This window comes from Rhizobium sp. CRRU65 (assembly GCF_048551595.1).
Classification (GTDB): Bacteria; Pseudomonadota; Alphaproteobacteria; order Rhizobiales; family Rhizobiaceae; genus Rhizobium; species Rhizobium leguminosarum_J.
Window position 1 is genome coordinate 1 of record NZ_JBLYZH010000020.1, and the last position, 53976, is coordinate 53976.

At 60.3% G+C, this 53976-nt stretch carries 61 protein-coding genes and 1 tRNA gene (1 of these 62 only partly in view); 29 read left to right on the forward strand and 33 right to left on the reverse strand.

Annotation, left to right across the window (positions count from 1 at the left end):
• Positions 1-152 precede the first annotated feature (152 nt).
• Together mazG and ACM5SV_RS30795 are read right to left on the reverse strand one after the other, a co-directional pair.
• A complete protein-coding gene (gene mazG / locus ACM5SV_RS30790) occupies positions 153-992 on the reverse strand; it encodes a nucleoside triphosphate pyrophosphohydrolase (protein WP_222017519.1) in 840 nt (279 codons plus the stop codon).
• A gap of 51 nt (positions 993-1043) precedes the next feature.
• Positions 1044-1631, reverse strand: a complete 588-nt coding sequence (locus ACM5SV_RS30795; protein ID WP_221971080.1) for a deaminase — start codon at positions 1629-1631, stop codon at positions 1044-1046.
• A 268-nt stretch (positions 1632-1899) separates the two neighbouring features.
• Between ACM5SV_RS30795 and cysG the strand changes: the two genes are divergently transcribed.
• The 5 genes from cysG to ACM5SV_RS30820 are packed head-to-tail and all read left to right on the forward strand — an operon-like array spanning position 1900 to position 7105.
• Positions 1900-3336, forward strand: a complete 1437-nt coding sequence (cysG, locus tag ACM5SV_RS30800) for a siroheme synthase CysG (protein WP_222004713.1) — start codon at positions 1900-1902, stop codon at positions 3334-3336.
• A gap of 2 nt (positions 3337-3338) precedes the next feature.
• The gene (locus ACM5SV_RS30805) at positions 3339-3653 is read left to right on the forward strand and encodes a DUF2849 domain-containing protein (protein ID WP_012757352.1); all 315 of its coding nucleotides are present in this window, start codon (positions 3339-3341) and stop codon (positions 3651-3653) included.
• An 8-nt stretch (positions 3654-3661) separates the two neighbouring features.
• On the forward strand, positions 3662-5332 hold the full coding sequence (locus ACM5SV_RS30810) for a nitrite/sulfite reductase (protein ID WP_419425470.1): 1671 nt from the start codon (positions 3662-3664) through the stop codon (positions 5330-5332).
• Positions 5333-5342: 10 nt separating this feature from the next.
• Positions 5343-5855: a DUF934 domain-containing protein gene (locus ACM5SV_RS30815; RefSeq protein WP_003539420.1), complete on the forward strand. Its 513-nt coding sequence runs from the start codon at positions 5343-5345 to the stop codon at positions 5853-5855.
• Between the two features lie 38 nt (positions 5856-5893).
• Positions 5894-7105 carry a UbiH/UbiF family hydroxylase gene (locus tag ACM5SV_RS30820; RefSeq protein WP_222017521.1) on the forward strand — a complete coding sequence of 404 codons (1212 nt, stop codon included), beginning with the start codon at positions 5894-5896 and terminating at the stop codon, positions 7103-7105.
• On the opposite strand, the gene ACM5SV_RS30825 is transcribed toward ACM5SV_RS30820, so the two are convergent.
• The 12 genes from ACM5SV_RS30825 to ACM5SV_RS30880 form a co-directional block, all read right to left on the reverse strand.
• Positions 7073-8035: an AEC family transporter gene (locus ACM5SV_RS30825; protein WP_113545137.1), complete on the reverse strand. Its 963-nt coding sequence runs from the start codon at positions 8033-8035 to the stop codon at positions 7073-7075. The genes ACM5SV_RS30820 and ACM5SV_RS30825 overlap by 33 nt on opposite strands.
• A gap of 226 nt (positions 8036-8261) precedes the next feature.
• Positions 8262-9197 carry an MBL fold metallo-hydrolase gene (locus ACM5SV_RS30830; protein WP_113545136.1) on the reverse strand — a complete coding sequence of 312 codons (936 nt, stop codon included), beginning with the start codon at positions 9195-9197 and terminating at the stop codon, positions 8262-8264.
• Positions 9198-9616: 419 nt separating this feature from the next.
• Entirely contained in the window at positions 9617-10408 is a 792-nt protein-coding gene (locus ACM5SV_RS30835; protein ID WP_017994009.1) for an SDR family NAD(P)-dependent oxidoreductase, read from the reverse strand.
• A 123-nt stretch (positions 10409-10531) separates the two neighbouring features.
• Positions 10532-11260, reverse strand: a complete 729-nt coding sequence (locus tag ACM5SV_RS30840) for an amino acid ABC transporter ATP-binding protein (RefSeq protein WP_012757358.1) — start codon at positions 11258-11260, stop codon at positions 10532-10534.
• A 29-nt stretch (positions 11261-11289) separates the two neighbouring features.
• The gene (locus ACM5SV_RS30845; RefSeq protein WP_012757359.1) at positions 11290-11964 is read right to left on the reverse strand and encodes an amino acid ABC transporter permease; all 675 of its coding nucleotides are present in this window, start codon (positions 11962-11964) and stop codon (positions 11290-11292) included.
• Complete coding sequence (locus tag ACM5SV_RS30850; RefSeq protein WP_017994010.1) at positions 11961-12638, reverse strand: amino acid ABC transporter permease; 678 nt, start codon at positions 12636-12638, stop codon at positions 11961-11963. Before ACM5SV_RS30850 ends, ACM5SV_RS30845 begins: the two co-directional genes overlap by 4 nt.
• 113 nt (positions 12639-12751) lie before the next feature.
• A complete protein-coding gene (locus ACM5SV_RS30855) occupies positions 12752-13540 on the reverse strand; it encodes an ABC transporter substrate-binding protein (protein ID WP_012757361.1) in 789 nt (262 codons plus the stop codon).
• A 92-nt stretch (positions 13541-13632) separates the two neighbouring features.
• Positions 13633-14796 (reverse strand): saccharopine dehydrogenase C-terminal domain-containing protein, encoded by a 1164-nt coding sequence (locus tag ACM5SV_RS30860; RefSeq protein WP_222017524.1) that lies wholly within the window; start codon positions 14794-14796, stop codon positions 13633-13635.
• A complete protein-coding gene (locus ACM5SV_RS30865; protein WP_222017526.1) occupies positions 14793-15299 on the reverse strand; it encodes an Lrp/AsnC family transcriptional regulator in 507 nt (168 codons plus the stop codon). The genes ACM5SV_RS30860 and ACM5SV_RS30865 overlap by 4 nt, the downstream gene beginning before the upstream one ends.
• 280 nt (positions 15300-15579) lie before the next feature.
• The gene (locus ACM5SV_RS30870; RefSeq protein WP_012757364.1) at positions 15580-16374 is read right to left on the reverse strand and encodes a potassium channel family protein; all 795 of its coding nucleotides are present in this window, start codon (positions 16372-16374) and stop codon (positions 15580-15582) included.
• 111 nt (positions 16375-16485) lie between these two features.
• A complete protein-coding gene (locus tag ACM5SV_RS30875; protein ID WP_113545130.1) occupies positions 16486-17256 on the reverse strand; it encodes an SDR family NAD(P)-dependent oxidoreductase in 771 nt (256 codons plus the stop codon).
• 183 nt (positions 17257-17439) lie between these two features.
• The gene (locus ACM5SV_RS30880) at positions 17440-18189 is read right to left on the reverse strand and encodes a cytochrome c biogenesis CcdA family protein (protein ID WP_222017529.1); all 750 of its coding nucleotides are present in this window, start codon (positions 18187-18189) and stop codon (positions 17440-17442) included.
• A gap of 231 nt (positions 18190-18420) precedes the next feature.
• On the opposite strand from ACM5SV_RS30880, the gene ACM5SV_RS30885 reads away from it, so the two are divergent.
• A tRNA-Lys gene (locus tag ACM5SV_RS30885) sits at positions 18421-18496 on the forward strand.
• Positions 18497-18525: 29 nt separating this feature from the next.
• Here the strand turns inward: ACM5SV_RS30885 and ACM5SV_RS30890 are convergent.
• Both ACM5SV_RS30890 and ACM5SV_RS30895 read right to left on the reverse strand, forming a co-directional pair.
• Positions 18526-18726, reverse strand: coding sequence for a hypothetical protein (locus ACM5SV_RS30890; RefSeq protein WP_012757370.1), 201 nt, complete (start codon positions 18724-18726; stop codon positions 18526-18528).
• A 125-nt stretch (positions 18727-18851) separates the two neighbouring features.
• Complete coding sequence (locus ACM5SV_RS30895) at positions 18852-19046, reverse strand: hypothetical protein (RefSeq protein WP_113545121.1); 195 nt, start codon at positions 19044-19046, stop codon at positions 18852-18854.
• A 268-nt stretch (positions 19047-19314) separates the two neighbouring features.
• On the opposite strand from ACM5SV_RS30895, the gene ACM5SV_RS30900 reads away from it, so the two are divergent.
• Both ACM5SV_RS30900 and ACM5SV_RS30905 read left to right on the forward strand, forming a co-directional pair.
• A complete protein-coding gene (locus ACM5SV_RS30900) occupies positions 19315-19542 on the forward strand; it encodes a hypothetical protein (RefSeq protein WP_222017531.1) in 228 nt (75 codons plus the stop codon).
• A gap of 266 nt (positions 19543-19808) precedes the next feature.
• Positions 19809-20012 carry a CsbD family protein gene (locus ACM5SV_RS30905; RefSeq protein WP_221962958.1) on the forward strand — a complete coding sequence of 68 codons (204 nt, stop codon included), beginning with the start codon at positions 19809-19811 and terminating at the stop codon, positions 20010-20012.
• Between the two features lie 104 nt (positions 20013-20116).
• Here the strand turns inward: ACM5SV_RS30905 and ACM5SV_RS30910 are convergent, their stop codons facing one another.
• The gene (locus ACM5SV_RS30910) at positions 20117-20344 is read right to left on the reverse strand and encodes a hypothetical protein (protein WP_222017533.1); all 228 of its coding nucleotides are present in this window, start codon (positions 20342-20344) and stop codon (positions 20117-20119) included.
• Positions 20345-20490: 146 nt separating this feature from the next.
• Here ACM5SV_RS30910 and ACM5SV_RS30915 point away from each other — a divergent pair, with 146 nt between their 5' ends.
• On the forward strand, positions 20491-20661 hold the full coding sequence (locus ACM5SV_RS30915; protein ID WP_222017534.1) for a hypothetical protein: 171 nt from the start codon (positions 20491-20493) through the stop codon (positions 20659-20661).
• A 352-nt stretch (positions 20662-21013) separates the two neighbouring features.
• Positions 21014-22507 (forward strand): FAD-dependent monooxygenase, encoded by a 1494-nt coding sequence (locus tag ACM5SV_RS30920; protein ID WP_222017536.1) that lies wholly within the window; start codon positions 21014-21016, stop codon positions 22505-22507.
• Positions 22508-22523: 16 nt separating this feature from the next.
• On the opposite strand, the gene ACM5SV_RS30925 is transcribed toward ACM5SV_RS30920, so the two are convergent.
• From ACM5SV_RS30925 to ACM5SV_RS30935, 3 genes are all read right to left on the reverse strand, one after another.
• Entirely contained in the window at positions 22524-23261 is a 738-nt protein-coding gene (locus ACM5SV_RS30925; RefSeq protein WP_419425471.1) for a hypothetical protein, read from the reverse strand.
• A gap of 140 nt (positions 23262-23401) precedes the next feature.
• A complete protein-coding gene (locus tag ACM5SV_RS30930; RefSeq protein ID WP_222017540.1) occupies positions 23402-23980 on the reverse strand; it encodes a Fic/DOC family protein in 579 nt (192 codons plus the stop codon).
• A 3-nt stretch (positions 23981-23983) separates the two neighbouring features.
• Positions 23984-24193, reverse strand: coding sequence for a hypothetical protein (locus ACM5SV_RS30935; RefSeq protein ID WP_017994017.1), 210 nt, complete (start codon positions 24191-24193; stop codon positions 23984-23986).
• Positions 24194-25053: 860 nt separating this feature from the next.
• On the opposite strand from ACM5SV_RS30935, the gene ACM5SV_RS30940 reads away from it, so the two are divergent.
• Positions 25054-25344 (forward strand): DUF982 domain-containing protein, encoded by a 291-nt coding sequence (locus tag ACM5SV_RS30940; RefSeq protein ID WP_017988273.1) that lies wholly within the window; start codon positions 25054-25056, stop codon positions 25342-25344.
• A gap of 181 nt (positions 25345-25525) precedes the next feature.
• On the opposite strand, the gene ACM5SV_RS30945 is transcribed toward ACM5SV_RS30940, so the two are convergent.
• Positions 25526-26353, reverse strand: coding sequence for a nickel-binding protein (locus ACM5SV_RS30945; RefSeq protein ID WP_222005599.1), 828 nt, complete (start codon positions 26351-26353; stop codon positions 25526-25528).
• 549 nt (positions 26354-26902) lie between these two features.
• Here ACM5SV_RS30945 and ACM5SV_RS30950 point away from each other — a divergent pair.
• The 3 genes from ACM5SV_RS30950 to ACM5SV_RS30960 all read left to right on the forward strand — a co-directional run bounded on the left by ACM5SV_RS30950 (position 26903) and on the right by ACM5SV_RS30960 (position 27706).
• Positions 26903-27160: a DUF982 domain-containing protein gene (locus tag ACM5SV_RS30950; RefSeq protein WP_011651896.1), complete on the forward strand. Its 258-nt coding sequence runs from the start codon at positions 26903-26905 to the stop codon at positions 27158-27160.
• 124 nt (positions 27161-27284) lie between these two features.
• On the forward strand, positions 27285-27455 hold the full coding sequence (locus ACM5SV_RS30955) for a hypothetical protein (protein ID WP_162039352.1): 171 nt from the start codon (positions 27285-27287) through the stop codon (positions 27453-27455).
• On the forward strand, positions 27455-27706 hold the full coding sequence (locus ACM5SV_RS30960; RefSeq protein ID WP_222017542.1) for a hypothetical protein: 252 nt from the start codon (positions 27455-27457) through the stop codon (positions 27704-27706). Before ACM5SV_RS30955 ends, ACM5SV_RS30960 begins: the two co-directional genes overlap by 1 nt.
• Positions 27707-27724: 18 nt before the next feature.
• Here ACM5SV_RS30960 and ACM5SV_RS30965 read toward each other — a convergent pair whose 3' ends face one another.
• On the reverse strand, positions 27725-28990 hold the full coding sequence (locus tag ACM5SV_RS30965) for an MFS transporter (protein WP_222017544.1): 1266 nt from the start codon (positions 28988-28990) through the stop codon (positions 27725-27727).
• Positions 28991-29155: 165 nt separating this feature from the next.
• Positions 29156-30652: an FAD-dependent oxidoreductase gene (locus tag ACM5SV_RS30970; protein WP_222017546.1), complete on the reverse strand. Its 1497-nt coding sequence runs from the start codon at positions 30650-30652 to the stop codon at positions 29156-29158.
• A 44-nt stretch (positions 30653-30696) separates the two neighbouring features.
• On the opposite strand from ACM5SV_RS30970, the gene ACM5SV_RS30975 reads away from it, so the two are divergent.
• Together ACM5SV_RS30975 and ACM5SV_RS30980 are read left to right on the forward strand one after the other, a co-directional pair.
• A complete protein-coding gene (locus ACM5SV_RS30975; protein ID WP_222017548.1) occupies positions 30697-31221 on the forward strand; it encodes a MarR family winged helix-turn-helix transcriptional regulator in 525 nt (174 codons plus the stop codon).
• A 111-nt stretch (positions 31222-31332) separates the two neighbouring features.
• Positions 31333-31809 carry a DUF2938 domain-containing protein gene (locus ACM5SV_RS30980; protein WP_222017550.1) on the forward strand — a complete coding sequence of 159 codons (477 nt, stop codon included), beginning with the start codon at positions 31333-31335 and terminating at the stop codon, positions 31807-31809.
• Positions 31810-32048: 239 nt separating this feature from the next.
• Here the strand turns inward: ACM5SV_RS30980 and ACM5SV_RS30985 are convergent, their stop codons facing one another.
• The 3 genes from ACM5SV_RS30985 to ACM5SV_RS30995 are packed head-to-tail and all read right to left on the reverse strand — an operon-like array spanning position 32049 to position 35054.
• Positions 32049-32690, reverse strand: a complete 642-nt coding sequence (locus ACM5SV_RS30985) for a ThuA domain-containing protein (RefSeq protein ID WP_222017552.1) — start codon at positions 32688-32690, stop codon at positions 32049-32051.
• Between the two features lie 18 nt (positions 32691-32708).
• Positions 32709-33809: a Gfo/Idh/MocA family protein gene (locus ACM5SV_RS30990; protein ID WP_222017554.1), complete on the reverse strand. Its 1101-nt coding sequence runs from the start codon at positions 33807-33809 to the stop codon at positions 32709-32711.
• Positions 33810-33854: 45 nt separating this feature from the next.
• The gene (locus tag ACM5SV_RS30995; protein WP_003539497.1) at positions 33855-35054 is read right to left on the reverse strand and encodes an ROK family transcriptional regulator; all 1200 of its coding nucleotides are present in this window, start codon (positions 35052-35054) and stop codon (positions 33855-33857) included.
• Between the two features lie 201 nt (positions 35055-35255).
• On the opposite strand from ACM5SV_RS30995, the gene ACM5SV_RS31000 reads away from it, so the two are divergent.
• The 4 genes from ACM5SV_RS31000 to ACM5SV_RS31015 all read left to right on the forward strand — a co-directional run bounded on the left by ACM5SV_RS31000 (position 35256) and on the right by ACM5SV_RS31015 (position 39520).
• Complete coding sequence (locus tag ACM5SV_RS31000) at positions 35256-36560, forward strand: ABC transporter substrate-binding protein (protein ID WP_222017555.1); 1305 nt, start codon at positions 35256-35258, stop codon at positions 36558-36560.
• Positions 36561-36643: 83 nt separating this feature from the next.
• Positions 36644-37582, forward strand: a complete 939-nt coding sequence (locus tag ACM5SV_RS31005) for a carbohydrate ABC transporter permease (protein WP_018069623.1) — start codon at positions 36644-36646, stop codon at positions 37580-37582.
• Complete coding sequence (locus tag ACM5SV_RS31010; protein WP_003539503.1) at positions 37575-38423, forward strand: carbohydrate ABC transporter permease; 849 nt, start codon at positions 37575-37577, stop codon at positions 38421-38423. Before ACM5SV_RS31005 ends, ACM5SV_RS31010 begins: the two co-directional genes overlap by 8 nt.
• Positions 38424-38446: 23 nt before the next feature.
• Positions 38447-39520 (forward strand): ABC transporter ATP-binding protein, encoded by a 1074-nt coding sequence (locus ACM5SV_RS31015; RefSeq protein WP_222017557.1) that lies wholly within the window; start codon positions 38447-38449, stop codon positions 39518-39520.
• Between the two features lie 66 nt (positions 39521-39586).
• On the opposite strand, the gene ACM5SV_RS31020 is transcribed toward ACM5SV_RS31015, so the two are convergent.
• Positions 39587-40132, reverse strand: a complete 546-nt coding sequence (locus ACM5SV_RS31020; protein ID WP_419425472.1) for a hypothetical protein — start codon at positions 40130-40132, stop codon at positions 39587-39589.
• Between the two features lie 197 nt (positions 40133-40329).
• Between ACM5SV_RS31020 and ACM5SV_RS31025 the strand changes: the two genes are divergently transcribed.
• Complete coding sequence (locus ACM5SV_RS31025) at positions 40330-40548, forward strand: hypothetical protein (RefSeq protein ID WP_222017561.1); 219 nt, start codon at positions 40330-40332, stop codon at positions 40546-40548.
• Between the two features lie 67 nt (positions 40549-40615).
• Here the strand turns inward: ACM5SV_RS31025 and ACM5SV_RS31030 are convergent, their stop codons facing one another.
• Positions 40616-41662, reverse strand: a complete 1047-nt coding sequence (locus ACM5SV_RS31030; protein WP_222017562.1) for a P63C domain-containing protein — start codon at positions 41660-41662, stop codon at positions 40616-40618.
• Positions 41663-41862: 200 nt separating this feature from the next.
• On the opposite strand from ACM5SV_RS31030, the gene ACM5SV_RS31035 reads away from it, so the two are divergent.
• Both ACM5SV_RS31035 and ACM5SV_RS31040 read left to right on the forward strand, forming a co-directional pair.
• On the forward strand, positions 41863-42348 hold the full coding sequence (locus tag ACM5SV_RS31035; protein WP_222017564.1) for an SMI1/KNR4 family protein: 486 nt from the start codon (positions 41863-41865) through the stop codon (positions 42346-42348).
• Positions 42349-42576: 228 nt separating this feature from the next.
• Positions 42577-43077: a GFA family protein gene (locus ACM5SV_RS31040; RefSeq protein WP_222017566.1), complete on the forward strand. Its 501-nt coding sequence runs from the start codon at positions 42577-42579 to the stop codon at positions 43075-43077.
• Positions 43078-43210: 133 nt separating this feature from the next.
• Here the strand turns inward: ACM5SV_RS31040 and ACM5SV_RS31045 are convergent, their stop codons facing one another.
• On the reverse strand, positions 43211-43981 hold the full coding sequence (locus ACM5SV_RS31045; protein WP_222017568.1) for an alpha/beta fold hydrolase: 771 nt from the start codon (positions 43979-43981) through the stop codon (positions 43211-43213).
• 166 nt (positions 43982-44147) lie between these two features.
• Between ACM5SV_RS31045 and ACM5SV_RS31050 the strand changes: the two genes are divergently transcribed.
• Positions 44148-45146, forward strand: coding sequence for an AraC family transcriptional regulator (locus ACM5SV_RS31050; RefSeq protein ID WP_260690411.1), 999 nt, complete (start codon positions 44148-44150; stop codon positions 45144-45146).
• Positions 45147-45301: 155 nt separating this feature from the next.
• On the opposite strand, the gene kdgD is transcribed toward ACM5SV_RS31050, so the two are convergent.
• The 3 genes from kdgD to ACM5SV_RS31065 all read right to left on the reverse strand — a co-directional run bounded on the left by kdgD (position 45302) and on the right by ACM5SV_RS31065 (position 48013).
• Positions 45302-46228: a 5-dehydro-4-deoxyglucarate dehydratase gene (kdgD, locus tag ACM5SV_RS31055; RefSeq protein WP_221971062.1), complete on the reverse strand. Its 927-nt coding sequence runs from the start codon at positions 46226-46228 to the stop codon at positions 45302-45304.
• Between the two features lie 32 nt (positions 46229-46260).
• Positions 46261-47235, reverse strand: a complete 975-nt coding sequence (locus ACM5SV_RS31060) for a mannonate dehydratase (RefSeq protein WP_012757396.1) — start codon at positions 47233-47235, stop codon at positions 46261-46263.
• Positions 47236-47302: 67 nt separating this feature from the next.
• Positions 47303-48013, reverse strand: coding sequence for a FadR/GntR family transcriptional regulator (locus tag ACM5SV_RS31065; protein WP_018069616.1), 711 nt, complete (start codon positions 48011-48013; stop codon positions 47303-47305).
• Between the two features lie 134 nt (positions 48014-48147).
• Here ACM5SV_RS31065 and ACM5SV_RS31070 point away from each other — a divergent pair, with 134 nt between their 5' ends.
• The 5 genes from ACM5SV_RS31070 to ACM5SV_RS31090 are packed head-to-tail and all read left to right on the forward strand — an operon-like array spanning position 48148 to position 53263.
• On the forward strand, positions 48148-49743 hold the full coding sequence (locus ACM5SV_RS31070; protein WP_018069615.1) for an ABC transporter substrate-binding protein: 1596 nt from the start codon (positions 48148-48150) through the stop codon (positions 49741-49743).
• A 20-nt stretch (positions 49744-49763) separates the two neighbouring features.
• On the forward strand, positions 49764-50792 hold the full coding sequence (locus ACM5SV_RS31075; RefSeq protein WP_003559265.1) for an ABC transporter permease: 1029 nt from the start codon (positions 49764-49766) through the stop codon (positions 50790-50792).
• Positions 50789-51691, forward strand: a complete 903-nt coding sequence (locus ACM5SV_RS31080; RefSeq protein WP_003539529.1) for an ABC transporter permease — start codon at positions 50789-50791, stop codon at positions 51689-51691. The genes ACM5SV_RS31075 and ACM5SV_RS31080 overlap by 4 nt, the downstream gene beginning before the upstream one ends.
• The gene (locus ACM5SV_RS31085) at positions 51678-52523 is read left to right on the forward strand and encodes an ABC transporter ATP-binding protein (protein ID WP_113545106.1); all 846 of its coding nucleotides are present in this window, start codon (positions 51678-51680) and stop codon (positions 52521-52523) included. The genes ACM5SV_RS31080 and ACM5SV_RS31085 overlap by 14 nt, the downstream gene beginning before the upstream one ends.
• Positions 52520-53263, forward strand: a complete 744-nt coding sequence (locus ACM5SV_RS31090; protein ID WP_012757399.1) for an ABC transporter ATP-binding protein — start codon at positions 52520-52522, stop codon at positions 53261-53263. The genes ACM5SV_RS31085 and ACM5SV_RS31090 overlap by 4 nt, the downstream gene beginning before the upstream one ends.
• A 22-nt stretch (positions 53264-53285) precedes the next feature.
• Here the strand turns inward: ACM5SV_RS31090 and ACM5SV_RS31095 are convergent, their stop codons facing one another.
• Positions 53286-53976: the 3' portion of a LacI family DNA-binding transcriptional regulator gene (locus ACM5SV_RS31095; RefSeq protein WP_221971060.1), read on the reverse strand. Its footprint extends 362 nt past the window's final position; the window shows 691 of its 1053 coding nt (coding positions 363-1053); the start codon falls outside the window, past its right edge; its stop codon occupies positions 53286-53288.

Genomic DNA, 53976 nt, shown 5'->3' on the forward strand with positions numbered 1-53976 from the left:
TCGCGCACTTCCGGCCAATGATCCAAAACCTCAGGACGAATCTTCATCCAAAGCTTGAATCACAACCAGATTCCTTATGTCCAGGGCTAAACCTAGCGCATATGAGGGTTAGGGTGAGGGGCAGCCATCTGCGCGAACGGACAGGCGATAACTCACTCCGCCACGATCGCCCGCTCGATTGCCTTCGCCGCCTGCCAGATTTCTTCCATACGTTCAAGGCTTGCAGCTTCCAGTGTCTCGCCTTCTGCTTCAAGAACCTGTTCTATATGACTGAACCGGCGCCGGAATTTCGTATTCGTGCCGCGCACTGCCTGTTCCGGATCAGCCTTCACATGTCGCCCGATATTGACGACCGCGAAGATCAGATCGCCGAGTTCGTCGCTGACCTTTGCCTGATCGCCTTCGCGAAGGGCTGCCCGCAATTCACCGATCTCCTCCTCGATCTTGTCGAGGATCGGCTCGGGCGCTGACCAGTCGAAGCCGACCTTGGCGGCGCGTTCCTGCAGCTTCAGTGCTTCCGTTAGAGCCGGGAAGCTACGTTGCACGGATCCAAGGAACCCGCTGTTGAAATCCTCGGTGATGCCGCGCCGTGACCGTCGCTCGGCGCGCTCGCGTTTCTCCGCCTGCTTGATCTCGTCCCATTGTCTCTTCACCGCGTCCGGCGTATCCGCCGCCGAGCGGGCAAAGACGTGCGGGTGGCGGCGGATCATCTTGGCGGTGATGGCGTTGACCACGTCGCCGAAGGAAAATTCGCCGGCCTCCTCGGCCATGCGGGCGTGAAAGACCACCTGCAGCAGCAGGTCGCCCAACTCGTCGCAGAGATCGTCCATGTCGCCGCGCTCGATCGCGTCGGAGACCTCATAGGCCTCCTCGATCGTATAGGGCTTGATCGTCTCGAAACTCTGCACGATGTCCCAGGGGCAGCCGGTTTCGGGATGGCGTAGCGCCGCCATGATCTCGATCAGCCGGGAAATGTCTTTGGAAGGTTCCATGTTGCCTCGGTTCAGCAGGCTTCAGTTCAGAGGCCCTCAGTTCAGGGGCCCTCAGTTCAAGGGAATGTCGTTGGCGCTCTTCGACGACTGATAGCTGGTCGACAGCGCGTCGTAGCGCGCCTTGATGCGGGCGGTCTGCGTCTTCAGCGCGTTTTTCAGCTGAGCCTCTTCGGTCTCGACGAGATCGGCGATGGCAAAGCTGTTCCAGAAGGCGTTTTGCCTGCGGTAGCCGCCGGGTTCAAGCCCGAAGACTTCCTTCAGGATTTTCAGGTCGTGCGGAATGGCAAAGGCGTCGCGGGAATCCTCGTGGCTGAAGAAATAATAGAAATTGTCAAAGCCGGCCCAGGTGATCGCCGACATGCACATGGTGCAGGGTTCGTGCGTCGAAAGGAAGATCAGATCCTTGGTCGGCGGCTTGTCGCCAAGCTCGTAGAAACGCTTCAGCGTATGCACCTCGCCGTGCCAGAGCGGATTTTCCAGCTCGTTATTGGTCTCGGCGACGACAAGCGAAAGATCGGATTTCCTTAAGATCGCCGCACCGAACACCTTATTGCCAAGCGAAACGCCAAGCTCCGTCAGCGGCAGGATATCGTCTTCCATGACCGAAAGCAGACGGGAGGCAATGGTCTTATCAGGCATGAGGACACTCCAGTTTTCCTCAGTCTATCGCCTTGGCGGCGCGAGTGAAATGCGTCAAGCACCGGTGGACGTCTTTTGTCACAGGCTTTATACTGCACCGCAGCAAGCGGGCTGGGAACATGCGGCTTTTGGGACGCACGGGTGACTTTTCTCAAATCACTGACAGCACGAGCAAAAGAATACCTGCTTGCTTGGGCTTTCGAATTTCTGTTCCTTCAATCCCTTGTCGATCAAGGGCATATTCCGGCAACCTCGAAGTGGATTGATGATGCCTTCCAAGACTGAACAGCTTTCGGTATTTCCCGCCTTCTTTCGCGTGGAAGGCCAGAAGACGGCTGTCTTCGGCAATGGCGACGAAGCGTTCGCCAAGGTGCGGCTGCTGCTCAACACGCGGGCGCGGATTATCGCCTATGCCGACCGGCCGGAAGCCGATTACCACGCTTTCCTGATCGCCAACCGGATCGAGACCGTACGCGCTGCCTTCGCAGCCGAACAGGTCGAGGGTTCGGCGCTCGTCTTCGCCGCAACCGGCGATGAAGCTGACGACCGCAGCATCGTCGATGCTGCACGTGCCGCCAGAATTCCGGCCAATGCCGTCGATCAACCCGATTACTGCGATTTCTTCACGCCGGCGCTGGTCAACCGCGCCCCCGTCGCAGTGGCGATCGGCACGGAAGGGGCAGGGCCGGTTTTGGCGCAGATGATCCGCGCGCAGATCGACCAGCTTCTTTCGCCCTCGCTCGGCCGTCTTGCCGGGCTGGCGACGAGCTACCGCAAGTCCGTCGAACAACTGATTCCCAGAGGCGTCTCCCGCCGGGTCTTCTGGCGCCGTTTCTTCTCCGGCGCCGTTGCCGATGCGGTCGCCAACGGCAACCTGCCGCAGGCCCGCCATGCCGCCGACCGGCTGCTGCACGCGATGGACAAGGTCGCCGGCCACGTCTGGCTGGTCGGCGCCGGTCCGGGTGCCGAGGATCTGCTGACGCTGCGCGCCCAGCGCGTGATGATGGAAGCCGACGTCATCGTCTATGACGCGCTGGTGCCGCAGGCGATCGTCGATATGGGCCGCCGCGATGCCGAGCGGCTTTCCGTCGGCAAGCGCAAGGGCTGCCATTCGAAGTCCCAGGAAGAGATTAACGACCTGCTGGTCGATCTCGGCCGCCAGGGCAAGCGTGTCGTCCGTCTGAAATCCGGCGATCCCCTGGTCTATGGCCGGGCTGGCGAAGAGATGGCGGCACTGCGCGCCGCCGGCGTCACCTATGAGGTCGTGCCCGGCATCACCTCGGCTTTCGCCGCCGCTGCCGATTTCGAGCTGCCGCTGACGCTGCGCGGCGTCGCCTCCTCGCTGGTCTTCACGACCGGCCATGATCTCACCGGCGACGTGCTGCCCGATTGGGCAAGCCTTGCCGTTTCCGGCGCGACGATCGCCGTCTATATGGGCCGCACGGTTGCCGCCTCCGTTGCCGAGCGGCTGATGCAGGCGGGCATTCCGTCTGAGACCACCGTCGCCGTCATCGAAAATGCCAGCCGCGCCGATCGCCGCCTGCTGCATGGCACGCTCGCCGATCTGCCCGATCTGCAGCACCGCGACGAGTTGACCGGGCCCGTCATGGTCATCATCGGCGATGCGGTCGCCGGTGCCAATTTCGAACTGTCCGAGCCCTTGGTGCGCGCAAACGCCCGGCTCGAGGAACTTGCAAGGAGCTGAATATGGGTGACAAGGTTCTGACCGCCAACCGGCTGACGGACGGCATTGCCGTCTGGCTGGATGCGAACGGGAAGTGGTCCACCTCGCTGCAGGAGGCGCTTGTTGCCCGTCATGCCGAGGCCGTTGAGGCGCTGGAGGCGATCGGCAAGAAATCCTATGCCGACAACGAGGTGGTTGACGTCGCCGTTGTCGACGTTCAGGAAACCAACGGCATTCTCTGGCCGCTTCGCCTTCGCGAGCGCATCCGCGCGCAGGGCCCGACCATGGAATATGCCCCGGGCTACGCTCCTGCCGATCCCGAATTCATTGCAGTCTGAGGAAGACGATGTACCGTTACGACGAATTTGACCATGCCTTTGTTACCGAGCGCGTCGAGCAGTTTCGCGATCAGGTCGAGCGCCGCCTTTCCGGCGAGCTCGCCGAGGACGCGTTCAAGCCGCTGCGCTTGATGAACGGCGTCTACCTGCAGCTTCACGCCTACATGCTGCGCATTGCCATTCCCTATGGCACGCTGAGCTCCCGCCAGCTGCGCATGCTCGCCCATATCGCCCGCACCTATGACCGCGGCTATGGCCACTTCACCACGCGCCAGAACCTGCAGTTCAACTGGCCGAAACTGTCCGACATTCCCGATGCGCTTGCCGACCTTGCCAGCGTCGAGATGCATGCGCTGCAGACCTCGGGCAATTGCATCAGAAACGTCACGGCCGATCACTTCGCCGGTGCCGCCGCCGATGAGATCGCCGATCCGCGTCCTTACGCCGAAATCCTGCGCCAGTGGTCGTCGGTCCACCCGGAATTCTCCTTCCTGCCGCGCAAGTTCAAGATCGCCGTCACCGGAGCCGAGCGCGACCGCGCCGCAATCCAGGTCCATGATATCGGCCTGCACGTGAAGACGAACGACAAGGGCGAGATCGGCTTTGCCGTCTATGTCGGCGGCGGCCAGGGCCGTACGCCGATGATCGCCAAGCTGATCCGCGACTTCCTGCCCGAGGAAGACCTGCTCTCCTACACCACGGCCATCGTGCGCGTGTACAATCTGCACGGCCGCCGCGACAACAAATACAAGGCCCGCATCAAGATCCTCGTGCACGAAACCGGCACCGAGGAACTGACGCGCCAGGTGGAAGCCGAATTCGCCGCGCTGAAGGATACCGAGCTCAAGCTGCCGGAAAAGGACGTGCAGTCGATCGCTGCCTATTTCGCGCCGCCTGATCTGCCCGAGCGCGCCGAAGGCTGGGAAAACCTTGCCCGCTGGAAGAAGGCAGATTCCGGTTTCTCCCGCTGGGTCCAGCAAAACGTGCAGCCGCACAAGAACCCCGATTACGGCATGGTGACGATCTCGTTGAAGCCGATCGGCGGCATTCCGGGCGACGCCTCGGATGCGCAGATGGACGCGATCGCTGATCTTGCCGAGGAATATGCCTTCGACGAAATCCGCGTCAGCCATGAGCAGAACCTGATCCTGCCGCATGTGGCGCTTGCCGATCTCGAAGCAGTCTATCGCGGCCTCGTCGCCATCGATCTGGCCGAAGCCAATGCCGGCCTGATCACCGATATCATTGCCTGTCCTGGGCTGGACTACTGCGCGCTCGCCAATGCGCGATCCATTCCGCTGGCGCAGGAAATCTCCCGCCGCTTCGGCAATGCCGAACGCCAGGCCGAGATCGGTGAGCTGAAGATCAAGATCTCTGGCTGCATCAATGCCTGCGGCCATCACCATGTCGGCCATATCGGCCTGCTCGGTGTCGAGAAGAAGGGCGCCGAACTCTACCAGATCACGCTTGGCGGCTCCGGCGACGAACATACCTCGATCGGCGAAATCATCGGCCGCGGCTTCGAGCCGGACCGCGTGACCGACGCGATCGAGACGATCGTCGACACCTATCTCGGCCTGCGCCTCGATCAATCCGAGAACTTCCTCGCCGCTTATCGCCGCGTCGGACCGCAGCCTTTCAAGACTGCGCTCTACGGCTCGGCCGCCGAAGCGGCATAAGGAGGGGATGATGACGAAGATCTGGAGAGAAACCGGCTTTGTCGAAAACGATCCCTGGGTGATCGAAACCGACGAGGTGAAGGCGACCGAGGAGCAGAAGCCGCTGCTCGGTCTCGACGAACTGATTGCCAAGGCCGACGAAAGCAACGACGTGGGCCTCGGCGTGCTGATCAAGCCGGCCGACGACGTGCGCCGGCTGGAGCCCTATCTCGATCGCCTCGAAATCGTCGCCGTCGCCTTTCCGGCTTTCAACGACGGCCGCGCCTTCAGCCATGCCTCGCTGCTGCGCCAGCGCCTCGGCTACACCAATGAGCTGCGTGCCGTCGGCGACGTGCTGATCGATCAGGTGCCGCTGATGCTGCGCGTCGGCATCGACAGCTTTTCCGTCACCAACGCCACGGCGCTGAAGCGGCTTTCCGAAAACCGTCTTCCCGCCATTCCCCATCATTATCAGCCGGCGGTGCGTGACGCCGAAGCCGGCAAGGGCTATAGTTGGCGCCGTCAGGCGAAGCCGGCCGCATAAGCGGCCGGTCAGCCGTTTTACCTTGACGGAACGGTAGCATGAAGAGATTCGAAGTAGCGGTGATCGGTGGCGGTCTCGCCGGCATGATCGCCGCAATCGCGCTGGCGCGCGGCGGTCGCAATGTCGCGCTGGTGGCACCCCTCGCTCCCAAGGACGATCGGCGCACAACGGCGCTGATGGATCAGTCGATCCGCTTCCTCGACCGCCTGGCGCTCTGGGAAAAGCTCCGCCCCGCAGCCGCCCCTCTCACCAGCATGCGCATCGTCGACGGCACCGATCGGCTGCTGCGCGCGCCGACGACCACCTTCCGCGCGGCCGAGGTCGGCCTCGATGCCTTCGGCTACAATTTCCCCAACAAGGCGCTGACCGGCATTCTCGAAGAGGCTGCGGCCGGCGAGGGCAATATCACCCACTTCACCGATATGGCCGAATCGATCGAAATATCAGCCGAGGCTGTCTCGATCCGGCTTTCCGGCGGCGAGACGCTGTCGGCCGATTTTGCCGTCGGCGCCGATGGCCGCAGCTCGAAGCTGCGCGAGACCTCAGGCATTACTGTGCGCAACTGGTCCTATCCGCAATCGGCCATGGTGCTGAACTTCGCCCATTCGCTGCCGCACCAGAACATCTCGACCGAATTCCACACCAAACACGGCCCCTTCACCCAGGTGCCGCTGCCGGGAAGCCGCTCCAGCCTCGTCTGGGTGCAGGATCCCGCTGAGGCGGCGAGCCGCTCGGAATTGCTGCTTGCCGAGCTCGGCGCTCTTGTCGAGGCGCGCATGCAGTCCATGCTCGGCAAGGTTGATGTTGAGGAGGGCGTCCAGGTCTGGCCGCTCTCCGGTATGATGGCGCATCGTTTCGGCAAGGGGCGAATCGCGCTGATCGGCGAGGCCGCCCATGTCTTCCCGCCGATCGGGGCGCAGGGGCTGAACCTCAGCCTGCGCGATATCATGGCGCTTGCCGATATCCTCTGCGACCGGGCGGAATTGCCGGTGCCGGCCGACGCCGGCGAAAGCTTCGACCGCAGGCGCCGCGCCGACATCATGACGCGCACGGCAAGCGTCGATATTCTCAATCGGTCGCTGCTCTCGGATTTCCTGCCCGTCCAGATGCTGCGGGCTGCCGGCCTGCATATCCTCTCGGCCATACCGCCGCTGCGCAACATCGTCATGCGCGAGGGCATCGAACCAGGCCGCGGCTTCCGCGATATTCCGGATGCGCTACGGGAAAAGCTGAAGCGGAAGAAGGCCTGATCGGATCACGATCAGCCAGAGCGAAACCGTCACCACTGAAAGCACCGTGGTGATCAGGATCGTCGCCGAGGCCCGTTCCTGCCAGACGCCATATTGCTGGCCGATGACGAAGACGTTCGTCGCAGTCGGCAGGCAGGCAAGCAGCACGGCCGCTTGGATCCACACTGGCTCGAAACCACCAACCGCTGTCAGCGCAATGAAAACCGCGATCGGATGCAGGATCAGCTTCGCCGGCACGATATAGGAGATCTCAGCCGGGATCCGCTTCAGCGGCCGCAGCGCCAGCGTCACCCCCATGGCAAAGAGCGCGCAGGGCGCCGCCGCCTGGGCGAGGTAATCGACCAGGCGCTGAAACGCCGGCGGCTGGTCGATGTGCAAGGCGGCAACAGCAAAGCCCAGCGCCGTCGACAGGATGAAGGGATGCAGCGCGACCTTCCGCACGATATCGGCGACAAGCTGGCTTGTTGAACGCTTGTCGTCGCCGGCCGCCGCCATCAGCGCCGGCGCCACGATGAAATGCAGCGCGTTTTCGAAGCAGATGATCAGCGCCACCGGCACGGCCGCGCCTTCGCCGAGCGCCAAGAGTGCCAGGCCCGGCCCCATATAGCCGATATTGCCATAGGCGCCGGCAAAGGACTGGATGGTGCAGTCGGCGAGCGAATTGCCGCGCACGACGCGGCCGATGACGAAAAGCAGGATGAAGACCGCATAGGTCGCCGCGATATCGGTGACGATGAAATCGACGCGCGTCAGCTCTTCGATCGGCGTGCGCGAGACGAGCTTGAAGAACAGAGCGGGCAGGGCGGCATAGATGATGAAGGTATTCAGCCAGCCGAGCGCTTCGGCCGGCTGCTTGGTCGCCTTGGCGGCGATGTAACCGATCAGGATCAGGCCGAAGAACGGCAAAAGCAGGCTGACAATATCGGCCAAGAGGTCTTCCAGGGCGCGGGAGTGATCGGCGGGTCTGGATCTGACTTAAGCAATTCCAGCAAAAGTGTGTAGCGGTTTTTGCGTCCGGAATTGCGCAGTAACAAGAGCAATTCCTGCGAAACTGTGTAGCGGTTTAGCGTTCGGAAGTGCTCAAAAAACAAACCACTAGAGCGTGGACTCATTCACGCGATGAGTACACGCTCTAAGATCCCAACCCAACAAGCGATCAGTAGTCCCAGAAGGCCGCTACCCAGCGAAAGGCGTCGCCGTCGGCCGCCACCCGGCCGACAGACGGGAACGGCAGGTGAGTGGCCACCAGCTGCTCGCCGGTATCCGCCAGTTCCCGCAGAAGACGGAGGCGAACGCGGACTGCCTCCTCGGGGTCGTGTTCGAAGCCATTGTACCAGTCGGGGTGTTCGAACCCGACCGCAAACACGGCGTCGCCGGCAAACATCAGCCTGTCGCCGCCGGACGCCAGGCGGATCACGCTGTGCCCGGGGGTGTGCCCGCCGGTGCGATGGACGACCACGCCCGGCGCCACCTCGTACTCGTCATCGAACAGCCTGAAATGGCTGTGATACTCTTTGGCGAACCGCTTGGCGGTCGCCCGAAGCGCGTCCGGGAACCCCGGCGGCATGGAGACCCGGGAAAAATCGGGCGCCTCCCAGAACTTGACCTCGGCGGCGGCCACGTGGATCCGCAGGTCCGGACGTAGCTGGTCCTTCACCCCGTCGACCAGCAGCCCGCCAATATGGTCCATGTGCATGTGGGTCAGCACCACGTCGGTCACCGACGCAAGATCGATGCCGGCGGCTTCCAATCGCTTGATCAACTGCCCGGCCCGCGGCAGGTGCAAGTCCGGGTCGATCCCCAGCCCGGCGTCGAGGAGTATGGTCTGGTCGCCGCTGCGCACCACGACCACGTTCAGCGCCCAGTCGAAAGCGTCCACTGGCAGGAACATGTCTTTCAGCCAGGCCGCTCGGACGGTGGGATCGATGTTGTGGCCCAGCATCGCGGTAGGGAGCGGTAGCACGCCATCGCTGACCACCAGCACCTCAATTTCGCCGACCCGCACCGCGTAGCGCGACGGAACCAATTCGTCGAGCCGAGGTCTGCCGGTGTGTGCAGTGTTGTCCAGGCTCATCTTTGTCTCAAGGTTCATGTTCGTCTCCTTCTGACCGCCGCCTTAAACACGGCATCGACGACGCTACATGGAGGCGTGTTTGCGATCGATTGGGTCGAGGGATAAGAGCGGGTGGGGCCGAGGGACAGGGCAAGCCATACCACGGCATAGGTGCGGGCCTCGCTTTTTACTGCCGGCGGCGTGCTGATGAGCGCGGAGTCGATCAGCTCAGCGAACGCGGCAAGCCTATAAATGGGCTCGCCACAAATGTCACTTTTGACAGTCGAGGCCGGACATGATGCCGTTTTCCACGCCGCCGGGAGGCACCTTGCCGGGCCAACGGACCACGGCGGGCGCGCGAAAGCCGCTTCGGAAAGCTGCCAAATAGCCCGCCACTGCAGCGCATCGCGGAGACACCTTCCGACGAAGACGATGCAGTGGCCGGTAGGTGGAGTCCGTCAGAGCGTGTCGATCAGGCCTCCGTCCACACGCATCGAAGCTCCAGTCGTTGCGGACGCTAAAGGGGAGGCCAGATAGGTGACGAGATTGGCGATTTCCTCGACGCTCGCGGCGCGTTGGATGATCGAACCGGCGCGGTGCTTCTTGACGAAGTCCGCCGCCACCTCCTCGATCGGTTTCCCTGTCCTCGCACGTTCCTCGGCGAGCATCGCCTCGACGCCTTCCGACAGCGTGGGGCCGGGAAGGACGGAGTTCACGGTGACGCCTGTGCCGGCCATGCGTTTGGCAAGGCCGCGGGCAACCGCGATGTCTGCGGTCTTGCTGACACCGTAGTGGATCATCTCGACCGGTATGTTAAAGCCGGATTCCGACGCGATGAAGATGACGCGGCCCCAATCGAGCTTCTGCATGCCCGGAAGATATGCGCGCGAAAGCCTGACGGCGGACATGACGTTCACCTGCCAGTGGCGGTCCCATACCTCGTCGTCCGCATCGAAGAAGTCTAGCGGCTGGAAGATGCCCGCGTTGTTGATGAGGATGTCCACGTGAGGAACCTGGGCGACAAGAGCGTTACATCCGCCAGCGGTTGCGAGATCCGCTGCCGCCGCGGTTACGCTTCCCTTGGCGCCTTCGCCTTTCAGGCGGTCGGCGGCCTTCGCGGTCTTTTCCTCGGACCGGCCGTTGACCACCACGTTCGCCCCCGCCCTCGCGAGCTGGCGGACGATTGCGTATCCAATGCCTTCGGTGGATCCGGTAACCAGAGCGGTCTTGCCTGTAAGGTCGATCTGCATCTTCTGCTCCTTTGAGGTTGGATGACAGAACGTATGAACTGGCGGCCGGTCTCGCAACAGCCAACGATGCGGATAATCCTTTCGCGTAGGAGAAGGAACCGATCAACGGGCGGGACTAAACATCTAGTGGCGCAGGATCTTGCCGAGGAAGGCGCGGCTGCGGTCGGTCTTCGGGTGGGCGAAGAATTCATCCGGCGTGCCGCTTTCGACGATGGCGCCGGCGTCCATGAACACCACGCGTTGCGCGACCTTGCGGGCGAAGCCCATTTCGTGGGTCACCACCATCATCGTCATGCCTTCCTCCGCTACGGCGACCATGACATCGAGCACTTCCGATATCATCTCGGGATCGAGCGCCGAGGTTGGTTCGTCGAACAGCATGATCTTGGGGCGCATGCCGAGGCAGCGCGCGATGGCGACACGCTGCTGCTGGCCGCCCGACAGTTGCGCGGGGTAAGCATCGACCTTGTCCGCGAGCCCGACCTTGGCCAGCAGCTCGCGGCCGGCCTTCTCCGCTTCGGCGCGCGGGATCTTGCGCACGTGCATCGGCGCCAGCGTGACGTTCTCCAGCGCTGTCTTGTGCGGATAGAGATTGAACGACTGGAAGACAAAGCCGATCTCCGCGCGCAATAGTGTCATGTTGGTGGTGCGGTCGCCGAGACGCTGACCGTCGACAACCAAGTCACCGTCACGGATCGTCTCCAAACCGTTCACGCAACGGATCAAGGTGCTCTTGCCCGAGCCGGATGGACCGCAGACGACGACGACCTCGCGCGGCGCGACGTCGAGCGTGATATCCTTGAGTACATGAAGTGGGCCGAACCATTTATTGACGGCGCGAAACTCGATCATGCTGGTTCAACCTTTCGGATTCTGCGGCGTCACAATCGCACCTCGCCATGGGCCGCGCCCATTCGAAGCTCCAGACGGCGGGCGAGCATGATGAGCGGATAGCAGACAATGAAATAACCCACGCCGACCAGGAAGAAGACCAGGAGGCCATTCGGCACCCGCTGCACCACCAGCCAGCCGACCCGCGTGAGGTCGGTGAGCCCGATGGCCGAGACGACGGAGGAATCCTTGATCAGCAGCACGTACTGGCCAACCAGTGGCGGCAACACGATCCGCATTGCCTGCGGCAGCACGACCTGGCGCATCCTCTGCCACCGTGACAGCCCGGACGCCAGCGCCGCCTCGATCTGGCCGGTTGGAACGGCGCGGATGCCGGCGGCGACGATCTCGCAGATAAAACAAGCCGCGAGGTTTGTCAGGGCAATGATGCCGGCACTGAAGGCGTCTAGCTCGATGCCGAATTCCGGCAGAATGAAGAATATCAGAAAGATCTGCACCAGGAACGGCGTGCCGCGGATCAGGTCGACCCAGGAGCCGATCGCTGCGCTTAAAAGCCGGCTTCCACCAGTCCGAAGGATGCCGAGGCAAAAGCCGATCAGCGTACCGAGCACCAGGCTAATCAGCGACAACGCGACGGTCATGCCGAGGCCACGCAAGGCGAGGGGATAGCTGCCGGCGAGGCTCTGCAACTGCTGCCAGATCATGTCCGCGCTCCTGTCGGCGCCAATCCGAGCCAGTACGCGGATAGCGCCGCTAGCCCCTTCAGGCCGTAATAGAGCAGGAGGTAGAAGGCCGCGATGGTCATGAACCCTTCGGCGGGCATGAAGCGGTCGGAGGCGAGGAGTTGCCCGGCACGGGTCAGTTCGGCGACCGAAATCAACGATAGCAAGGCCGAATCCTTGACCAGCACGATCGCTTGGCCGAGCAATGGTGGAATCGTCACCTTGAAGGCTTGCGGCAGGATGACGAAGCGCATGCGTTGGATGAAGGTCATACCCGAAGCGATGCCTGCCTCCACCTGGCCTCGGTGGATCGACAGGATGCCGGCACGGATGATCTCGGCAATATAGGCACCGCTGTTCAGCGACAAGGCGAGAATGCCGACAACGAGTTCCGGCAGGATGAAGCCGAGGCGAGGCAGACCGAAATAGAGGAAATAGAGCTGCGCCAGCAAGGGTGTGGCCCGCACCGCGTCGATGAAAGCCTTGGCGGGAAGGCGAAACAGCCGGGCGGGCTGCAGGTTCATGGCGACGAGCACGATGCCAACGGCGAGCGCACCGGCGAAGGAGAGGAGCGACAGCCACACCGTCGTGAAGAGACCCTGCCCGAACAAGGGCAGATATTCAACGATGGCGCGGAAGCTGAAGTTCTCGAGCATGGCGAATGGCCTATCCCAGACGGCGGAAGACGAAATGTCCCGGACGGTCTCGCGACGCCGAAGCGCGCGCGAAACCGGCCGGATCAGATGGATGCTTGAACCGTGGGTCGGGCTTAGTGATCCTTCTTCCAGTTGTCGGAGTTGACCCAATAATCGAGGTTTTTCTGCAGACGGCCGTCGAGGGTGACCTGGTCGAGAAACTGGTTCATCCAGATCAACAGGTCCGGTTCGTCATAGCGCGTGGCGAATGCCAACGGCTCCTTCGACAGCATGTCGGGCATAATGGTGAAGCTGCCGGCCGGATAAGCCGTTGACTGACCCTTGACCGCCGAGACGTCGTTGACGCCGCAATCGGCCTGGCCGTTATTGACGGCATCGAGCAGCAGCGGGCCGCCACCCTTGTAGCTCTTGATCTCGGCATCGGGAAAGGCGGCCTTGGCCTCTTTCTCGCCGGTGGCACCGAGCAGTACCGCGATCTTGGTGCCCTTGGCCTTGCAGTCTCCGGTCGTGTTGAACTTGCCGCCGGCCTTGGTGAAGACGGTGCTGCCGGTATACATGTAGGGCTTGGTGAAGGCGACCTTCATTCCCCGCGCCAGCGTCGGCGTCATGTCGGCGACCAGGAGATCGGCCTTTCCGGACAACAGCGCCGGGATCAGGCCATCCCAGTCGAAATCAAGGAAGGTGATCTTCACGCCCATTTCCTTGGCCATCAATTCGGCGAGCTCGACCGAGCTGCCGGTCCGTTCGCCGGCCGCGTCGACCAACGAGAAGGGAGGGCCTTGTGTCTGCACCGCGACGCGCAGCTCGCCGCGCTTGGCGATGTCGTCGAGCGTTCCGGCATTGGCGGCGGCGGCGATACTGGCAAGCGCGACCGCTGCGGCGAAAAACTTGGTAATGTTCATTTCATATTCCTCCCGGTTGTCGTTGTCCTACCCACCCGTGGGTGCCTTTTGAACCTCGGCGCCGTTCCCGGCGGCGACCGCGTTCGAAACTCTCAATCCCAGCTGACCGTCTCGGAAACCCGGATGCCGCGCCTGGCCAACTCGTCGAGGAAGCGACTGTCCGGCACATGCATCAGCGGGTTGAGCAGGCCAGGCTTAGCGATCTCGCCGCGGGCCAACATCTGCGCCACGATGCTGGCGGGATAGCCGACGCCGCGGCTCATGCCGAACAGCCCGGACGTCAGGTCGCGCTCTATGATCAGGTCCGATGTCACTGTCTTGCGGCGGCCGCCTTCGCTGCCGGAGAACACGTTGCGCATCACGCAAAGATCCTTCTCATCGACACCATACTGTAATTTCGGACCGAGCATCCGGCCGAGAAATTCGCGCGGGCTGGTGCCAATGCCCGGCACCTTGGCTTCGGAGAGGAAGCCGAGTTCCTTCAGCGGAGCCCAAAAAGCCGACCAGCCCGGCCAACGCAGTGAATAGCGGCCACCGCGCCGCAGCCCTTTGGCATGGCCGAGCATGTCGGAATAGTGCGGCGCATCGCCGTTCGGAAAGGCCTCCAGCCTGCCGAGGCCCGCGAACTCGATCTGATGGATGAAACGGTTGTCGTGTTGCCGGGCGGCGGGCACGTCGACCCGTTCGCCGTTTTCGACCAGCACGCTGTCGCGATTCTGGCTCGTCAAGACCATGTCGAAGTTCCAGCTCACCTTATAGCGTAGCGGCTCGGTCGTCGCTTTCGGCTCGGGGATGCCGCCGCAATAGGAGTCGATGGAGGTGATGGTGTCGAACTGCCTGGCGGCACGCGCGTAAAGCACCAGATCGATGCCGGGGTCGAGCCCGCATTCGGTCATGATCGAAACGCCCGCCGTCGTGGCCGCGGGATCGAGATCGGCGATGGCCTTGCCGTAATTGGTGGTGACGAGCGGCGTGCCTGTGGCGATCGCCGCGAGAACCGCCTCGCGCATCAGCGGCTGCGGCAAGAGGTCGATGACCGCGTCGGCGTCCTCCATCACATCCGCCAGCGTTGGACCGATCGGGCCTTCCGGCACCACGAAACGAATGCGGCCAATGTCTGTCAGTCCGGCAAGCAGGGCCGCGCCATCCGGCGCGGTATCGAAACAGACCACTCGCTCGACACCGTCGCTGGCGACGAGATCGGTGATCGCGGCGCGCCCTTGCAACCCGAGGCCGCCAAGTACCGCGATCTTCACGCGCTTTCCTTTCGAGGATTCTCGTCCGACCAGCAACCTTCCGGCAGGCTGACCCACTTGTTGCATGATGCCATGACGACGAAGGTCTCGCTGCGCACGACTTCGCCCGGCTCGCCCGCGCCCGGGATCAACTCGCTGGTGACGCGGTAGAGATCGGCGACATCGCCGACCACTGTCACGTCGACGATAATGTCGAAGCGCCCGGTGACCACGCAGGCGGAGTTCACGAAAGGCAGCCCGGAGATGCGTTCCGCCAGTTTCCGGGCCTGCCCGCGCCCCTGGGCATTGATGCCGACAATGGCCGAGATCAATTCCGGACGCTCGGTCAGGTTCAGCAATCCGACGATCTTGAGCAGGTTGCGGCCCAGGAGGTTTCGCAAGCGCATACGCACTGTCGGAACAGAGATCGCCATCTTCTCGGCGAGGCGATTGACGCCAAGCTGCGCATCCTCCGACAGCAGTTTAACCAGTCGCCGGTCGGTCTGATCGAGATGTTCTCGCAATGGTCATGGCTTTCATAAATAGAAAAAATCTGAAGATATTTCTTATAAAACTGAAGATATCCTAGGCATTTTCTTTTGAAAGGCAAGCACATCAATCATTCGGCATTCAATCGACGAGAATGCGGGCCCTTCAGGGCCAGGCACGCCAAGGCGGCCGTCGGCGTTTTGCCGCGACGATTAACTCGCTCGCAAGATTCCACGTTCAATACGATCTTGAGGCGCTCTCTCAGACAACGACTGCGTGCGAATTCCTGGCGTATCGGCTAGCCAGGGTCGACGGTCACGATCCCTCGTCCGGTATGTTCAAGACCTCTCCGCACGCCTTGCAATGAACGGCGTCGGCGTCATGGCGCTGAAGGCCGCATCGGTGACAGGAATAGGTCACTTTGTGAGGGCGGACCACTGCCTGAGCAAGCCTGACGAATAGGGAGATGCCGACGATCATCGTCACAACGGAAGTGAGCTTGCCCAGCGTTCCCGGAAGCGTGATGTCTCCGAATCCCGTCGTCGTCACCGTCGCGACCGTGAAGTATAGCGCATCGACGAATCCTTCGCTTCCCTCCCTGTTGTAGAAGAAGGACGTATAGACGAACCCGGTTGCCATGAAGAGGAACACAAGGAGATTGATCACCGCCCGGACGACGTCGAGAAGGTACAAATAGCCGGCCTTGCGCAGCAAGTCCTTGAGCAGCGGACTGGTGCCGATCGCCCAGAACCGCATGATCCGCAGGAAAGCGAAATTGAAGAGCAGGTCCGGCAGCAACAGCGTGGCCAGCACCACGAAGTCGATCCAGGTCATCGGTCGCCGAATCCACTCGCGCAAAGAGAATGCGGCGACCGCCCGGCCGACCATCTCGGCGGCGATCCACACTGCTATCGCATAGTCGATGATCAGATAGGACGGACCGGATCGCAGGTACGGACCGAGCAGGAAGAAGGCGAGAATGGCGACGTCAATGGCAGCAAATACCAGCCGAAAGGCAATCGCCTGCCTGCCGTCGGCCCTATCGAGCCCTCGCAGCACCTGACGAAGCGAATTCTGCAGAGAGCCGTCGTCGGATTCGAAAGTTTTCATCCAGGGAATGTAGATCCCTCATCGGCGTCCGCAAGTCGCCGAAGAGATCCTTGTCCGGCAAATCGTTGTTCTCGTCTGGACAGGACTTGCCCTGCAGGGGCCGCCTCGATCTCAGGCGACGGACCATCCACCGTCTACCAGCAGATTAGCGCCGGTAATCAGGCTCGCAGCCGGTGATGCAAGGAAGACGACGGCACCCACCACATCATCGGTCTCACCGATCCGGCCGAGTGGAATGTGACCGAGCGTCGCTTCGCGATTATCGGCATCGGATAGAAAAGGTGCTGTACCATCGGTGTGAATGAACGTTGGCGATACGGTATTTACGGTGACGTCATAGCGTGCCCATTCGGCTGCAAGGCAGCGCGTGAGGTGATTGATGGCCGCCTTGCTCATGCAATAGATTGCCTCGCCGCGCAGTGCCACGGTGCCGGCCTGTGAGCTGATGTTGATGATCCTGCCGCCGTTGCGCTTGATCATGTGCCGGCCCACAGCCTGCGTCATCAGAAAGGTACCCTTGATGTTGACGTCGAGTATCTCGTCAAGATCCTTCTCTTCGACGAGTTCCGCGAGATTGCCTGGAGCCACGCCGACGTTGTTGACGAGGACGTCGATCCGGCCGAATGTCGCAAGCGCCGCGTCGACGGCTTGTGCGATATGGGCCTTGTTGGGGATGTCCAGTTCAACAGGGAGAACTTTTCGGCCCGCGCCCTCGAGTTCGGCAACCAGGTCCGCCGACGCCGCGACATCGCGGACCCCTAAAACAATATCGGAACCTGCTGCGGCGCAGGCAAGTGCGCAAGCTCGACCGATGCCGCGGCTCGCTCCTGTCACCAAAGTCACCTTGCCCTCAAGGCTGAAGTCCGGCGCATTCTTCTGCATCACGATGCCTCCCTCGATGAAGCTCCATTTATGGCAGTGTCGGCGTGCGGATGCCAGATATTCTCAGCATGCTGAGGAGTGTCCCTTTGACCAATGGGCGATCCGGCAACGTGGGACGCTTTTCCCGATACCTGCACACGACGACCACCTGCACCATGGCCTGGAAAATCGGCAGCCGGTGGCCTAGCCGATCTGCGTCAGGATCGGAAAGGTCTGCTGGAACCAGATCGCCACATTGCTGACCCATCCGAACAGGAAGGCGAGGCCGGTCAGCACGAGGAACAGACCCATCACCTTTTCCACCGTGCCGAGATGGCGGCGGAAGCGCGACAGGAAGCGCATGAAGGAGCCGGAAAAGCCGGCGGCGATCCAGAAGGGGATGGCAAGGCCGAGCGAATAGATGGCGAGCAGCCCGGCGCCGGAGCCGACCGTCTCGCGCGAGGCGGCAACGCCGAGGATTGCGCCAAGCACGGGGCCGATGCAGGGCGTCCAGCCGAAGGCGAAGGCAAGGCCCATGATATAGGCGCCCGTCAGCGTCGCCGGCTTGCCGCTGCCCTGGAAGCGCGCCTCACGCGCCAGCACCCCGATTCGAAAGAGGCCAAGGAAGTTCAACCCCATGACGATGATGATCAGCCCGCCGATCTTCGACAGGAGGTCGAGATGCTGGCGAAGCACCATGCCGATGCTGGAAGCACCGGCGCCGAGCGCTACGAAGACGGTGGCAAAGCCGAGCGTGAAGAGCAGTGCGGAAAAGAATACGCCGCGCCTGACGTCGGGCGCCACCGCCACTGCACCGCCGCCGCGAAACTGCTCGACGGAGATGCCGGCCATATAGCAGAGATAGGGCGGGACGAGGGGAAGCACGCAGGGCGACAGAAAGGAAAGCGCCCCGGCAATCAACGCGCTCCACAGGGAAATATCGGCAATCGACACGCATTCTCTCCGGCTGCAATCTGCGTGATGTTCCTAGCTTTGCAGGCAAGCGATTGCCAATCACCTTTTTGCGCGCGCGAGACATCTGTCTCTGCACGCAAGACATTTGTCTTGGCGCCCGCAAGAAATGTGCCGAACGTTTGCAAAAGGCAAAATTTTCGGTTGACCGGCATGGGTCGCCTGCCTATGTTCCGCCCACTTCCAGCCGGGGTGGTCACACCCGCGGAGAGGGAGAGCGTAGCTCAGCTGGTAGAGCAACTGACTTTTAATCAGTAGGTCTCGGGTTCGAACCCCGACGCTCTCACCATTTTAATCTTCAAGATAGCTGCCGCGATCTTAGATCAACAGTCGCAGTAACGCGCCCTCGTCCTTCACCCCATGCTGGTACGAATGGATAACCCGCCGAGCAAGATCTTCGCGCTCGGTGTCTGTTGTGATTTGTCGCATCGAGCTGATGTGGTCGAATACTCTCTGGCAGAGGGCAACTTCTTCGTCGCTCAACACGGTTTGTGCGTCGGCTATCTGGGATCGGATCATGATCGCCCTCACTTCCTTCGGATCGGTAGGAGGATGGAACCTCTGCTTTTTAAGCGCGTGAAGGGAGACACAAGGTCGTGAGGTCCCACCCCCATTGTCGTGATGGGTCCTTGCCCCACTGGCAACTAGTTCTCATTCGGCCCGCTCCACACATATGCAGAAGCCGGCTTTCTCTGGGCATTCCAGATCACTTCGTACCCTATCTTCTCAAGCGAGAGTAAAGCGCCAAGCCTTTCGTCATCTGAAAGGCTTCGCAGAGAAACGTTAAGTGCGTCCAGGCCGCCTAAATTGTAGAGGCTAACGAATACATTGATTGACATTGTTCCTCTCCCATTAGTACAGTATAGCACGCAAAGAAATATTTGATTAGGCCTAGGTAAATATTTTCAACATCTATTATCGATCCAAAAATTGTTTCAGATTTTCTTGTTTGGAGTGTGGGTTAGATTTGAGATGGTAGCGCCTTGCGTCTTTCCCGCAGGAATTGAGCTTCACTCGGTGCCAGGCCACCCATTGAAATTTCTGGAAGTTGTTATAAAATCAGTTCGTTGTGGTTTACGTGTCACGTCAGCATCTGGGAGGATTGCGATGTTTCAAGGTATGCACGGCTCCAAGTCGGCACTGGGTCCAGAAGACCTCACAATGATCAAAGACATCTATGACGAATGGTGCGCCGCACGCTGCTGCTCCAAGGATAACCCAAGTGCAATCAAAGCAGCTCAAGAGTTGATCTCCATGTTCGAACATGGGGTGCGGTCAAAAGATGATCTCCGCATTATGGTCGGCACTATAGGTGCCCATTTGCTCAAACACTGAAATGCAAGCGGCTAAAAGGCATCGCAGGGGAAGGCCAGTGAAAGATCGATGATCAGTCACATCGAGCGTCTCGATGCTTCAGAAGGCTCTCGGAAGAGATGAAGCCGAGGACGATCAACTGCTGGCGAACGCTTGCGAGCATGGTTTGGGATGTTGTTTGCGTGCGTCGACGCAGATACGCGACGGTTTATGAAATTGGCTAAGACATAGGAACCAACTTCCGCTGCGATCCGTTTTCTCCTCATCAACAACAGGAGAAATCCACCATGGATTGGAATCGTATCGAAGGAAACTGGAAGCAGGCGAAGGGCAAGGTCAAGGAGCAGTGGGGCAAACTCACCGACGATGATCTCGACCAGATCGCCGGCAAACGCGACCAGCTAGAAGGCAAGATCCAGGAGCGGTATGGCATCGAAAAGGACCGTATTAAACGCGACATCGATGACTGGTCCGGTCGCCAGTCTTGGTAATGCCAGACTTGGTAATGCCAGACCTGGTAATGACCGAACAAAAACCCGGTGAAAGCCGGGTTTTTGCTGCCGAAGGAGTTAAGCCGGCTGATGACTGTCGGATGTCATGAATATCCGCCAAAAGCCAGGAGAAGGGCGCCGAGCGCGATCACGGTGAGCGCCGGCCAGTTTTGCGATAGGCCGAGGAACCTGAGGCCTTGGCGCCGGGGTTCCAGCGTGGTGCCGCCTTGCGGCATTCGATGCGGATCACTCGGTCTTCGACCAAGCGCCGACGTAAAGAGAAAAAGAACTCCGCCGATGATGAGAGCGGCTCCGGTGAGGATTGCCCACATGGTGGCCTCCGCTAGCGATGAGGATGTGGATTAACCAAATCCGGACCTGATCGTTCCGTGAGCGGCTACTCACTTGAACAGCCGCCGCGTCGGAACCAAGAGCGCTTGCATGGAATTTGACCGCTGAGCAATGCTGGAGATCCCTCATGGACAAGACACCGAAGACGGCCATCCGCGGAATGATGTTGTACGTGTTCGCTCTTCTCGTTCTCGGGGTGCTGGCAGGCGCCGCCTACACAATCTATGGTCATCCCGCCGATCCGTCCGAGCGACCAGCGGCCGAGACGATTCCGCAAAAAGCTCCAGCTCCGCAGTGAGATACGTCTTTCCGAGGAATTGATTGATCCCTTCGAGAGGAACGAACCCGGACGGCGCCTGACACATCCGGCGCCCACCCGGTCAGGTCGTATTGAAAAGCTTGGGCTCCACAGCAAGAGACCCGCAAGTGGCGGCAAATAGGGCTTTGGAGAGCAAGCCTGAAATCCTGCCGCAAGTCCTTCCAACCAGTATGGAGCTTATATTTATAGGGAGAACAACCTGCGACAGAGAAAATCGGTATCTGCGCAGGGCCGATTGGATGGGCCGATTGGATGGGGAAGAAGCAGTGGGGCCAGGTCTCTGGAACCCAGAGATATTGCGTCGGAACAATTGAAATAAGGGAGTTTGCGGATGAGGGAACATGCGGTCGTGATATCAGGGGCAGGGCCGACGGGCCTGATGCTGGCAGGTGAACTGGCCTTGGCGGGCGTCGATGTCGCCATTGTCGAGCGCCGACCTGACCAGGGGCTTGCCGGTACGCGTGCCGGCGGTCTGAGTGCGCGCACGCTCGAGGTTCTCGATCAGCGCTGCATCGTCGACCGGTTCCTCGCGGAAGGGCAGATAGCCCAGGTCACGGGGTTTGCGGTCACCCGTCTGGATATCAGCGATTTTCCCACCCGGCACAATTACGGGCTGGCGCTGCGGCAGAAGCATATCGAGCGCATTCTGGCCGGCTGGGTCGGCGAGCTGGCGGTGCCGTTCTATCGCAGCCTCGAGGTAACGGGTTTCGCCCAGGATGACAGCGGCGTCACCATCGCACTCTCCGATGGGGCCTCGGTCAGGACCCGCTATCTCGTCGGCTGCGATGGCGGCCGCAGTCTGGTTCGCAAGGCTGCCGGCATTGAGTTTCCAGGATGGGATCCGACGACCGGCAACATTCTCGCCGAAGTGGAGATGGAAGAGGAGCCGCCATTCGGCATCCATCGCACCGCCCTTGGCATCTATGCCTTCGGCAGGGAGGAGTATGAAATCCACGACGGCAAGATCGTCTTTGCCAAGGAAGGTCCGATCGGCCTGATGGTGCCGGAGAAGAATGCCGGCGCCACGACCGAACCGACGCTCAGTGATCTCAGGGAAGCGCTGATCGCCGCCTTCGGAACGGATTACGGGCTCCATCGCGTCAACTGGATTTCCCGGTTCACCGACATGTCCAGGCAGGCGACGGCCTACCGCAAGGGCCGGGTATTTCTCGCCGGCGATGCCGCCCATGTGCATTCTCCGGTCGGCGGGCAAGGCCTGAATACCGGTGTGCAGGATGCCGTCAATCTCGGTTGGAAGTTGGCCCAGGTGCTGAAAGGCGCGTCGCCTGAAGCATTGCTCGACACCTATCACGCCGAGCGGCATCCGGTTGCTGCCCGCGTGTTGCGCATGACGATGGCGCAGGTGGCATTGCAGCGGACCGACGATCGCACCGAAGCCCTGCGTGACGTGGTAACGGAGCTGCTTGGCATGGAGGAGCCGCGCAAACGGATCGCCGCCGAGATGTCCGGACTTGCGATCCATTACGATTTCGGCGAGGGGCATCCGCTGCTTGGTCGCCGCATGCCTGACCTCGACTTGGTTACCTCAGATGGTCCTCTGCGTCTCTTTACGCTGCTCCAGGATGCGCGGCCCGTGTTCTTGAACCTTAACGCGCCCGGCAGCTTCGACATCGCGCCGTGGCCGGACCGCATCAAGTTGGTCGACGCCGGATATCACGGCGCATGGGAGCTGCCGGCGCTGGGCTTGGTCTCCGCGCCGACGGCAGTGTTGATCCGGCCCGATGGATATGTGGCCTGGGTGGGCGACGGGACGCAGGATGGTCTGCAAGAGGCTCTGAATAGCTGGTTCGGACCACCCGGCTAAAGGCCAAAAGCGCCGACTAAGCGGCGAGCGAGATCTGATCGCAGTCCGATATCGTCGCGGGATCCGGCATCGGTTTGCCGCGGCGTTCCCAGGTCCGGCGGCTGATGCCGAAAGCCTCCCAGGGGCGTGCTTGGCTGAAAGAATTGGCGAGATAATCGGCTCTGGAAAGCGCGCCGGCGGCGCGGCGCTGCTCCTCTTTTCGGCTTCGGTCCCGCTGCCGCCGCTTTTCCTTTTGAAGTTTGGCTCTCTTCCGTTTCGGCACATCGAAGGCACCGATGGTGCGGATATCGAGGGCGCTCCGTTCTGCGTAGCTTAAGTGCAAAGCATGGCCGAGGGCGTCGGCGGACAAGTCGGAAAAGCGCAACTTTGTCCGCTCGTAGATGACGTCCTCTATCTCGGCTTTGCCAGCCCAGGGAAGCCATCGCGCCGCCCAGCCGAGGACCACCTCGACAAACTCTTCCTTGAATTCGACCAAGGCGAGGCCGGCGATCACCTCGACGTAAATCAATGCGTCATCGGCCTCCGGCACGATGTCTCCGTGGCGATGCCTGATCAATTTTTCGATCTCGCGCATCCGGCCGCGGAAATGGTTCCAACGGCTGGCCCGCGTACGGCGCTGGACGGCCTTGTAACCCAGCAGACAGTCGCCGACCTTGATGGCCGTAACATTCCGCGACAAGCCATCCGGCTGGTCCGCTTTGGCAGTCCGCTTTTCCGATTGAGTCGCTTCATCCGGACCCATAAGACGAGCCATCAATTTTCCTTTGCCATCTGCCTTGGGGGGCCGAAACAGCTGATTGTAAAGGAAGGCCGAGGGGGTGATCATCCACTTTTTGCGGTGATCACACGTCATTCTGCGAAGAAGCGGCGGTGGGGGAGACTGCCTATTGCGGCCTAAATCATTCGCCGGATTTCGTTGACGAGAGGCGCCAACTCGCGGTGGAAGCTTTTGATCATCGCTTGTAGAAACGGCCCAGGGCGCAGTTGGTCTTCATCGATCTCATATCCTGCATTGCGCGCCAGCATCGTCAGAAAGACCAGCTGGATCCGTCCATTACCTTCGCGGAATGGATGGATCGCGTTGATTTCCGCCAGAAACCATGCGGAGTCTTCAGCGAAGGCGTCCTTTTTTCCGGTTTGGGTGAGATATTCGCGGCTTGCCAATTGAGCAAACAGCCGCTTGGCCTCCGGCTCGATATATTCAGGATAACCGAACCAGTTGTCACCCTTGCCGGTGCGGATGGTTCGGATATTCCCGGCCCACTCGTATACATCCTGGAAAAAATGATGGTGCAGCGCCCGATAGTGCGCGAAATCCCAATTGCCCTCTGGCAGAGCTTCCGTTGCGCGGGAATCGAACATCAGCTGTTCGAATTGATCAAGCTGCTCTTGATCTTCGATATCTGCCTTGTTGCGTAGGACGTGAGTGCCTGGATAACAGAGCGGATCCTCGACGGCATTGTAACGGACCACCCCTCAGACTTTCTTGAAGGCTTTAAGTATCTCTCGGCGGTAGGCGTCCCCCTTCAGGTCGCCGGACGTTAGTTTCTGCGACAGCGCCTTGGAACCGGCACTCATCTTCAAACCTTCGACCGCGGCGAATTTCTCCGCCTTCTTTTCACCGATCGGACGTGTGACAAACCGGCCGGATTCAGCAGATCGACCTAATTTCGTTTCTTTTGCCATGTCGCATCGTACCATCCAACCCAACCCTTTGCCTACGGTCTTATGACCGGAAAGGTACTGTTAAGTCGCTGTTCAGCGATCCATCGTCCGATCGCCGGAAAGGGAAGACGCGGTTGAGCCACGACATTTCCATCAGCACGTGTCTGCAATCAGCGGAAGCCGAAGAAACTCAAAATCGCGAGCACGATAACGACAGCGCCGACAAGCCAGATCAAATTGTTCATGGGAAACTGTTCTCCTGTTGAGTGTCGGGCCATTGTGACCCGATCACTTAACGGTGAGGCAGGGCTTGGAGTTCCCAACCGGTCCAATTGCTGTAGCGTGCCACCTTCGGCGCAGGACCAATTTCCGGCTCTATGCCTTTCAATAGCTGCACGAGCGAGCATTGCTGGGTCTGAACCCATCCGCACATGCCGGGTTTACCGATGTATTCCGCTGATATTGAAAGTCCTGGTGATCCTGCCTTGCAGGCGATGTGCAGGAAGACGTGAACGCGGACACACTGATCAGCACTCCCACTACCAATGGAAAAAATCGGTTCATCTGAACGTCTCCTCACAAGCCTGTCATGGTCGCAATCTACCATGCCAACGCGAGCCTATACGAAAACTTGTGGCCCGCTAGATCACGCTCACCTGAGCCGAAACATTCGCACGATTGATCAATCAATCTATAATCGTGATGTGTCGCGCCTCAGTTGATGATTAAATTCACGTAAGTCTAGCCTGGTCGGGCTATTCTGTCGTTATGGAAGTAGTTTCGCGACGTTAATAGTCAAGTGGACGCGATTTCGACTTGAATAGATTGCGATTTTTGAGTAAAATTACACCATAAAAAAGTAATATAAATGGGAGGATACTATGTCGTCAACTCGGTTCGATCCGATTCTGCTTCATCGTCAACATATCATCGATGAGGTCACGTGCCTCGATGAAATCTTCGATGTTCTGGACGGGTGGCCGGAGGACAAACGGGGTTTGGCGTATGACACGCTGTTGAAGGCGTGCAGAGATGCGGCCAATGGGCGTTTCCCGCTGAGCGCTGCGCGCGAGAATTTCCGGCGGTTCCTGAAGATGGCTGGCGTCCTTGCGAAGGTCGAGGGTGGCCCCAAATTCGACGGACCGATGAACCACCAAATTGGTAATGCTTAGTAAGATTATAGGCCTGTTGCGGGCCGTCTGCATGGCAGGGAGGGCGCGCCGTCACATCAGTTGCGGCGCGTTCTGGTTTCGATATCTGCTGATCGGATGATCGCCTATTTCTTGGCCACAAGGCGCCGCGGCAAGCCCTGCAAGAGGCAGCCGGCTATTCGGGTGTCGGATCCAGCAGATCTTAGTTTACGTCTGCATTGGCCCAGTCGCATCGGAAGACCAGCATGGGCTTCGAGAACCCCTTGAACCGTCGGCGTGTTGCGTGAGTGAAGAGATCGGCCGCGCCATATTCCCGAAAAATATTCTCTGAGACCAGGATCTGGTCGCTGGAGGCTGCCGCACATAGTCGCGCGGCAAGCTGCACGGTCGAGCCGAAGAGGTCGTTGCTGTCCTCGACCGGTTCGCCGCAATCCACTCCGATGCGGATATGGATAGGCTCGGTGTTTCCGCCGTTGTAACGCTCGAATTCCTGCTGGATCGCCATGGCGCATTCGACGGCTGCCGTTGTCGCGGCGAATGCCGCCATGATGCCATCGCCGGTGTGTTTCACTTCTCGGCCTGAATTCTGGCTGAGGCATCGGCGCACGACAGCGTCATGGGCCCTGACCATTTCGGTCGCAATGCGGTCGCCGAGGCGCGATGTCATCGCTGTCGATCCGACGATGTCGGTAAAAAGGATTGCCCGGTGGCCAGGATCCACCTGAGCGGAGGATTGGCCGGGGGCCGGCTCAGGGTCATGGATTCGGCCTAGAAAAGCCTCAACCGCGGACAGGGCGACCTCGACGATCTCGCCGGCGACGAAGCCATGGGCCTCGCGATGCACACATTGCGCAGTTTCCGCATCCGGCGCATCCACCAGGCAAAAGGCGGTCCCGCGCCGCTGATCGAACCAATAGGTCAGGAACTTGACGCCGTACTTGTCCTGGATATCGAGATCCATGCGATGTGCCTGAGCGACGTCAGCCGCTGACGTTCCCTCAAGAAAGTGCCGGTCCATGAAAATAGGCATCGCGCGCTCCTCCCAGATCCGCCGCGTGCAGGAGATGGCATTGTACGACCGGGACGAAACTCCGTCCACCTCTGGCACAATCAATGAATGATTAGAGAGGTTCTTGCTTCCAGCAATGCATATGAGTTGCTGTAATCCTTATAGAGTATAGAAGGAAAGACTGAGTTTTAATCAGCGGGAGTGGGATGGAAAGCCCGATATTTACCATAATCAGTCGCTTAATGACTGGTCGGGGGAGCTGTCGGGGTCTTCAGGCGTTCCATGTTCTCAAACGCGGCGGCTGCCGGACCCGGGAGGGATGGAGAAACACGTCTGTTACGGCCATGATTGACCTGAGCATAATGCCGAAAAGTGTGAGCGGTTTTCGGAAGACATCATGCTCTAACTCTATAGTGTGGAACAGGATTCAGATTTCAGGCCGACCCGGGCCTAAATCATCCTGTTCTAGGATCAAAAGCCAAGCTTTCGTCCCGGTAGGCGACCTGCCAACGGCACGCAAATTGCATCGTATTCCATAGCTCCACCGAAATTGGGAAAAGCTGTAGCAAAGTGAGACAGACGGCACATTTTCGACCGGTTGGCTTGGCCTCAATGGGGCTCGGCCATTATGCCGTTATTAACTCTGTGTGGGACGCCGCGCGCACGCTCCTGCGCGACTGGCCGGTAGACGACGGTGAAGAGTATTTCGAAGCCGTCAAGTCGTGCCTGGATGCGATTATCGGCGACCTCCCACCGGAACACGTTCGGGCAGCCTTCATCAGGGCTGCGCAGGAGGCCGGCATTGCCGTCATAGAAGCGGCGGACTGAGTATTTGCCTAGCCTCGGCGCCAGCCTCCGGCTGGCAACACCTATCCTCGAAGCCATGTCCCGACGCTTGACTTTTCCGGCTGAAGTTCTAATTTAGAACAAAACAGGAACATTGGAGATGATCATGACGCATACGGAACAGGTGATCGCCAACGCCCTCGCGCTTGTCGAAGCGTCCCGCGCGGCCCGCGAGCGGGATCAACAGCGGCGCGCTGCCTGGCAGAGAAAGGTCGAACTCAGCCGGCCGCTGCCGCCATTGCCACGCCCGGTTCAATTGCCGTTGGCGCTGAACTGATGCAGCCGGCAAAAGCCTTGGAACCCCATCGGGCACGCCCCGAACAAGCCGGGCTCGATCAAGCCTGGCCCGATCAGGCCTGGGAAGTCGAAGCTGTGCTTGCCTGGCATGACGACAATGCCAGGGCGGCGATACGCTCGCTGCTCGATGACTGCAAACATCTCCGCCAGCAACTGGCGCTGGCGGAAAGCGTGATGAGCCGCGGGATGGCCCGCGGTTGGATGCCGCGATACGAGCGGGATGCTCTTTGAGACCATCCAGGCCCGGCCTCAGCCGCCGGCAGCGCTCGTCTCCGGATCGATCGCGGGCATCCGGCTGCGGGCGATGACGGCTCCGACCAGTGCGATCGCCACCACGGCGCCGATCCATGCGCCATACAAGCTCTGCCCGAGAATGAGGCCGGCAAGCACCGGTGTGACGATGTCGGTGACGGCGACGAGCGACTGCGTTGCTCCCATGACGATGCCCTGGCGTTGCTGCGGCACGTGCACGGAGAGCGCCGCGACGAATGTCGGCCGCGCCAATGCCACGCCCGTGCTGATGCAAAGGACGGCGAAGGCGAGGGTGGCGATGTCGGTGGCGAGGCCAGCCGTGACATAACCAATCGAGAGAATGGTGAAGACCAGGACGATCAGGCCTCGCTCAGAGAAGGTGCCGCCGAGCCATCTCAGCAGGAAAAGCTGGACCAGGACGTTGATCGCACCGTCGGCGGTCAGGAGGTAACCCAACTCCTTCGGACCGAACGCATGCTCATTCCACGTGAATGTATCCGCCAGAAAAACGGCGAGCTGCGAACTGAACATCCCGTATGAGAAATAGTGGCAGAGAAGAACGGCGACGAGGACGCGGATGACCGGCGAGGCGAGCAGGGTTCGGAAGGAAACCTTCTCGCCGACCGTCTCGTCCGCTTTGCTGTCGTCGCCGAACCGGCCGTGCGCATCGCCACCTTTCAGCCAAAGCCCGGTCACCACCATGCTGGTCGCCGACAGGGCAAGCGCGACCCAGATCGGCGCCGTCAGGGAAATGTCGGCAAGGTATCCGGAGAGGCCCGGCCCGATCATTCCGCCAAGGCCGAGGCCTGCGCTCAGAATACCGATGGCCTGCCGCCGGGTGGCGGAGCTGCTGTTATCGGCGGCATAGGCGGCCGCGGCCGAGAAGTTGGCTGCGGTCAGGCCGAGCAGGATCCGCGCCAGCAGCACGAAGACGACGCTATCGGCAAGCGCCAGCAGCAAAAGGCTGATCAGCGCTCCGGCCTGGCTGGCGAGCAGAACCCTCTTGCGTCCGTAACGGTCGGAAAGTTGCCCCAGCCATGGAGCGGCAACGAACTGGCTCAGCGCTTCCGCACCGAGCACGAGCCCGAGAACGAGCGGCGACGCGCCGAGATTCCGGAGGTGGAAAGGCAGGATCGGCAGAATGGCGCCGCTGCTGGCGGCATCGAGGCTGACGATGATGAAAACCGGCAGCATCCGCCGCCAGTCAAGTTTCTGCGACACGGCGCTTGCGGCAGCATCGATCGGACGCAGTTCGTCGCTCATCACATTTCTCTCTCTGACTGAGGCTAGGACGGTGCACGCGGCCGGCCGCCCTGAGAAACTCGCTTCTCCGGCGTTACGCGATCGCGGCGGGTATTCCCGCAGCCGGGTTCCCAGCAGCGCGCCTGTCTTCAGACGCGCCGAGGCCGTGACGCTTTGAGTTGCCGCTTACGCAGCAAGGCCGACATTTGCGAGATAGGCTTCCAGAGCCCAGGCGTGAGCGGACGCAATGATAGCGCCGACATAGCCATCCGGACGCACGAGCACCCAGTCGCCCGATGTCAGACCGTAGGCATCATGGAAATGCCCGCCTTCATCGATGACATCTCCGCGCTCGCCGATCCTGTGGATATGCAGGCCCGGGCGCGGCGGCACGGCGGCTTGCTCGACCTCGTAGCCGAGCAGCGTCCAGTGCGGCCCCCTGAACAGTTCGAACAGGCGCGTTGGCTGGCCGGCGACACCTTTGAGCGGCGCATCGGGCGCACGGTCGCCCGCAAGCAGGCCGGCGTTCCGCTCCGGCTTTTCCAGGGCGAAGGAGGAGGAGGGATAGCCGATATCGAGTTGATGCACATCGCGGCCGCGCCGCATATCGCCTCGCTTCATGGCGTCGAGAAGATTGGTCGCCAGACCGAGAACGGCGGCGGCGACCGGGCGGCGCTCTTCCTCATAGCTGTCGAGCAGAGCGTCGGGGGCGCCCGCAGCGACCGCAGCCAGTTTCCATCCGAGATTATAGGCGTCCTGAACGCTGGTATTCAGACCCTGTCCGCCGGTCGGCGGATGCGTATGGGCGGCATCGCCGACCAGGAAGACGCGGCCGAGCCGGTAGCGATCGGCAAGCCGGGCGTTCATATGGAAGGCTGACGCCCAGGAGACCGATCGGACCTCGATGTCGTCGCGTGCGGTGCGTTCCTTCACCAGGGCGGTCAAGCCTGCCGCGGAGAGGTCGACCTCGCCTTCGAGCGGGATGGGTCCCTGGATCTGGAACAGGTCCGTCCCCGCCAGCGGGCAAATGGCGATCTGCCGCTGCATGTCGCCATCGCCGAAGCGATGCCATATCTCTCGGTCCAACCCTGTCAGAATGACATCGGCGACCATGGCGCGCACGCCGAGCGTCTTGCCGGGAAAGCCGATATCCAGCGCATGGCGCACAAAGCTGCGGCCGCCATCGGCGCCGACGAGCCAACGCACGCGGATGGTCTCTTCACCGGATGTGCCCTTAAGTCGAGCAGTCACGCCCGCCTCATCCTGTTCGAAGCCGATGAGTTCGCATCCGAATTCGGGGCGATGCCCAAGCTCGAGCAGGCGTTCGCGCATCACGCCTTCGGTCAGGAACTGCGGCACCATCAGCGGAAGATGATAGGGCTCGGCCGGCGTCGGCTCGCCACCCACCACAGCGTCGGATTCGCTGACGCTGCCATCGTCACGATATTCCCGCTGCCTGGGATAGGTGCCGCCTTGGGCGACGATCCGGTCGAGAATGCCGAGATCCTCGAACACTTCCTGGCTCCGCGGCTGAATGCCCTTGCCGCGGGAACCGCGGAACGGGTCGTTCAATTTTTCGATCAGGCGGAAGGATACACCCCGCCGCGCCAGCTCGATCGCCAGCGTCAGGCCGGCAGCCCCGGCGCCTGATATCAGCACGTCGACTGTGGAATTCTCTGTCATTGATTTCTCCATGTGTGTATTATGCACATAATAGGAGAATCGGCATGGCGTCAACAAAGAATGTGCAAAATACACATATAAGCGGAAAGCTGCGCGAGCTGCATGGGGCTTTGATCGAGATCGTCAGCGTCATGAACCGCCCGCAGCGCGACGAGCAGATGGTCCGCGAGGCAGGCATTTCGCTCGATCGCGCCCTGTTTCCGCTGCTGGTCACGATCGAACGGCTCGGTCCCATCGGGGTGGTCGAACTCGCCGACCGCGCCGGGCGCGATTACACCACCGTCAGCCGTCAGGTCGCCAAGCTCGAAAGTCTCGATCTGGTGGAGCGCCGCGGCAATGCTACCGACCGCCGCGTGCGCGAGGCGGTCATCAGCCCGAAGGGCAAGGCAATGACCGATCGCATCGACATCGCCCGCGAGCGGATGGGCCGCGCCATCTTCGAGAGCTGGGAGGAACACGATTTCAATGAACTGGTGCGGCTCATGCGGAAGTTTGCCGAGGATATCAGCGGCGATATCGGCAATGGCGCGGGAGAAGCTGCGGGCGAGGGCGGACGGCAAGCGGATTAGCCTCTAAATTCCTCCTTGATATGTCGGGTGAATTCACCGGAGCCATTGCGCCGGCGCGTCTGCGATGATCTTGTAGCGACCTGCAATCGCAACGTTTTCCGGTGATTCCCAATGTTCGATATTCTGTGGCGCGGCCTGGTGATCGGCGCCGGCGCAACCATCCTCATGGACCTCTGGGCGATCCTGCTCACCCAGTTCGGCCAGGCGGCCCCCAATTGGGCACCGGTCGGACGCTGGTTCTGGCACCTCCGCCGCGGCAAGGTCTTTCACGAGAGCATTGCCGACGCCGAGCCCTATGCCAATGAGCTGGCGCTCGGCTGGATCAGCCATTACGCCGTCGGCATTCTCTATGGGGTGATCTTCGCCATCATCATGGGCTCAGGCTGGTTGGCGGCCCCGATATTTCTTCCCGCCTGGATCTTCGGCATCGTCACCGTCGGGGCAGGGTGGTTCCTGCTGCAGCCGGGCCTCGGCATCGGCTGGGCCGCTTCCAAACATCCGACCCCAAACAAGGTTCGGTGCTTCAACCTTCTCGCCCATACGGTTTTTGCGCTGGGGCTTTATGGCACGGCATTGATCATTGGGTGAGCTCGGGGTCTGCTCGCCTCGCCCAATGAGGATCGCCGCCTGCCCCTCACCCTAACCCTCTCCGCGTAAACGGGGCGAGGGGACGTGCCCTGCGAGAGGTTGTCGAGGAACGGAGAGGTGAGCGGCAATCCCCCTTCGCCCCGCAAGCGGGGAGAAGGTGCCGGCAGGCGGATGAGGGGCAACCCTTGCCAGAGGGCTCCATGTGCCCCTCATAGCGGCAGCCTCAATCGAGCCTCACCTTACCGCGCAGCCCAGTTGGCGCCGCGGCGGAAGATGGTCTTCATCTGGGGAACGTCGAATTCCTTGGCCTGATGGCCGAGCGAGGAATAGAAGACGCGGCCCTTGCCGTATTTCCGCTTCCAGACGACGGGCATGACGACGCCGTCGATCCAGTAGGCGTGTTCGCCGGTGAACTTGGTCGTCGCCAGAACCTCGTTCGAGGGGTCGACATGCATGTAATATTGCTCTGAGGTATAGGGGAAATCGGTAATCCCCTCCATGAGCGGATCGTCGGGGCGGGTGATGTTGACGCTATAGTCTATGATGTTGCCGGGGTGAGCCACCCACTGGCCGCCGATGATGAACTGGTAGTCGACGGAGTCGCGGAAGGCATCGCCCGCGCCGCCGTGATAGCCGGCGATACCGACGCCGCTCTCGATCGCCGTGGCGAGGTTCTTCACCTCCTCCTTCTCGATCTTCGACATCGTCATGATCGGCACGACGAGGCTGAGATCATGGACGGAGGGGTCGGCAAGCGCCTCGGTGCCGTGTTCGAGATAGACCTTGAAGCCGTCTTCCTCGAGCATGGTCTTGATGATTTCGGCGCACTCCTGCGGCTCATGCCCGCTCCAGCCGCCCCAGACGATCAGTGCTTCACGCATAGTCTTTCCTCCTGAAACTTATTTCGCCAGTCGTCCGTCGACGATGGAATCGGACAGCGGCGCAGGGCGCTCCGTTGCCGTGGTGATCGCGACCGTGCGGCCGGTCGAGGCGGCGGTGTGGAATGCTTCCATGACTTCGAGCACATGCAGCGCCAGATCGCCATTGGCGCGGTGCGGCCGGTTGGAGCGGATCGCATGCGCCATGTCGGCAACGCCGAGCGAGCGATAATTGCCGTCGGCATAAGGCGATGTGACCGGCTGGTCCTCGAACGGACCGCCCTTCTTCAGATATTCCACAGGGCCGCCGAACTTGTTCGGATCGGGAACGATCAGCGTGCCCTCGGTCCCGTAGACTTCCAGCGGCACATGTTTGTGGCCGGCGACATCGAAGCTCATAGCGATCTGCACGACGGCGCCATTGGCAAAGGCCATCATGCCGGTGACATGGGTCGGCACATGCACGGGAATGCGTTCGCCATTGCGCGGTTCGCTGGTGATCAGCCGTTCCGCCCGCGGTGTCGTCGCAAAACCCGCAACTTGTGAAACCGGTCCGAGAAGATTGACGAGATCGGTGATGTAATAGGGACCCATATCGAGCATCGGCCCGCCGCCGACTTCATAATAGAAGGCCGGATTCGGATGCCAGCGCTCATGGCCGGGGCACATGAAGGTCGCCGAGCCGCCGACCGGCTGGCCGATGACGCCTTGGTCGATCAAGGCACGCGCCGTCTGGTGGCCGCCGCCGAGGAAGGTGTCGGGGGCAGCGCCGATGCGCAGATTCCTCGCTTTGGCGGCTTCCGCCAATTTTTTCCCTTCCGCGAAATTAATCCCGAGCGGTTTTTCCGAATAGGTGTGCTTGCCGGCATCGAGCGCCTGCAGCGCCACGGCAACATGGGCCTTCGGGATCGTCAGGTTGACGATGATCTCGACCTTGGGATCGGCGAAAAGCTCCTCGACGGTCTTGACCGGAACATTGAATTCCGCAGCCTTTGCTTCCGCCAGCTCCCGGTTGAGATCGGCGACGCCGCGAATGTCGAGAATGGGAAAGGATGCCATCGCCGTGAGATAGGCGCCCGAAATATTGCCGCATCCGATGATGCCGATACCGACCTTGTCCATGAATTCCTCCATTGATCGTGCCATTGATCTTGATTGTGCCGCCCGTCAGAGCGCCGGCCCTGTCGTGCTCCAGGGCGATTCGTAGAGTTCGTAGAGCGCCACCGCAGCGGCACCCTGCGCCCAGAAATCATCGGTCGAATCGTCGAAGACGAGTTCGCTCACCCCGCGCAGCGACGGCGGAATGGCGAGCGCATAAGCATCGCGCAGGCTGTTGAGAAAGGGTTCTCCGAGCGCCAGGCTCGACCCCACAAGAATGACCCGCGGCGGCGCAAACAGCGTGACGATATTGGCAATGGTCAAACCCACCGCTTCGCCGGCGCGGATGGCGGCACTGATCAGCCGGTCGTCATCGGCCTTGATCAGCGCCTGGGCATGGTTCATGCCGCGCCCGAGGCGGATGGCCTCGGCAAAACGCCCATCAGCCTGTTGTTCTCCGAGGATCGCGCTTTCGCCGGCCTGGCTGAAGAGCCGGACGACGCCATTCGGTCCCATGCCGAGCACGAGATCGCCGAGATTGTGGCTGAGGCCGCCGGCACCACGAAACAGGCTGTTGCCGTGCAGGACGCCGAGCCCTAGCGTCTGTTCCAGCGAAATCAATACCATATCTTCGAGATCACGCGCCTTTCCGAACCAGTGATGGCCAAGCGTAATGGCGTGGGCGTCGCTTTCGACAATGGTCGGCGTTGCCAGCCGCGTCGACATCTCGGCGGCGAAATCGACATTGGTGTCGCGAAAGATCGGACTGCTTCTGATATAGCCGGTACGGTGCTCGATGACGCCGGGAAAGCCGAGGCAGACGCTGTCGACATCCTCCAGTGAAAGCCCGGCATCGACGACGCAGCGCCTGACACCATCCTCGACGAGATCGGCGATGACGCCGATCGGCTGCCGGTCGATGCGGATCGGCAAGGCAAGCTTCGACAGCACGTCGCCGCGGAAATTGGTGACGACGAAAACCATCCTGTTGGCGGCGATCTTGGCGCCGACCACGCGGGCCGCATCGGGATTGAGCTCCAGCATCACCCGCGGCCGTCCGCGCACCGCCTCATTGCGGATATCGCCTTCGTGACGCGGCAGGATCAGCCCGTCGTCGAGCAGCGAGGCGGTGATCGCCGAAACGGTCGTGGTGGAGAGTTCGGTACGCTCGCTGATCTCTATCCGCGAGATCGGACCATGGCGCCTGATGGTATCGAGCACGTTCAAGCGATTGATCGCGCGCATTAATTCGGGATCTGCGGTCTTCATGGGAATTAGCCAGGCGAGCGTTTCGTTGGGGCGGAACCCAAATATTTTTAACGGGTTACGAAATAAATAGCAGGGAATTCAGTGATCCTGTCAAGCGCATTTGATAAAAATAGAGGCATTGGGTTGACAATATGCCAAAGCTCCGTTGAATTAATCCGCATAGGGGAAAAATTGTGAGGATAGCCCCCTGGGAGGAAAATCATGACTTTTAGGTTCAAGAGCGCCGCTCCTAGCGGCAGGCGTATCGCATCCATGGCCGCGGCCGCCGGCATGTTACTGGCTGGGGCAGGTGCTGCCTCGGCGACGACGGTGGTCAAGTGGCTGCATCTCGAGCTCGACCCGAAATATGTCGCGGCCTGGGAAGACATCGTCAAGAAATACGAAGCCCAGCATCCCGACGTCGATATCCAGATGCAGTTTCTCGAAAACGAGGCCTTCAAGGCCAAGCTTCCGACATTGCTGCAATCCGACGACGTGCCGGATTTCTTTTTCAGCTGGGGCGGCGGCGTCTTGAAGCAGCAGTCCGAGACCGGCGCGCTCCAGGATGTGACGCCAGCGCTGGATGCCGATGGCGGCAAACTGCGCGGCGCCTATAGCCCGGCTTCGGTCAGCGGCCTGACATTCGAAGGCAAGACCTGGGCTATTCCCTATAAGGTTGGTCTGGTCAGCTTTTTCTACAACAAGGCGCTGTTTGCCAAGGCCGGCGTGAAGGCCGAGGACATCAAGAACTGGACTGATTTTCTGGGTACCGTGAAGAAGATCAAAGAGGCAGGCATCGTGCCGATCGCCGGCGGCGGCGGTGAGAAATGGCCGATCCACTTCTACTGGAGCTATCTCGTCATGCGCGAAGGCGGACAGAAGGTCTTCGAAGCGGCAAAGACTGGCCAGGGCGAAGGTTTCCTCGATCCTTCGATCATCAAGGCCGGCGACGATCTCGCTGAACTCGGAAAGCTCGAACCGTTCCAGCCCGGCTATCTCGGCTCCACCTGGCCGCAGGCGCTCGGCGTTTTCGGCGACGGCAAGGCGGCGATCATCCTCGGCTTTGAAAATACCGAGGCCAACCAGCGCAAGAATGCCGGCGACGGCAAGGGTCTCGCGCCCGAAAATATCGGCCGCTTCGCCTTCCCGGCCGTCGATGGCGGCGCCGGCAAGCCGACCGATACGCTTGGCGGTCTGAACGGCTGGGCTGTCACCAAGAAGGCATCCAAGGAAGCGCTCGATTTCCTCGCCTTCCTGACGAATGCGGACAATGAGCGCGCGATGGCCAAGGCCGGCATGCTTCTACCTGTCGCCGTCGGCGCCGGTGATGGCGTCACCAACCCGCTGCTTGCCGAATCGGCAAAACAGCTGGCCGGTTCGACCTGGCATCAGAATTATTTCGACCAGGATCTCGGTGCGGCCGTCGGCCGTGTCGTCAACGACGTGTCGGTGGAAATCGTCTCCGGTCAGATGAATTCCAAGGACGGCGCCCAGATGATCCAGGACGCTTTCGAGCTGGAACAATAACCAGCGCCTGCAGACCCTTCCTGGCGCTCCAGAGCAGGAGCGGGAGCGCCAGTATTGCTGCCGACATGCCGAAAGCAGGACCCATGGCCAATATTTCAGTCCCATCGATAACCACGGCCGCCAGGCCGGCAAAAAGAGCCGCAAACAGCAAGAGCTCGGTCGCCCATGACCGGCTGGCGGTGCTGTTGATCTTCCTGCCGCCGGCGCTGCTGCTTTTCACGCTCTTCGTCATCATGCCGATGGGCGAGGCGGCCTGGTACAGCCTCTACAAGTGGAACGGCTACGGCACGCCGACCGAGTTCATCGCGCTGCGCAATTTCCAGGTTCTGTTTCGAAATGCGGCCTTCACGCAGGCGCTGATCAATAACGGCCTGATCATCGTCATCTCGATCTGCATCCAGGTGCCGCTCGCCATCTGGCTGGCCACCATGCTGGCGCACCGCATTCCGGGTGTCGTCGGTTACCGCCTGATCTTCTTCCTGCCCTATGTGCTGGCAGACGTCGCCGCGGGCCTTATCTGGCGCTTCGTCTATGATGGCGATTATGGCCTGTTTGCCGCCGTTTCCAACTTCTTCGGCTTCGCAAACCCTTACGTGCTCGCCGACAAAGACGTGGCGATCTATGCCGTGCTCGGGGTGATCGTCTGGAAATATTTCGGCTTCCACATGATGCTGTTCATCGCCGGCCTGCAATCCGTCGACAAGAGCGTGCTGGAGGCAGCCGAAATCGACGGCGCCACCGGCTGGCAAAAGTTCCGTTACGTGACGCTGCCGCTGCTCGGCTCGACCTTGCGTCTTTCCATCTTCTTTGCCGTCGTCGGCTCGCTGCAGCTGTTCGACATGATCATGCCGCTGACCGGCGGCGGGCCGTCCAACTCCACCCAGACGATGGTCACCTTCCTCTATACCTATGGCGTCATGCGCATGCAGGTCGGCCTCGGCAGCGCCGTCGGCGTCGTGCTCTTCATCATCTGCGTGACGCTCGCCTTCGGTTACAAAAGGATATTCATGCGCCATGACTGATATGAGCTCTTCCATCCGCATGAGCACGTCCACGCGCGTCTATCTCTACGTGTCGCTGAGCCTGATTGCCGCGATCGTGCTCGTGCCGCTGCTGACGACGGCGCTCGGCGGCTTCAAGACGCTGGGCGACCTGCGCACCAATCCCTTCGGCCTGCCGACGGAGTGGCAATGGGCGAACTATACCGATATTCTTTTCGGTGAACGCTACTGGCTGCAGATCGGCAATTCGCTGGTGATCGCGTCGCTCACCGTCCTCCTGACGCTGATCGTCTCGTCCATGGCGGCTTTCGCCTTTGCCCATGTCCGGTTTTTCGGATCGTCGTTCCTGCTCAATTATTTCCTGCTCGGCCTGATGTTTCCGGCGGCAACTGCGATCCTGCCGCTCTTCATCCGCATCCGCGATCTCGGCCTGCTCGATACCTATTGGGGTGTGGTACTGCCGCAGGTGGCTTTCGGTCTCGGCATGAGCATCCTGCTGTTTCGAAACTATTTCCGCAACCTTCCGGAAGAATTGTTTCAGGCGGCTTTCGTCGATGGCTGCGGCTATCTCCGCTTCTTCTGGCATATCTCGCTGCCGCTTTCCCGGCCGATCGTCGCCACCGTCAGTATCATTTCCTTCGTCGGCAGCTGGAACAGCTACATCCTGCCGCTGATCATGCTGAATTCGGAATCGAAATATCCCTGGCCGCTCGGCATCATGGTCTATCGCGGCGAGTACGGCACGGAATGGCAGCTGGTGCTGGCCTTCATCACGCTGACCATCCTTCCCACCATCATCGTCTTTTTCGTCGCCCAGAGACACATCATCGCCGGTCTGACCGCCGGCGCCGTGAAGTCCTGAGCCGAACCATTGGAGGTGCAATCATGGCATCCGTTGAACTCACCGATATCAGTAAGACCTATGGCGCCGTAGACGTCATCCACGGCATTTCGCTTCATATTGAGGATGGGGAATTCGTCGCGCTCGTCGGCCCGTCCGGTTGCGGAAAGTCGACGCTGCTGCGGATGATCGCCGGCCTCGAGGAGATCACCGACGGCGAAATCGCCATCGGCGGCAAGGTCGTCAACAGCATGACCCCGCGCGAACGCAACATCGCCATGGTCTTTCAATCCTATGCGCTTTATCCGCACATGACGGTTGCCGAAAACATGGGCTTCAATCTGAAGCTCGCCGGCGTTGTCAAACCCCAGATCGAGGCCCGGGTGGCGGAGGCCGCCCGCATGCTGGATCTCGCCGAACTCCTCGACCGCAAGCCGGCCCAGCTTTCTGGCGGCCAGCGCCAGCGCGTCGCCATGGGCCGCGCCGTCGTGCGCAATCCGGCCGTCTTCCTGTTCGACGAACCGCTGTCCAACCTCGATGCCAAGCTGCGCGTGCAGATGCGCTCGGAAATCAAGACGCTGCACCAGAAGGTCAGGACGACCTCGATCTATGTCACCCATGACCAGATCGAGGCGATGACGCTTGCCGACCGTATCGTCGTGCTCAATCAGGGCAGGGTGGAGCAGCAGGGGACGCCGCTCGAACTCTACAGGAAACCCGCCAATCTCTTCGTCGCCGCCTTCATCGGATCGCCGGCAATGAACATGCTCGAAGGCACGGTCGACGGAGAAAATGGTGGGCCTGCGGCTCGTCTCAGCGACGGTACGGCGATCCGCATCGCGCCCGACCGCAAGGTCAAGGCCGGTCAGGCCGTCACCATCGGCCTGCGCCCCGAACATCTCGTTCCCGGCATATCAGGCGGCACGCCGCTCGCCGGCCGGACGATGCTGGTGGAACCGACAGGCGCCCAGACCCATGTCGTCTTTGACCTCGCCGGACAGCAGGTAACCGCCATCGTCGACGGCGAATACCCCGCCCGTTACGGCGCCGTCTTCGAGGCAAGCATCACCAGCGATCAGGTTCACGTCTTCGATCGCGGCACCGGCGTGGCGCTCTAGGCGCGGTTTACTCTGGTTCGCGAGAATGGCTGCCCCGAGCCGCCGGATAATGTCTCAGTTTGAATTTTAGATTACCGCGCCAGGCGGTGGCAGGACGTTCGCCCACTTCTCCGCGATATCAGAACATGCGGCCTTCATTTCGTTGAAGCGGTATATGGAATTGGTCGGGGCAACGATGGCCGCGCCTGAAACTGCGCAGAGAATTTTGCACAACTTTTGCTCAGATTTTGCTTCTTCGATAAAAGGGCTTTCCGAGAAGTAGCCGAACATGAAAGCCGATTGCCATTGTGCTACATCCTGCGAAACAGGAGCGCCCTTGGCGTATCGGTACATAATCGCGCCAATCTTCTGGGTGTTGACCTTTGTCAGGCGGTAGGTGAGCAGGCTAGGCGTGAACCTGACCTTTGTGCCGTTGTACTCTGGATTGCCGATGTTTTGTGGAGCCATCAGCTCAAAGCCTCCAAACTCGAACATCGCGCCAACGGCTGAAAATGCCTCGATGAAGTCCGCATTGTAGCCGTACAGTTGCTTATAGAAGTCATCATCCGCCAGCATATTCCGGACATCTTCGGCCTTGCCCGATAGATCGCCAGGAAGGGAATTCCCGTCCAATAGGTGATCTGATATCGTTTTGCGAGCGATCTGGTGCTGAAAGGTTCGGGCAAGCGATTTGTATTTTGATTTCTGGACGATTCCTCACCTGACTTGATGTGAAGCAGCCATGTAATCAGCGAGGTACTGTACAGGAATTTCAGGATTCGGAGCTATGCGATGCGTCTTTTTTTCCATTGGACCCTCGGTGAATGGTCATGAATTACTACAGCGCTGCTATCGACAATGATCTAAGTCTAAAGTTATCCCCGTTAACCGACGATCAGGCAAGAATGGCAGGCCAGACCTTTGAGGAAGCTGGTGGATACTTCCTGTATAAAACAAGAAAGTCCGACCCGAATTGCATTGAAGTTCTTGCTCAGGTTCATTCGGACGACGCGGCATTTCAGTTGAGTCGCCTCTTAGGATTGGACTGACTATTTTTGAGGGAGCGCGCGAACCAGACTTCTGCGCGTGCATTTATGCTTAGCGTCAAGCATAATTTCAGTCTTCATTTTTCAGTCGTGCTATTTCCTCTTCGAGAAAAAGCTCGCCCTGAACGGGTGGGAATGCATTTTTGAAAATCATCTCGAAGAACTTCCACTGCCCCCTTGGTGAAGCTCTTAATAAGGTTGTAACCGAGGCAATTTGCCTATCAAGGTGCGTTTCCCCAAGATCCTCTGTAAGAAGCTGAAAATGTTTCTTTTTCCGGCGGCCGGTAGCAGGGTCTATTGGGTTCCGTTGTCTCAGTTCATCAGGAACTCCGGGGGGCAACGTGTCATAAACAAGCTTGTTTGTAAGCTTCCCAACATATGCGGTTCTAGCGCTAGATGCGGCATCAAAAGGCCAGTCCATAACCCTATATATCTGCTCGTAGAAAGAAACAGGGAATTTTGTAGAGTATTTTCGAAACTCCGGGCGAACATAGGCTGAAAGGATCTTCTGTAGAGCATCATGCGCACGGCGCTTTTGATATCCAGTTGCTTCGTCAATCAAAGCATCAATAGCTGTGTCCGCTAATGCATTGAGAAATATTTGGGATTTTTCGGCAATTTTTACTTGAGACGGCCCAAGAACTCCAGCGGCGTGAGCACGGACCCAAACGCTTAAAAGTCGCCTTAAAACAGTTCCGGGGATACCTTCCGCGATAGCAGAGTTTCCCTCTCCGCGGTATCGTACTGGATTGCGCAAAAGGGATACGAGGACGTCGTCTTCCATAATGTACGGGCGCAGATTTTTCTGCGCCAAGTACAGTGGAAAATGCAACCCATCATCCGGTGTACGCCGTGTCGAAAGACCACCGCTCCGGTACATACCCATTACGCGCATGAACTCAGTTCCAGAGATCACACGAATTTCGCCGTCTAACACCGCACATCGGAATTTCAGGCCAGATAGGTCAACTGTGCCTTCGCCAAGGGCGTGATGAACATGATCGGTGGAAACCGCCCACCTTTTCTGCGCAGCAGCGCGAGCTATCTCACTCCGTTTTTCTGGGCTGGTCTTTTCTGCTCTAGCTGTGCCGCCCTTGCTTTGCTTGCTCGTGACCATTGCCTGCTCCGAATCTGGTTGCTAGCAAGCATAATCACATATCCGCGCTACAAGCAAGCATCACTCTTAATGCTTGCTTGCGCCCCATCGTTCGTTAGCGGCCTTCCGGGCTATCTCAGCACGACGTTCCGCAGTCATATTCTCGGCGCGCGTCTTGGACCCATATGTATGAACTAGGCATGCGGAAAAGGATTGTATGAATGACGTTGGAAGAATTTGTAGCAGTCATCAAGAACGAGGGCGGGAAAATTGCGACGGAAGAAGAGCTGACCGCTTTCGAGAAAAAGCTTGGCTTGTCGCTACCCCAGGAACTGAGACAGTTCTTGAAGCTTTCCGGCGGCGGCCTGATTTTTGAACCGCCAGTTGTCTATCTCGACGCGAAGGATAGAGACCTTCGCCTTAGGCACATGAGTGACTTGACGGAGATCGATAAGGAATTCACCACGCCGAGTGCCTACCCGCTTCCCAGGGAACTTTTGCGGATCGGTAATGACGCTGGCGGCAACTCAATCATGGTCTGCCTGCGCGAGGACCGGTTCGGCCAAGTCTTCATGCTCGATCACGAGATGGTCGCCTATGAAGGCGAACCCGAACCTCTAGAGGAGGCCGAGGAGTATGGTCTGGTGACCTGCTATTCTCCGAGCTTCGAGCAGTTCCTCGCCGATCTTCGGATCGAGGAAGACTGAAAGCGGATCCACCCCAACAGTCTCTGCCAGCTTCGGCCACCGCTTAACCGGCGGTTGAAGCGGAAGTTACGGGCAGACGATCGAGAAGGCGTGATCGGGTCCATTCTTCTGGGCTGGTAAACCATGCCACCAACACCAGAATTGGATCCGCTCTGGGAGGCTGGACGATCAAAAGACCAAAACCTAAAGAGATTAAGCCCAAACCCGCCTCTTGAAGGAGGAGAAAAAATGAAACGCATCGAGATGGAGGTGAGCGGCGGCTGCCAGTGCGGTGCCGTGCGTTACCGCGCAACCGCTATGTTTGACAATTCGCATCTCTGCCATTGCCGCATGTGTCAGAAAGCCTCGGGCAACATCTTTGCCGCGCTCGTCGCCGCGCCCGATGATGCGCTCAGCTGGACACGCGGCAAGCCGAGCGTCTGGAAGAGCTCGGAGCTTGTCGAGCGCGGCTTCTGCGCCAATTGCGGCACGCCATTGTTCTTCCACCACGTTGAAAACGGTCGCACCAACCTGATGATCGGTTCGCTTGACGATCCGCACGCCTTCTCGCCGCTTGCCAATACCTGCACCGAGAACATGGTGGCATGGTTCGATACGATCACGGGCATAGAAGATACCGGTGCGACTGAAGACAACGGCGCCGACTGGGCGGCGGCGATCAAGGAGAGCAACAACCAGCACCCCGATCACGACACCGCCTCATGGGCGGTGAGGGGGCGTGATGGCTGAGTCCTATCCGGTGCTGCGCTGTCCGAGGCCATGGCGTGTGGGCAGTGGCGGGGGCTTTGCTCTGCGACCGGGATCGTTGCACATCGATGCTACCGACCACCGCTAGGCGGGCGATAGCATCGGTTGACGAGGGCTACTTTGCTCCTGCGGCCGCTTCTATGACCGCAGCCACTTCCTCGGCGTGCGAGGCCAGCGAGGCGTGGCTACCCTCGACCGTCGTCATTTTGGCCTTCATCCGTTCGGCAAAGAAAGCCTGTGCGTGGGGATCAAGGACGAGGTCCTTGGAGCTCAGGACGTACCAGCTTGGCTTGTCGTGCCATGCCGCGACCTCAGCAGGTGCATCGAAGGCAGTGTGGTTGATCGGCATCTGGTGCGCTGCCAGATGTTCACCGATCTTCTTGGGCAGGTCGCCCGCCACTGCACTGGGGAATACTGCAGGATCGATGGTCAAGTAACCCTTTGCGTCGGGCCGAATGGCCGCCGCTCCGGGAGTTGCCGGACCGCTGGCTGCCAATGCTGTGATGGTTTCACCTTTCTCGGGCGCAAAGGCCGAGACATAGACGAGTGACGCCACCTTGGCGTTGTCGCCCGCCTCGCCGATCACCACGCCACCCCAGGAATGCCCCACCAGGACAACCGGGCCATTTTGCGCATCCAGCACCGCATTGGTGGCAGCGACGTCGTCAGCAAGCGAGGTCAATGGGTTCTTTACCGCAGTCACCTTGTAGCCCTTGGCGGTCAGGATTGCAGCGACGCCGTCCCAACTGCTTTCGTCGACGAAGGCGCCGTGGACAAGAACGATATTCTTAATTGTTTGATCCGGGAGAGCCGGCTGGGCCCTTGCGGGTGCAGCACCAAGCATGGCGGTCGTCAGCATCAGGGCGGACATAAGAAGAGATTTCATTTGGAGCTCCTGTAGGGCGCATCAACGCGATTGCTTAATTCGGATAATCTGCAATGCTGTCGGCTACACGACGGCAGGAAGACCAGGATGGCCTTGCCTTCGCGCAAACACTTGAACTGCCAGATAATTCCTCTTTGAAGACAAAGCCAAACTAGGGCTTACCGAGATGGATCACCATGACCCGAGCCCCGCAATGCATGCTCCATCGTCCAAAAATGCGATCATGCTCGCCTCTCGGGTGGATCTGCTCTCCCAGATTTTGGCCATGGTCAGCCTGCATGGCGAAATCGTCTTTACCGTCGAGCTCAGCCAACCATGGGCGCTACGCTTTCATCCAGGAGCGGCTTATTTCTTCATCGTGCTCGAAGGGGGCCTGACGGTTGTGAACGATCACGGCCATGCCTTGCAGGTGGCAACTGGCGATCTGATCATGCTGCCGCGGGGCCTTGGACACGGCTTGAGCGATGGCGAGTGTGAAACTGAGGCTGACTTGGCAGCCCTGATGGCGGCGCAGGTTACCGCCGAAAAACTCAATGTCTCCCACGGCGGAGGCGGCCAGCAGACCAAGCTTATCGCTGGAGCTTTTCGGTTCGAAAGCGCTTCTGTGCCCTGGCTCGTATCGGCACTGCCGTCGGTCATTCACATTCCAAAAGCCAGCGGCGAGACCGCCGGATGGGCCGAGGGCCTTGGCTACTTCATGATGAAGGAAGCCCAGGAGGTGTACCCCGGCGCGTCCATCATGATTTCACGGCTGATCGACGTGCTGGTGATCAGTATCCTGCGGAGCTGGGTGCGGATCGAGCGGGGCGGCAATGTCGGCTGGCTTGGAGCGCTCGGGGATGCGCGCATCAGCCGCGCGCTCAAGGCCATCCACGACGAACCTTATCGGCGCTGGACCGTGCTCGATCTGGCTCGGGTGGCGGGCCTGTCTCGGTCCGGCTTCGCGGCGCGATTTACAGCATTGGTGAAAGAAGCGCCACTTTCCTACCACAGCCGCTGGCGGCTGACGCTCGCCTTGGGCTTGATGCGCCAGCCTGATGCCAAGGTTGGGTTGGTCGCCAGGCAAGTGGGCTATGATTCCGAAGCAGCCTTCAGCCGAGCCTTCAAGGCGCAATTTGGTTTTGCGCCGATGAATGCCAAATCGACAACTATTCAGGATCGATGATGGTGTAGATCCGGTGCAATGCATGAGCTCGCCCCGATAACAGACGCGCCGCTTCCGGCTCCGCAGCGGTCGTCTCTCCAAGCCGAGCCGATGTCCGTTGCAGGTGCGAACCGGACAGCCGCCGGGCCACCCCGACGGCCGACTGCCGCGCTGTCTTATTCCGCCGCGATCCGTGTGACGCCGTTGGCCTGGACGATCTTTTCCAGCAGCGCGAGCTCTTCCTGGGAAAGATCCGTCAGAGGCGGGCGCACGGGGCCTGGGTTCTGCCCGAGGACGCGAAGGCCGGCCTTGATGATCGAGACGGCATATCCCTTCTTGCGGTTGCGCAAGGCGACGAAGGGGAAGAAGAAGCTCTTCAGGATCTCGTCGACCGTTGCCTGATCGCCGGTGCGCAAGGCGCCGTAAAAGCGCTGCGCAAGCGCAGGCACGAAGTTGAACACGGCCGATGAATAGGTCGTCACGCCTGCGGCGAAATAGGCCTGGGCATAAACCTCGTGGGTCGGCATGCCGCCGACATAGACGAGACGGTCGCCAAGCAGGGTGGTGATCTCGATCACCTTGTCGACATCGCCGACGCCGTCCTTGAAGCCGATCAGGTTCGGGCATTCCTCCGCCAGGCGCGCGATGCTGTCGGCGGTCAGGACGGCGTTGTCGCGGTTATAGACGATGACGCCGATGCCGACCGATTGGCAGACCGCCTTGACGTGGGCGATGAGACCCGCCTGTTCGGCAAACATCAGATAGGGCGGCAGCAGCAGCAGTCCGTCGGCGCCGGCCTTCTCGGCCGCGACTGCGATCTCGATTGCGAGCGACGTGCCGTAGCCGGTTCCCGAAATGATCGGCGTCTTGCCGGCCGACGCTTTGGCGGCCCGGATCACCTGCGGAATCTCGGCCGGATTAAGCGAGAAGAATTCACCAGTGCCGCCGGCGGCAAACAGTGCAGCGGCGTCATAACCTGCAAGCCACTCGACATGGCGGCGGTACTTCGCTTCGTCAAATTTCAGTTGATCGTCGAAGTGCGTAACCGGAAACGACAGGAGACCACTACCGACGGCCTTCTTCAATTCAATCGGGTTCATCATGAAGTCCTATTTCTTACGTGTTGAAAACCGGGTCACTCGCTGTCGAGCACTTGCAGAAGTGCGGCGATATAGCCGTAGCAGAAGGCAAATGCGGTGGCGGTTGGATCCTTGCCGCTGACGGTCGGCACATGGTCGGGCATCAGCATGTATTTGAAGCCCACCTCCTTGTAGATCCTGGCGGAGCGGACCATGTCCATGTCGCCTTCTTCAGGGAAGGTCTCCATGAAGGACAGCTTGCCGCCGCGAATATTGCGGAAGTGAACATTGAAGATCTTACCGCGCTGGCCGAACCAGCGGATGACATCGTCGATTTCCTTGCCGGGATTTTCCAGCATCTCGCCGATCGAACCCTGGCAGAAATTGAGGCCGTGATAGGGGTTTTCGCGCATTAGCACGAATTTTTTCAGGCCTTCCACCGTGCCGAGCACCCGCGTGACACCGCGATAGCCCGGCGGCGTATAGGGATCGTGCGGATGGCAGGCGAGCCGGACGCGGTTGCTTGCAGCGACAGGAACGACGCGTTCCAGGAAATAGTCGATCCGTTCCCAGTTTTCGTCTTCGGAAAGCACACCGGCAAGGCCGGGCTCGGCCTGCTGATCCGTCTTGTCCCAGCGGAAGCTCGCATTCAGAGATCCGCCGCGCCCCGGCTCATCCGGCGTACGGGGAATGCCGATCAGGTTGAGATTGTACTTCACCGCAGGAATGCCGGCGGCGGCGGTATTCTCGATCAGCTTGCAGACAGCGTCGATCTGTCTGTCGCGATCGGGGCCGGCAAGCAGAATATCAGGATAGGAAGCCTTCTCGATCGGCTGCGAGGGCAGCGGCAACTGGATCATGTCGAGGATCAGGCCGAAGCTTTCGACCTTGTCGCGATGGCGCTCGAGATCGGAGAGCGTCCAGCTGCTCGGCTTCCCCGGTGGGTCGGCATTGATATGCTTCACGCCCAGTTGCGCGAAGATACGATAATCGTCGTCGTCCCGCGCGGCGACCTGTGTTCCCAGATACATATTTGAGTCTCTTTCAAAATTATCCAATGTCATATGACATAATATGAATTTTGAAGAGTGTCGAGCCCTATTGCTGCTCCGCGAGCATGCGATAACGGCGTTGGCTGGCCAGCATATGCGCCCGCATTGCCTGTCTCGCCCGCTCCGGATCCTGGTCGGCGATCGCTGACAGGATCTCGACATGTTCGGCATAGACCTTCTGAAGATAGTCGCGGTCATTGGCCTCGGGAAGCGTCGGAAATTGGCCGCGGGGAATGGCTTTTGGGCCGAATTGGCGCAAGACGGCAACATAGAATCGGTTGTTCGTGGCGGCGGCGATTGCCATGTGGAAGGCATAATCCGCCTCCACCGTCTGCTGTCCCGTCTCGATCAGGTTCGCCATCCTGCGGTTGGCTTCGCGGATCGCCGCTTCCTGCTCGGCGGTGCGGCGATAGGCGGCGATCGCCGCCGCTTCACCCTCGGCGGCCATGCGAAACTCCAGCAATTCCAGGGTTTCCGGAATGCTCTTGATTTCCACTGGTGTTAAGGAAAGCATCGAATGCGCCTTCGGATCCGCGACGAAGACGCCTTTGCCCTGGATCGGCTTGACGAAGCCAGCCGACCTCAGATCGGCTATCGCCTCGCGCACCACGGTGCGGCTGACGCCGAATGTCGCTTCGAGCTGCGGCTCGGTCGGCAGCTGGTCGCCGACGCGCAGCTTCCCCGTTTCGATTTGCGCCCGCAGCTGATCGATAACCTGTTGCGCCAGTCTTTGCCGGCCCCGGCTGAGTGTCGTCATTTCGGCTCCCCCAATCCCTTCGCATCAAGTCTCTGTCGCCCGGGACTTGTCAATCTTATCGGACTTCGTTAAATCATAATACGACATACGGACGACATAATATGTTTCCTATAGTAATCCAGGGAGGAGTGACAATGAAGCATTTTTCTAAGAGCTTGTTCGTCGGTGCCGTCATCGGCGCCCTGACGATATCGGCAGCGCAGCTGCAGGCCGCCACGCCGCAGGACCAGCTGGTGATTGGCACTTCGCTGGCGCAGGTTTTGTCGCTCGATCCGCAGCAGGCGACCGAAGGCAAGGCGGTCGAAATCATGTCGAATCTGTACGATCGGCTGGTTTCCAGCACGGCTGATGGCAAGATCCTTCCGCAACTGGCGGAAAGCTGGAAGATTGACGACAAGGGCATCACCTTTACGCTGCGCAAGGCCAATTTCGCCTCCGGTAACCCGGTCACCTCGAAGGATGTCGTCTATTCACTGGCGCGGCTCCTGAAAATGGACCAGGCCGCCGCCGCTAACCTCAAGCGCGTCGGCTACGACAAGGACAATGTCGAAAAGCTCGTCAAGGCCGTCGACGATCAGACGGTGCGGATCGATCTCTCCGACCAGGTGACGGCAGAGCTTCTGCTCTATCGGCTGACAACGACGACGACCAGCGTGGTCGACAGCGTCGAAGTCGAGAGCCACGCCGTCGATAACGACTACGGAAACGCGTGGATGCGAACGCATTCTGCCGGCTCCGGTCCGTTTACCCTCAATCGCTGGTCTCCGAACGAACTGGTGATCCTCGACGCCAACAAGGACTATATGGCAGGCACGCCGAAGATGCGTCGCGTCATCGTCCGGCATGTGCCTGAAAGCCAGGTCGAGCGGCTGATGCTTGAACGCGGCGATATCGATATTGCCAGCGCCTTGACCGCATCGGATCTCGCGACGTTCCAGACCAAGAAAGGCTTTGCCATCCAGCGTATTCCGACGGGCGGTTTCTACGTGCTGTCGATGAATGCCGGCAACAAATACCTCGCCAATCCGAAGGTTCGCGAAGCCATCGCCTATGGCATCGACTACAAGGGCATCGAAAAGACGATCATGGGCCCTTACGGCCGGGCGAGAAACGTTCCCGTTCCGGAGAATTTCGAATATGCCATCCCGAACCCCGATTGGCATCTCGACGTCGAAAAGTCGAAACAGCTGCTGAGCGAGGCAGGCTTCAAGGACGGCTTTTCGCTGACGCTGAAGACCATCGCGCAAACGCCGCGCATCGATCTGGCCACCGCCATCCAGGCATCGCTTGCCCAGATCGGCATCAAGATCGACATCCAGCAGGGCAACGGCTCGGAAATCATCGCCGCCCATCGCGCCAGGGATTTCGATCTGCTGATCCCGCAGACCAGCGCCTATATGCCGAACGTCCTCGGCTCGATGGAGCAGTTTTCCTCCAATCCCGACAACTCGAAGGAAGCCAACAATGCCGGCAACTTCGTCTGGCGTTCGGCCTGGGACATTCCGGAACTCACGGCGCTGACGGCGAAAGCATCGATGGAGCCGGACGCCAAGAAGCGTGGCGAACTCTATGTTCAGATGCAGAAGATGTTCGTCGAACAGAAGCCGGCGGTGCTTCCGCTCTTCGAGCGCTTTGAGCCGATCGTCCTCAACAGCAAGGTCGAGGGATATGTGGGGCATCCGTCTCAGCTGACGCGTCTCGAGAACGTCACCAAGGTCGAAACCCAGTAATACTCCCAGGACAGCCGATCATGAAGGAACTCTCCGTAGCCGAATTTGGCCGACGCCTGGCGCATTTGCTGGTCAGCCTGTTCATCCTCTTATGTGTGACCTTCGTGATCGGCCGTATCCTGCCCACCGATCCGGTCGGCGCGATTGTCGGCGAGCTCGCCGATCCCGCCGCCTATGCGGCGATGCGGGCGCGTCTCGGGCTCGATCTGCCGATCTACCAGCAGTTTTTCCTCTATCTGAACGGGCTGGCCCACGGTGATTTCGGCACCGCCGTCCTCACCGGCAATCCCGTCTCTTCGGATCTCGCTCAAGCCTTTCCCGCGACATTCGAACTGGCGACGCTAGCGGTGATCATTTCGACCTTCGTCGGTGTCCCGCTCGGGCTGGTCGCAGCACTGTTTCGAGATAGCTTCATCGACAAGACGGCGCGCGTGGTCGCGCTCGTCGGTCATTCGATCCCGGTTTTCTGGTTCGGCATCGTCGGGCTCGTCATCTTCTATGCCGGCCTCAACTGGGTCGGCGGGCCGGGCAGGATCGATGTGTTTTACGAGGGTCTCGTCACGCCGCGCACCGGGCTGTTGTTGATCGACAGCCTGCTGCAGGGCGAGACGGAAATCTTCTGGAATGCACTCGGCCATATCATTCTTCCGGCTGTCATTCTCGCCTACGCGGCGATGGCCTACATCACCCGCATGACACGCAGCTTCACCCTGGAGCAGTTGAGCCAGGATTATGTCATCGCGGCCCGAGCCAAGGGTGTGAGTCCGCTCGGCACGATCTGGCACCACGTCCTGCCGAACATTGCGGTGCAGCTGATCACCATCCTGGCCATTTCCTATGGCGGTCTGCTCGAAGGCGCTGTCGTGACCGAGATCGTTTTCTCCTGGCCGGGCATTGGCCAGTACATGACCAACGCGCTGATGATCGGCGACATGAACGCCATCGTCGCCGGCACCATCATTGTGGGATTCATTTTCATGTTGTTGAACTTCCTGGCCGACGTCGCTTACGCCGTCTTTGATCCGCGCATGCGGGAGGCGGCCCGATGAGCGATGTCATCCGCAGCGAAATAGAGATCCGCCCTCCAAGTGTGTCGACCCGTATCGCGGCGTCGTTTGCGCGCGCCGGCCGCAAATTGGCCCACGAGCCGCTTGGTCTTGCCGGTTTCGTCATCCTTGGTCTGCTTTGTTTGATCGCGATCTTCGCGCCGCTCCTGGCACCCTACGATCCGGTCATACAGTCGCTTGGCGATGCCTTGCAGCCGCCGAGCCTCGCGCACCTGGCAGGCACGGACGAATTCGGCCGGGACATCTTGAGCCGCCTCATCTTCGGCACGCGCATCACCATCCAGACCGTGCTGTCGATCTCCTTGATCGTCGGCCCGATTGGCCTGTTGATCGGCGTCGTCGCCGGTTTCTTCGGAGGGCGCACCGATGCGCTGCTGATGCGCGCCACCGATATCGTTCTGTCTTTCCCGTCGCTGATCCTGGCTTTGGCTTTTGCTGCGGCACTCGGCGCCGGCTTGACCACGGCAATCATCGCGATCTCGTTGACAGCGTGGCCGCCGATTGCGAGACTCGCGCGCGCCGAGGCCCTTGTCGTCAGAAACGCCGACTATGTGGTCGCCGCCCGCCTTTATGGCGCCTCGCCGATGCGCATTCTTCTCCTCTATATCGCGCCGATGTGCGTTCCCTCCGTCATCGTTCGGCTGACGCTCAACATGGCGGGCATCATTCTGACGGCAGCTTCGCTTGGCTTCCTCGGGCTTGGCGCCCAGCCGCCGGCGCCGGAATGGGGCGCGATGATCTCCAGCGGCCGCAAGTTCATGCTCGATTATTGGTGGGTCGCCGTGATGCCGGGTATCGCCATCCTCCTCACCAGCCTTGCCTTCAACATCGCCGGAGATGCTCTGCGCGACCTTTTGGATCCCCGCCATGCAAGATCGTAGTCTGCAGCCCGTTCTTTCCGTCGAAGGATTGACCGTCCGTTTCGGCCGAGGCGCCGTACCCGCCGTCTCCAATGTCAGTTTCGACGTCGGGCGCGAACGCGTCGGGATTGTCGGCGAATCCGGTTCCGGCAAATCGACGACAGGTCGCGCGATCATGCGCCTTTTGCCGCCGGCCGCGGTGGTCTCGGCTGAACGCATGGATCTTAGCGGCGATCCGTTGCTTTCAAAGAGTGAGCGTCAGATGGGCGCGCTGCGCGGCAAGGACATCGCGCTGATCATGCAGGATCCGCGCTATTCGCTGAATCCGGTGCTTTCGATCGGTAAGCAGATCGCCGAAGCCGCCCGCCTTCACCTCGGTCTTCATAAGAAGCAGGCGCATGAGGCTGCCCGCGCCATGCTGGAGCGCGTGCGCATCAGCGATCCGGAGCGGGTCATGGCGCTTTATCCGCACCAGATATCGGGCGGCATGGGCCAGCGCGTGATGATCGCCATGATGCTGCTGGCGCGGCCGAAGCTTGTCATCGCCGACGAGCCGACCTCGGCGCTTGATGTCAGCGTCCGCAAGGACGTGCTGCTGCTGCTCGATGAACTGGTGCGCGAGAATAATTCCGGACTGCTGTTGATCAGCCACGACATTCGCATGGTGGCAGCTTTTTGCGAGCGCATCATCGTCATGTATGCCGGCCGGATCGTGGAAACGCTGACCCGTCTCGAGGAGGCGCGCCATCCCTATACCCGCGGGCTGATCGCTGCGCTGCCCGACCCGAGGAATCCGGTTCGCCGGCTTGCAGTCCTCGACAGGACGAAACTCGATCTGGAGACGGCGCAATGATCAATGTGCGTGACCTCGATGTCGTCTTTGCCTCTGGCAAGACTAGCAACCATGTCGTCAGGGGCATCAGTTTTCAGGTCAACCAGGGGGAGACCCTTGGCATTGTCGGTGAATCCGGATGCGGCAAATCGACGGTGCTGCGTTGCCTCGCCGGCATGGAGGCCGGTTGGACCGGTCACATCGAACTTGGCGGCAAACCGATCGGCAAGAAGCGCTCCCGCGAGGAGCTGAAATTTGCCCAGATGGTGTTTCAGGACCCTTACGGATCCCTGCATCCGCGCCATCGTATCGGCACTGCCCTGGCGGAACCGCTGCGCGCGATGGGCCATTCCGATATCTGGTCGAAGGTCGAAAGGGCTTTGATCCAGGTCGGTTTGCCGGCGAGCTTCGCAAACCGTTTTCCGCACGAACTTTCCGGCGGCCAGAGGCAGAGGGTGGCAATCGCCCGGGCCTTGATCCTGTCGCCGCCCATCCTGTTGCTCGACGAGCCGACATCGGCGCTCGACGTCTCGGTCCAGGCCGAAATCCTCAACCTGCTGGCCGATCAGCGCGAGGAAAAGGGCCTGACCTATCTGCTTGTCAGCCACGACCTCGCAGTCATCGCCCATATGTGCGACCGGGTGCTGATCATGAAGAACGGTTGCTTCGTCGACGAGCTCACAAAAGCGGATCTGCAAGCCGGCACCACGCATGATGCCTATGCGCGAGAACTGTTTGAGGCGAGTTTTATCGAGGCTTGATATCCTCGATCGCGGTGTGGATTCAGCGGCCCGCCGATGCGGCAGGGATGCGGACAGCCGCAACGCTGCCCCTTTCGACAAGATGGCAGGCAAGCTCGACCCGCCGCCGTGGGGCAGCAAGGCCGAGCATCATGTCGCGCAAAAGATCGAGCGCGGTGGCACCGAGTTCGCGCATCGGAATATGCACCGTCGAAAGCGGCGGATTGAGAAAGGCCGACTGCGGCAGGTCGTCTATGCCCATCACCGAGATGTCCTGCGGCACGGCATAACCCATCGCCTGCAATCCGCGCACCGCGCCATTGGCAAGACTGTCGCCCGCCGTCAGGATGGCGGTGAAGGTGAGGCCTTTCTCGCGGACAAGACGGGTGACGGCCTCGGCGCCGAGTTCCGGCAGCCAGTCATCGACCTCGAGCACCAGATCGGCATCGGCCGTCAGCCCGTGGTGCTGCAGGGCATCGCGCCAACCCTCGAGGCGCCGCTCGATGGTCCGCCGACCCGGCCTCAGCATGAACAGGATGCGTTCATGTCCGGCCTTGATCAGCCGCTCGGCGGCGATGAAGGCGGCCGAGCGGTTGCAGGGTGTCACACTCGAAAGCCGCATATAGGGATCGTCGCTGTTGACCAGCACGACGGGCTTTCCGAGATCAGCGGCCGCTGCCAGCATCTCCTCTTCATCAACGGTCATGATCAGCATGCCGCCGAAGCTCGGATCG

Excerpts from the sequence above, each read along its gene's own strand:
- mazG (WP_222017519.1), bottom strand. The coding sequence starts at position 992 with ATGGAACCTTCCAAAGACATTTCCCGGCTGATCGAGATCATGGCGGCG.
- ACM5SV_RS30795 (WP_221971080.1), bottom strand. The coding sequence starts at position 1,631 with ATGCCTGATAAGACCATTGCCTCCCGTCTGCTTTCGGTCATGGAAGAC.
- cysG (WP_222004713.1), top strand. The coding sequence starts at position 1,900 with ATGCCTTCCAAGACTGAACAGCTTTCGGTATTTCCCGCCTTCTTTCGC.
- ACM5SV_RS30805 (WP_012757352.1), top strand. The coding sequence starts at position 3,339 with ATGGGTGACAAGGTTCTGACCGCCAACCGGCTGACGGACGGCATTGCC.
- ACM5SV_RS30810 (WP_419425470.1), top strand. The coding sequence starts at position 3,662 with ATGTACCGTTACGACGAATTTGACCATGCCTTTGTTACCGAGCGCGTC.
- ACM5SV_RS30815 (WP_003539420.1), top strand. The coding sequence starts at position 5,343 with ATGACGAAGATCTGGAGAGAAACCGGCTTTGTCGAAAACGATCCCTGG.
- ACM5SV_RS30820 (WP_222017521.1), top strand. The coding sequence starts at position 5,894 with ATGAAGAGATTCGAAGTAGCGGTGATCGGTGGCGGTCTCGCCGGCATG.
- ACM5SV_RS30830 (WP_113545136.1), bottom strand. The coding sequence starts at position 9,197 with ATGAACCTTGAGACAAAGATGAGCCTGGACAACACTGCACACACCGGC.
- ACM5SV_RS30835 (WP_017994009.1), bottom strand. The coding sequence starts at position 10,408 with ATGCAGATCGACCTTACAGGCAAGACCGCTCTGGTTACCGGATCCACC.
- ACM5SV_RS30840 (WP_012757358.1), bottom strand. The coding sequence starts at position 11,260 with ATGATCGAGTTTCGCGCCGTCAATAAATGGTTCGGCCCACTTCATGTA.
- ACM5SV_RS30845 (WP_012757359.1), bottom strand. The coding sequence starts at position 11,964 with ATGATCTGGCAGCAGTTGCAGAGCCTCGCCGGCAGCTATCCCCTCGCC.
- ACM5SV_RS30850 (WP_017994010.1), bottom strand. The coding sequence starts at position 12,638 with ATGCTCGAGAACTTCAGCTTCCGCGCCATCGTTGAATATCTGCCCTTG.
- ACM5SV_RS30855 (WP_012757361.1), bottom strand. The coding sequence starts at position 13,540 with ATGAACATTACCAAGTTTTTCGCCGCAGCGGTCGCGCTTGCCAGTATC.
- ACM5SV_RS30870 (WP_012757364.1), bottom strand. The coding sequence starts at position 16,374 with ATGAAAACTTTCGAATCCGACGACGGCTCTCTGCAGAATTCGCTTCGT.
- ACM5SV_RS30875 (WP_113545130.1), bottom strand. The coding sequence starts at position 17,256 with ATGCAGAAGAATGCGCCGGACTTCAGCCTTGAGGGCAAGGTGACTTTG.
- ACM5SV_RS30890 (WP_012757370.1), bottom strand. The coding sequence starts at position 18,726 with ATGATCCGATCCCAGATAGCCGACGCACAAACCGTGTTGAGCGACGAA.
- ACM5SV_RS30895 (WP_113545121.1), bottom strand. The coding sequence starts at position 19,046 with ATGTCAATCAATGTATTCGTTAGCCTCTACAATTTAGGCGGCCTGGAC.
- ACM5SV_RS30900 (WP_222017531.1), top strand. The coding sequence starts at position 19,315 with ATGTTTCAAGGTATGCACGGCTCCAAGTCGGCACTGGGTCCAGAAGAC.
- ACM5SV_RS30905 (WP_221962958.1), top strand. The coding sequence starts at position 19,809 with ATGGATTGGAATCGTATCGAAGGAAACTGGAAGCAGGCGAAGGGCAAG.
- ACM5SV_RS30910 (WP_222017533.1), bottom strand. The coding sequence starts at position 20,344 with ATGTGGGCAATCCTCACCGGAGCCGCTCTCATCATCGGCGGAGTTCTT.
- ACM5SV_RS30915 (WP_222017534.1), top strand. The coding sequence starts at position 20,491 with ATGGACAAGACACCGAAGACGGCCATCCGCGGAATGATGTTGTACGTG.
- ACM5SV_RS30920 (WP_222017536.1), top strand. The coding sequence starts at position 21,014 with ATGAGGGAACATGCGGTCGTGATATCAGGGGCAGGGCCGACGGGCCTG.
- ACM5SV_RS30925 (WP_419425471.1), bottom strand. The coding sequence starts at position 23,261 with ATGGCTCGTCTTATGGGTCCGGATGAAGCGACTCAATCGGAAAAGCGG.
- ACM5SV_RS30935 (WP_017994017.1), bottom strand. The coding sequence starts at position 24,193 with ATGGCAAAAGAAACGAAATTAGGTCGATCTGCTGAATCCGGCCGGTTT.
- ACM5SV_RS30940 (WP_017988273.1), top strand. The coding sequence starts at position 25,054 with ATGTCGTCAACTCGGTTCGATCCGATTCTGCTTCATCGTCAACATATC.
- ACM5SV_RS30945 (WP_222005599.1), bottom strand. The coding sequence starts at position 26,353 with ATGCCTATTTTCATGGACCGGCACTTTCTTGAGGGAACGTCAGCGGCT.
- ACM5SV_RS30955 (WP_162039352.1), top strand. The coding sequence starts at position 27,285 with ATGACGCATACGGAACAGGTGATCGCCAACGCCCTCGCGCTTGTCGAA.
- ACM5SV_RS30960 (WP_222017542.1), top strand. The coding sequence starts at position 27,455 with ATGCAGCCGGCAAAAGCCTTGGAACCCCATCGGGCACGCCCCGAACAA.
- ACM5SV_RS30965 (WP_222017544.1), bottom strand. The coding sequence starts at position 28,990 with ATGAGCGACGAACTGCGTCCGATCGATGCTGCCGCAAGCGCCGTGTCG.
- ACM5SV_RS30970 (WP_222017546.1), bottom strand. The coding sequence starts at position 30,652 with ATGACAGAGAATTCCACAGTCGACGTGCTGATATCAGGCGCCGGGGCT.
- ACM5SV_RS30975 (WP_222017548.1), top strand. The coding sequence starts at position 30,697 with ATGGCGTCAACAAAGAATGTGCAAAATACACATATAAGCGGAAAGCTG.
- ACM5SV_RS30980 (WP_222017550.1), top strand. The coding sequence starts at position 31,333 with ATGTTCGATATTCTGTGGCGCGGCCTGGTGATCGGCGCCGGCGCAACC.
- ACM5SV_RS30985 (WP_222017552.1), bottom strand. The coding sequence starts at position 32,690 with ATGCGTGAAGCACTGATCGTCTGGGGCGGCTGGAGCGGGCATGAGCCG.
- ACM5SV_RS30990 (WP_222017554.1), bottom strand. The coding sequence starts at position 33,809 with ATGGACAAGGTCGGTATCGGCATCATCGGATGCGGCAATATTTCGGGC.
- ACM5SV_RS30995 (WP_003539497.1), bottom strand. The coding sequence starts at position 35,054 with ATGAAGACCGCAGATCCCGAATTAATGCGCGCGATCAATCGCTTGAAC.
- ACM5SV_RS31000 (WP_222017555.1), top strand. The coding sequence starts at position 35,256 with ATGACTTTTAGGTTCAAGAGCGCCGCTCCTAGCGGCAGGCGTATCGCA.
- ACM5SV_RS31005 (WP_018069623.1), top strand. The coding sequence starts at position 36,644 with ATGGCCAATATTTCAGTCCCATCGATAACCACGGCCGCCAGGCCGGCA.
- ACM5SV_RS31010 (WP_003539503.1), top strand. The coding sequence starts at position 37,575 with ATGACTGATATGAGCTCTTCCATCCGCATGAGCACGTCCACGCGCGTC.
- ACM5SV_RS31015 (WP_222017557.1), top strand. The coding sequence starts at position 38,447 with ATGGCATCCGTTGAACTCACCGATATCAGTAAGACCTATGGCGCCGTA.
- ACM5SV_RS31025 (WP_222017561.1), top strand. The coding sequence starts at position 40,330 with ATGAATTACTACAGCGCTGCTATCGACAATGATCTAAGTCTAAAGTTA.
- ACM5SV_RS31030 (WP_222017562.1), bottom strand. The coding sequence starts at position 41,662 with ATGGTCACGAGCAAGCAAAGCAAGGGCGGCACAGCTAGAGCAGAAAAG.
- ACM5SV_RS31035 (WP_222017564.1), top strand. The coding sequence starts at position 41,863 with ATGACGTTGGAAGAATTTGTAGCAGTCATCAAGAACGAGGGCGGGAAA.
- ACM5SV_RS31040 (WP_222017566.1), top strand. The coding sequence starts at position 42,577 with ATGAAACGCATCGAGATGGAGGTGAGCGGCGGCTGCCAGTGCGGTGCC.
- ACM5SV_RS31045 (WP_222017568.1), bottom strand. The coding sequence starts at position 43,981 with ATGAAATCTCTTCTTATGTCCGCCCTGATGCTGACGACCGCCATGCTT.
- ACM5SV_RS31050 (WP_260690411.1), top strand. The coding sequence starts at position 44,148 with ATGGATCACCATGACCCGAGCCCCGCAATGCATGCTCCATCGTCCAAA.
- kdgD (WP_221971062.1), bottom strand. The coding sequence starts at position 46,228 with ATGATGAACCCGATTGAATTGAAGAAGGCCGTCGGTAGTGGTCTCCTG.
- ACM5SV_RS31060 (WP_012757396.1), bottom strand. The coding sequence starts at position 47,235 with ATGTATCTGGGAACACAGGTCGCCGCGCGGGACGACGACGATTATCGT.
- ACM5SV_RS31065 (WP_018069616.1), bottom strand. The coding sequence starts at position 48,013 with ATGACGACACTCAGCCGGGGCCGGCAAAGACTGGCGCAACAGGTTATC.
- ACM5SV_RS31070 (WP_018069615.1), top strand. The coding sequence starts at position 48,148 with ATGAAGCATTTTTCTAAGAGCTTGTTCGTCGGTGCCGTCATCGGCGCC.
- ACM5SV_RS31075 (WP_003559265.1), top strand. The coding sequence starts at position 49,764 with ATGAAGGAACTCTCCGTAGCCGAATTTGGCCGACGCCTGGCGCATTTG.
- ACM5SV_RS31080 (WP_003539529.1), top strand. The coding sequence starts at position 50,789 with ATGAGCGATGTCATCCGCAGCGAAATAGAGATCCGCCCTCCAAGTGTG.
- ACM5SV_RS31085 (WP_113545106.1), top strand. The coding sequence starts at position 51,678 with ATGCAAGATCGTAGTCTGCAGCCCGTTCTTTCCGTCGAAGGATTGACC.
- ACM5SV_RS31090 (WP_012757399.1), top strand. The coding sequence starts at position 52,520 with ATGATCAATGTGCGTGACCTCGATGTCGTCTTTGCCTCTGGCAAGACT.